Raw genomic sequence first — 55,180 nt, forward strand, 5'->3', positions numbered from 1 at the left:
AGGAGGCGGTCCGTCCGCACTGGACGCAGGGGCCGGTGGAGCTGGCGATGCGTTACGGCGAACCTTCCATCGAAAGCGCACTGAAGCGCCTGGCGGCCCAGGGCATCACTCAGGTCACCCTGGCCCCGCTGTATCCGCAGTTCGCCGACAGCACCACCACCACGGTCATTCAGGAGGCGCGACGGGTCGTCCGCACACATGATCTGGGCGTGCAGCTGTCGATCCTGCAGCCGTTCTATGAAGAGCCCGAGTACCTCGAAGCGCTGGTGGCCAGCGCCCGTTCGTACCTTGAGCAGCCGTTCGATCACCTGCTGCTGAGTTTCCACGGGTTGCCGGAGCGGCACTTGCACAAGAGCGATCCCACCGGCGCGCACTGCCTGAAGGGCGACGATTGCTGTCAGCGCGCCGAAGGTGAAGTGCTGGCCAGCTGTTACCGCGCACAGTGCATGCGTACCGCGGCGGGCTTCGCCGCTCGCGCCGGTCTGCGCGACGATCAGTGGTCGGTGTCCTTCCAGTCGCGTCTGGGCCGCGCCAAGTGGATCGAGCCGTACACCGAGACACGTCTCGACGAGCTGGCGCAGCAGGGCGTGAAGAAGCTGCTGGTGATGTGCCCGGCATTCGTTTCCGACTGCATCGAGACCCTGGAGGAGATCGGCGACCGCGGGCGTGAGCAGTTCATCGAGGCCGGCGGCGAGGAACTGGTGCTGGTGCCCTGCCTGAATACCCATGAAGACTGGGTGCAGGCACTGGTCAATCTCTCTGGCCGTGCGCCTCTCGCGCTTTGAGACCGTGTCAGAAGGCGCCCGCCCGGGCGCCTTTTTACTACCTGGCGGCGCCGCTCAGGCCACGTGATCGATGAACATTCGCTCGAACTCGTCCATCGCCATCGGTCTTCCGAACAGATAACCCTGAAAACGGTGACAACCGTTGCCGAGCAGCACTGCCCGCTGTGCCTCGCTTTCGACCCCCTCGGCGATGACTTCCAGCCCAAGCCCGGCTGCCAGGGCGCAGATGGCGCGTACGATGGTCAGGCTGCTGGCATCTTCGGGCAGGCCGCGAATGAAGGTCTGGTCGATCTTCAACTGATCCAGCGGCAGCTGCTGCAGATAGCTCATCGACGAATAGCCGGTACCGAAGTCATCGATGGCGAAACGGATGCCGTGCTGCTTGAGCTGCGTCATGCGGGCGATCGCCTCGGGCATGTTGTCCAGCAGCAGGGTTTCGGTCAGTTCGAGCTTGAGCCTGGACGGATTGGCACCACTGCTTCGCAACAGTTCGAGCAGGTTGGCGACGAAGCTGTCCTGATAGAGCAGATGGGCGCTCAGGTTCACTGAAAGGGTAAGCCCGGCGAACGCCGGTTGTTTCTCCCAGAGTGCCAATTGTTCGCAGGCCTTGCCGAGCACCTGTTGGTCCAGCGCATGGATCAACCCGGCGTGTTCGGCCTGGGCGATGAATGCACCGGGCGCGAGCAGCCCGCGCTGCGGATGCTGCCAGCGCACCAGTGCCTCGGCGCCGACGATGCCCGCGCGCTGTTCCAGCTGGGGTTGCAAGTGCAGGATGAACTCGCCGTTCTTCAAGCCCTGGCGGATCTCATCCTCCAGGCGCAGACGCTCCTGCACGGCCAGTTGCATGCGCGGGTCGAAGAAGCGCAAGGCGTTCTTGCCGGATATCTTGGCTTCATACATCGACATGTCGGCGCGTTTCATCAGCTCGTCGCTGGTGCTGCTCTCCGTGCCGAACAGCACCACGCCGATGCTTGCGCTGCTGTAGAGACCGAGGTTGTCGATACGGTACGGTCGATCCAGCGAACTGAGCAGTTTCATGCCGATGTGTTCGGCCTGTGAGGCCGCCTGTAACGGGTCGGGGCCGAGATTCTCGAGCATTACCACGAACTCGTCGCCGCCCAGTCGAGCCACGGTATCGCTGCCGCGGACCTCTTTGTGCAGGCGCTCGGCAGCCAGGCGCAGCACCTGGTCACCGGTCTGATGGCCATGCAGATCATTGATGTTCTTGAAGTTGTCCAGATCGATGAACATCAGGGCGCCGAGTTCGCCGTTTCGCCGGCTGGCGGCCATTGCCTGGTGCAGCCGATCCAGCAGCAGCCGACGATTGGGCAGGCCGGTGAGTGGGTCATAGAAGGCGAGGTTGTGAATGCGCTCTTCGGCCGCCTTGCGATCGGTGATGTCGGTGAAGGCGGCCACATAGTGCGTCACATCGCCAAGAGAATTGCGCACAGCGCTGATCGTCAGCCACTCGGGATAGATCTCGCCGCTCTTGCGCCGATTCCAGACCTCGCCTTCCCAGGCGCCGGTCGTCTCGATGCTGGACCACATCGCTCGGTAGAACTCGCGGCCGTGCTTGCCGGAAGCGAGCAGGGCGGTGGTCTTGCCAATGGCTTCTTCGGGCGTGAAGCCGCTGATACGCGTGAAAGCGCCGTTGACGCGCAAGATCCGGTTCTGCGCGTCGGTGATGAGCATGCCTTGCTGGGACTCGAAGGCAATCGCCGCAATCCGCCGCTCCAGTTCGGTGTTGAACCGCTCGGTGATGTCGCGGCTCAGCCAGACGACTGCGCGCTTGTATCCTGGCGGTTGCTCCAGAGGCAGCGCGCGACCTTCGAACACGCGCTGACCGACCCGTGTCGGCAGGCTGTATTCCATTAGTTGAGGCGTGTCGCTTTCGAGCGTCTGCTGGATGAAGTCAAGAAAGCGCTGCTGCTCTGCCTCTGGCATCACTTCTTGCACGTTCTTGCCGCGCAACCGGATGGCGTCGCCATACAGCAGGTTGCGTTCGGAGCAGATGACCTCCAGGCAATGGCCGTCCTCGTCGACCACCAGCAGCGGATCGGGGATTGCCTGGCCGATGGCGCGCAGCCGCGCTTCGCTCAGCCTGAGTGCCTGTTCGATCTGGCTGCGTTCGAGCAGGTCCTTGAGCAGTACGCCGAGGATTGCGGTCGCGAGGGGCAGAGCCAGCAGTACCGGCACGGCGATTTCTCGCACCGCAGCGGGCCCGAGGTCGCCGGGTGCCATCAACGCTACCAGCGCCAGCACACCCAGATGCAGCAGCACGCCGAAGGCGAGCAGCTGCCAGAAGCCGATGCCGAACAGGCGCTTGCTATACGCGCAGCAGTACGCCAGCCCGAGCGCGATCGGCAGCAGAATATTGGCGATTCCCGGGACTACGCCGGGCCCGCCGAGCCACAGGCGGTAGGCGGCCGCCAGCGTGCCGGCGATGGCAGCCACCAATGGCCCGCCAAACAGGCCGGCCATGCTCAGCACCACGGTGCGCGCGTCGAGAATGATGCCGGTCTCGCTGACGCTGGTCATCAGCATGCCGATGATGCAGGCACTGCCGAACCAGAGCCCGGCAAGCAATTGTGCAGAGAGCTGACCGCTCCGGTTCCAGCTGCGGGTGGTGAACGCGAGCAGCCAGCAGAGAGCGAGCAGCATGACCGCGTTTTGTACAACGGCATTTAGGGTCAAGACATCATCCTAGGGTATGCATACCCACATCAGGATTGGTGAAATGGCTATCTGCCATTATTCCACAGTCAAGCGACCGGACGATCACTACTAAAGAAGGAGGTCGCGCCGCCGAGGCTCGGCGCGACGGGGCGTGCGGTGGGGTCAGGCTTGCGCGAGCTGCGCCTTGAGTTCGCGGATCTCGGCCTCGAGTGCTTCGACCCGCTGCAGTGCGTCCACCTCGGCGGTGACGTCCTTCTGGATGCCGATGAAGTACGTCAGCTGATCGGCCTCGTTGAACACTGGCGTGATGGAAAGCTCATTCCAGAACGGTGTGCCGTCCTTGCGGTAGTTGCGGATGATCTGACGGCACGGCTGGTTGTTCTTCACCGCCTCGCGGATGGCCTGCAGGCCCGGCTGGTCGCGGTCGTCGCCCTGCAGGAAGCGGCAGTCGCGGTAGAGGATATCGTCCACCGCGTAGCCGGTCAGCCGCTCGAACGCCGGGTTGGCGTAGATCAGAATGTTGTCGTCACCCTCCTGCTCGGCGACCACGATTCCATCGTTGGAGGCTTCGATAACCAGTTGCAGCAGTTTGGCGTTGATCATGTGGCGACATCCTGAAGGGTCATGCGGCGCATTCTAGAACAACTTGACTCAATCAGTGCCCTGCCATGCGGCTCGTTCAATCACCGCGCTTGCGGAAGAACAGCGTGACCTGGCCCACCTCAACGCCGAACTTGCTCATGAACGAACGGTTGGCCAGCGTGTTTTCGTCGATCAGGTACATCCAGTCGTCCAGGTGTACGTCGTAAACCTTGCCATCCACCGGCAGGCTGAGTACGTAGCGCCAGCGCAGGGTATTGCCGGCCACTTCACCAACGGCTTCGCCGACGACGTCTGCAGCCGTGCCGCGCCAGTGTCCGGGGCGTTCCTCGGTCAGGGTCCAGACGCGTTGCTGGGTGGTGCCGTCGCTGTAGCGAAAGTGTTCGTCGAGGATCAGCTTGTCGCCATCGAGGCTGCCATCGATCTCGACATGAAAGCGCTTGACCACCTCGCCGGAGCGCTTCTGGAACATGCCCCAGGCATCCACCGTGCCGACGAAGTACCGGCGCAGATCCAGCTGCGGTTCCTCGTTGCGGTAGTGTTCGACGTCGACGGCGGTGCAGCTGAGCAACATCAGGCAGCAAGCCAGGATCAATAGCTTTTTCATGGTTGCGTTTCTCCGCAGGGCAGGGATGTGAGCAGCCGCGCCGCCAGCAGCTTCAGCAGGCAGGGCAGGCCGGCGTAGACCAGCGCAAGGTTCCCGCCGGCCGCAGTGCCCGGTTGGTAGTCGCTTAGCGCCAGCAATGGCAGAGCGAGACCGGCGAGTGCCAGCGCCAGCTTGGCGAGAAAGCTCCACAGGCCGAAGTAGGCAGCGGTCGAGTCGCGCTCATCGACCGGGATGATGTCGGCCAGCAGTGCCGGTGGCAGCGCCAGGTCCGCCCCGAGGGCGAGGCCGGAAAGGATGCATACCGCCCCGTAGGCCCACGCGGAACCGGGTTCCAGCAGCACCGCCCAGATAAACGCGGCGCAGGCGGTGAGCATGCCGATCCGCCAGCTGCGTCGTTTGCCGATGCGATCGGCCAGGCGGGTCCAGAGCGGCAGACCCAATGCGCCGCTGATGAAGTACAGCGCCAGGAACAGCCCGGTCAGTCGCGCCAGTTGCAGGCGATCGGCAATGAAGAAAAGCGCCAGCGTGGCGGGAATTGCCACGGCGACCGCATTGATGAAATACACGCCCGCCAGCCGTCGAAAGGCCGGGTTGCGCAATGGCTGTCGCCAGTTGCCAGTATCGGCGCGTACGGCTCGCTGCGGTCGAGGCGCGGCGAACAGCAGCGCTCCGGTGCCGATGTAAAGCAGTACGGCGAAGGTCACCGCGAACGCAGCGAGCCCGGTCGCCATGCCGTATCGATTCGCTATCGCGCTCGGCAGCACGCTGGCCAGCACCACGCCGAAAAGCCCGGCGCCTTCGCGCCAGGCGGCGACCCGGGTCCGAGTGTTGGGGTGATCGGATAGCCGCGCGCCCCAGGCCAGATAGGTGATGTTGACCAGGCTGTGCAAGGTGTAGGTGAGTGCCAGCAAACCACCCAGCCATGCGGCGAGCGCGAAGGTGCCAAGGCCGCCCGGTGGAATCAGCAGGGCCGCCATAGCCAGGCTCAGCAGCGCGGCGGCAGCGGCGAGCAGGGCGGTCCAGCCGCGCGGCGAGCGGCGATCGATCAAGCGACCGAGCCAGGGGTCCTGCACGGTGTCCAGCAGCCGCGCAAGGAACAGCACGGCACCGGTCAACGTGAGCCCAAGCCCGAGGTCCGCTGCATAGAAATTCGGCACCAGCACGTAGATTGGCAGCATGGCCATCGCCAGCGGCAGGCCGAGTACGCCGTACGCTGCCAGCGCCCTGTTCTTCACGGCTCACCCAGCAAGCTGCGCCGCAGTTTCTGGTCGCGGCTGCGTGGATCGAGCCAGATGGCGAAGAAGGCATCGGCGAATAGCGGATCCCTCACCTCGTGGTGCAAGCGGTCGTTGACGTAGAACCGACAGCCCTGGCCGGGCAGGTAGACCCCGGTGATGCGTTCGCCCGGCGTGACGTCGACGAAGGCCTGCTGCATCTCGACACGCCACTGGCGAAGCTGCGTGGAGTCGAGCGTTGCGCCGGCCAGCCTCTGGATTTCTTCCAGACTGGTACGAACGAAGTCGTCACGGCTGATGGCGCGGTGGTAGGTCAGTTCCAGGGCGAAGGGCGTCTGCGGTCGCAGCGGGCTCGTGGGGCTCCACAGTCGTGCATCGTAGATGCGAAAACCGAAGAAGCGCAGCTGGCCTTCGCCCACCAGCCGGGCGTCGGGCAGCACCTCGCGCCAGCTGGCTGACGCGACGGCGGGCAGCAGCCACAGCGTGCAGAGCAGGGCGATCAGCGGGCGGCGGCTCATGGCACGGGCTCAGCGGCTTCCCGCCAGGGTTATCGATACCGAGTCGGCGAAGCGCAGCGCATGGGGCTTGTCGACTTCCACCTCGGCGTAGCACACCGCTGGGTGCGCCATCACCAGGTCGAGGATTTCCTGGGTCATGCGCTCAAGCAGGGCGAAACGGTTCTGCTCGACATGACGAATGATCGATTTGGTGATGGTGCGGTAGTTGAGCGCCTGCTCGATGTCGTTTTCACGCACCGCCTCCACGGCGCCGTAGAGAATCGTCAGATTGATCAGCACATCCTGTCGGTTGAGGATCTCGTCCTCGTTGATGCCGATGTATGTACGCAGGCGCAGGTCCTTTACGCGAATGCGCGCCATACCGGGTTCCAGGCGCGGCATCACTGGCCCCGCCCGATCAGCTGGAGGAATTCCATGCGTGTGTTGCAGGAGCTGCGGAAGGCGCCGAGCATCACCGAGGTGTTCATCACCGAGTTCTGCTTCTCGACGCCGCGCATCATCATGCACATGTGCTTGGCCTCGATGACGACCGCGACGCCAGCCGCGCCGGTGACTTCCTGGATGGCCTCGGCGATCTGGCGGGTCAGGTTTTCCTGGATCTGCAGGCGGCGGGCGAACATGTCGACGATCCGCGCGACCTTCGACAACCCGAGCACGCGGCCGGTAGGGATGTAGGCCACGTGTGCCTTACCGATGAAAGGCAGGATGTGGTGTTCACACAGCGAGTAGAGCTCGATGTCCTTGACGATCACCATCTCGTCATTGTCCGAAGCGAACAGCGCGCCGTTGACGATTTCCTCAAGGCTGCGCTGGTAACCACCACACAGGTATTGCATGGCCTTGGCCGCGCGCAGCGGGGTGTCGCGCAGGCCTTCACGCTCCGGGTTCTCGCCGAGGCCGGACAGTATTTCGCGGTAGTGACCAGATAGATCGTTCATGACGAATTCCTTTGTGGAAAAACGCGCTTGCGTTGGTGGGCACGCTTGGAAGCGAAGCGCTGGTGCCGATAAAGCTATACGAAGATATAATCTTGTACAACTAAATGTATAGGAATACGCTGCGCTTCAACGAGCATAAGCCTAGGGGCGGGCATCCCAGCGCTGCCTGCACCGGCCTGCGTTGTGCAAATCGGGAAATCTGTAAAGGAATCGGCGGTGAAGGAGCTATCCAGGTTCGGGTTGCGCTTGGCGCTGCTCAGGGGAAAAGTCGCACGGGTCGAGCTGCATGGCTTGCGTTGCTGCGGATACAGCGCCTGGGTGATTGATCGACAGGGCCAGCGACGACAGTTTGCCGAAGGTGAGCGTAGCGTCTGGCCTGATCAGGGCAGCCTGAAGCGGGTTCTGCGCGGCGTGGGGGTACGTGAAGTCTATTGGCGTCAGGTGGTCAGCCATGACGAGATGATCGGTCGCCCCGGTTGCAGTGAGCCCGAGGCAGGTCTGCCGGTGCCGTTGCGTGCAGAAGGTTAGTCCAGCTTGTCGGCTCGCCCCGACATCTCATGCGGTTTGCCGGCAAGATTGCATTGCGTGCCGCAGCGGCTGGCACCGTCGGGATGCGGCAGCCAGTCCAGGTGCGGTCTCGCCAGGCTGAACAGCCAGTAGGCCAGCAGTAGCAATGGGCGCAGTGGCCGCCAACCGAGCGGGGCGGCCCAGACGCCATGCCCGGCCAGCCGCCAGCTCCAGTAGGTCGCGTCGACGCCGGTCAGCCACTGGCCGCTGGCGCTGCGTGCATGCAGGCGCCGCTGTAGCTGGTTCAGCTCGCACCCGAGGCCGTCCGGGTTGAAGTCCGGTGCACTGATATCCACCAGCAGGAGCTTCGCGGGGTCTGCCTGACGCTCCAGCCAGCGCACCTCGCGCGCGCAGAGCGGGCAGCTGCGATCAACGAAGAGCGTCAGCGGCAAATCGGGCGACATTTCATCGCATCTCACGTTTGTACAATGTTTGTAGAGGGTATGTCGGGAAACGCTGAGTTACAATCGCTGCACTCTTTTCGAACGAGCCGCCCTCATGACCGATTCTTCCGGCGCTTCGACCCTCGCTGGCAATGCCTTCAATCAGCAGGACCTGTTCCCCATACGCGAGGTTTCGCGGCTGACCGGTGTCAATCCGGTCACGTTGCGTGCTTGGGAACGTCGCTATGGCCTGATCCGGCCTACCCGCACCGATAGTGGCCATCGTCTCTACTCGATGGCCGACGTGGAGGCGGTGCGCAGCATCCTGGCCTGGACCGAGCGAGGCGTGGCGGTCAGCAAGGTCGGTAGCATCCTCGCCCGCAGTGCGGCTGGGCGTGACGCCGACGAGCCGGTCGTCGCGGCGAACAACGAGTGGGGCGAGTGGCAGGAGCAGCTGCGCGAGGCGGTAAGCAGCTTCGATGAGACTCGTCTGGAGCAGCTCTACGGTCAGATTTTCTCCACCTATCCGCCGACGGTGGTGTTTCAGGATGTGCTGCTGCCTATCTGGCAGGAGCTGCTTTTGCGACAGGACGAGTTCGGCCGCACCAGCGAGTGGCTGTTTCTCGATGCGTTCCTGCGGGCCCGCGTACTGCAACGCTTGCAACTCTCACGTATTCACTCTGCCGAGCGCGTCCTGCTCGCAGCCATGCCGGGGCAGGGCCGCGAGCTGGAGCTGCTGGTCACCGGGTTGATGCTGAGTGGCGACAGCCTGGCTGTCAGCGTGTTGCCCATTGGCCAGCCCCTCGAGGAATTGGCGCTGGTCTGCGACAAGATGAAACCGCAGGCACTGGTGCTGTTTTCCAACGTTCCCCACCGCGAAGCGCAGTTGCGTCAGCTCAACAAGCTGTCGCTCGGCATCGATTGCCCGCTGGCGCTGGCTGGCGAGGCGGCGGAGCTGGCCCGTGAAGCCCTGACCGGATCACCGATAGCCTGCCTGGGCAACTCCGGCAAGCTGATGCAACGGCGGCTACGGCAGTTCCTTGCCGGCCAGCTGGATACCTGATCGATACGAGCGCGTTCCGCGCTCGCCGGAGGCGAACCATGACTGCGAGCGGCCTGCCGACCTCCTCACCTCCCGAGCGAGTGACGCTACCCGGCGGGTTGCAGCTGGGATTCATCGCGCTGCCAACCGGCAGCCAGGCCGCCGCGCTGGTGCGTGTGCACGCGGGTGCACACGACGCGCCAGTACAGTACCCGGGACTGGCGCACTTTCTCGAGCACCTGCTGTTTCTCGGCAGTGAAGCCTACCCGCCGGATCGGAGCCTGATGCCTTTCGTGCAGGGCTGTGGCGGGCAGCTGAATGCGTCGACGCGCGAGCGGCACACCGATTATTTCTTCCAGGTCCCGGCTGATGCGTTTGGCGAGGCGCTCAAGCGATTGCTCGAAATGCTGGCCCGTCCGCTGCTCGACCCGGCGGCGCAATTACGTGAGCGGGAAGTCCTGCAAGCGGAGTTCCTCGCGCGCGGCCGCGACCGGGAAACCCTCAGCGATGCCGCAATCGGTACCGCGCTGGAATCGCACCCGTTCAGCGCTTTTCACGCCGGCAATCGCGAAACCCTGCCCGTGGAAGAGCCGGCTTTCCAGCAGGCACTGCGCGACTACCATCGACGCTTCTATCATGCGGGGCAGATGGAGCTGCTGGTCGCGGCGCCGTGCAGCATCGAGGTCTTGCAGGCCTATCTCGACTGCAGCGAATGCCGGCTGCCCGCTGCGCCGCCGGTCCGGCGAACGGTCCCTCCACTGCCCGCCGGTTGCGGTGCCTCGCTAAGGCTGATGGTCACCAACGCTCGTCCTTGCCTGATTCTGGCGTTCTCGCTGGACCAGATGCCGGATGCAACCTGCGTCGCGCTGGATCTCCTTGGCACCTGGCTGACATCACAGGCGCCCGATAGCCTGCTGGCCACGCTGCGCGAGACAGGCTGGTGCGAAACGGCGACGTTGCGCGTGCCTTACTGGCATGAAAATCAGGGCGTGATCAGCCTGGAGTTGCAGCTGACCGGCCAAGGCATGGCCGCCCGTGCGCAGATCGTCGCGGCGGTCCGCGAATGGCTGTGCTTCATGACCGAGCAGGCTGACTGGGGCAGGCTCTGGGATGACTTCGTGCGTATCCGCGAACGAGGCCTGCTGGGCAAGGAGCCCTTGGCGCGCCTGCGCTACTGGATCGATCCCGCTGCCTGGCGACCAACCATCGAGAGCGCTGGCGTGCAGCGCGCGTTCGTGGCCCTGGGCTCACGGTTGCAGAGCCAGCCGCCAATCGTGCTGACAGTTACCGACGGGGCCGATGGGCAACAAATTGACTGTTCCGCTGCGCATGGCGGCTTCACCCTGGCGCTGGGGCACGAGCCGCTGCCGGAGATGGAGCCGCGCACCTGGCCCTGGCGCCTCCCCGCGGCCAATCGCTGGCTGACGGAGCGACCGACGCCACGCGTGGCATCGGTATTGCCGCCGAGCTTGTGCTGGCTGGAACCTGCCGCTGATTCAGGGGGGCAGGCTGCGCTTTACCTTCGCTGGCGCTTTGCCCCGCACGCTCCTGGCGAGTGTCTTTGGCACATAGTGCGGTCGGCGTTGCGGCCCTACCTTGCGGCTGCGACGCAGGCGGGGGTGGAGGTGCGCTTCGAAGACTTTGGCGGCAGCTGGTGTCTGGCGCTGTTCGGCTATGCCGAAGCGCTGCCTCTCGTGCTGCAAGACCTGCTTCCGGTACTGCGGGCGCCTTCGCCGGATGCCGTGCGCGAAGGTCTACGCCTGTTCGATGAGGCCCGGTCGCCTTCCGCCGACGAGCTCCTGATTCGCCAACTGATGCGGCGTCTGCCACTACTGCTGGAGCGGACTGCAAACGAAAGAGGGGTAGCCGAAGGCGAGGCCGATCTCGCCGGCGCCTGGCGGCATGCGCACTGGGATGCTTTGGTCATGGGGCTGCCCGCAGCGCTGAGTGGGCCGCTGCAGGATGTTCTGCAAGCGCTGCCAGGCGTGCCCGAGGTCGCTGTCGTAGGTGCGCTAGGAGACACTTCCGCGCGCTACCTCTGGTCTCGCTTCGGCGACCCTGGCGAGGAAACCGCGCTGGTGCTGTTCTGTCCGTTGCCGACACGCTCAATCGCCATCGAGGCCGGCTGGCGGCAGCTGGCCCTGCTGATGGAAGGGGCGTTCTTTCGCCGCCTGCGTAGCGAATTGCAGCTGGGCTACGCGGTGTTCTCCGGCTTCCGTCAGTTCGGTGAGCACGCCGGTATCGTCTTCGCCGTGCAATCGCCGACGGCTTCGGCTGCGGAAATTCTGCGGCACATCGAGGAGTTTCTCTGCTCCTTCGACGACGCCCTGGGCTCTGCGGAGGCAGACGCGCTCGCGGCAGGCGGTGACTCGGCAGGCGGTTCGACCCAGAATTTGCGTCGCCGCGCCGAGGATAACTGGCAAGCCCAACTGACCGGGTTGGGGCCGGAGCATCCGGCTGCTGTCGCCGCCGCGATGAAGACGCAGGAGCTCCGGGACATCACCGCACAGCTGCAGGCGCTGCGCAGTGCCGCAGGCGGTTGGCGAGTCATCGCCAACACCGATGCGCCGGATGCGCGCTGGCTACAGCGCTGACATAGCTCGTCTCTCTTTCCGTCTATCCAGTTCATCGCCACTGCATGGCAGTCGGTGTCCGGCACTGCTTTGGGTGTAAGACCCATGGTTCGTTCGGTGGGTGTGGGGGAGGGCATGCTTTGCGCGCAAGACCAGGACCGCGGCGAAAGTACTAGCCTTTCGCCGCTATCGCAGCGTATGTCCACCCATGAGGCCTTTCGATAATCGCTCCCGACACGACTGCGAGTCGTCAATACAGCGGAGAGCGCCATGCACAACAACAAGAAAGCCGTATCAACCCTGCTGCCACTGGCCTTGGCCAGTGCTGTTGCCATGACCGTGAGCCAGTCGGCCATGGCTGAGATCGTGCTCTATGACGAGAACGACACTACCTTCTCCACCGATGGTTACTTCAACACCTTCTACGTCCACAGCGACGTGGAACGGGACGGCGAGCAGTTCGATCGCAAGCAGTCGCGGGTGAAGATGGGCTTCCTGCCCAACTGGATCGGCTTCAACTTCGGCAAGCAGGTCGGCGACCTCAAGCTGGGCGGCCGCTCCTCGTTCTGGGTGACCATCAACGACAGCGATACCAACGGTACCGAAACCGGTATCGACGTTCGTCAGTTCTACGCCACTGTCGCCAACGAGCAGTGGGGTGAAGTGCTGTTCGGTAAGGACTTCGGTCTGTTCGGGCGCTCCAATATCCTGCTCGACGAGATGCTCAGCGGCTACGGTCAGGTCAGCGACACCCTGGGCCTGGTCGATGGCGGTGGCGTCTCCTTCGGCAACATCGGTACCGGCTACCCGTACCCGTTCCCGACCTCGCAGATCACTTACCGCTCGCCGAAAATGAACGGCCTGCGCATCGCTGCCGGCATCATGGACCCGGTCGATACGACTGAAGTGGCGGATGATCCAACGGTGCCGGGAAGCGATTTGGACAAGGCTTACCAGGACGCACCGCGTTTCGAGACCGAGGTGACCTACGAGTTCGAGCTGGGCGGTACCCAGTTCTACACCTGGATCAACGGTATGCAGCAGAGCTCGGACAATACCGATAGCAGCGTCGAGAAAGTTGACTCCAAAGGCCTGGGCTATGGCGTGCAGGCCAAGATGGGCAACCTGTCGTTGACCGCGTCGGGCTTCCAGGCGGAAGGCATCAACCCGTTCTTCACCAACAACGCCGGCGAAGCACTGCTGCGTGAAGTGGACAGCGACGGCTACCTGCTGCAGGGTTCCTACCGCTTCGGCAAGAACCGCGTGGCGCTGTCCTATGGCAAGACCAAGGACGACGGCAATGGTCTTGGCAACAACGCGGCAGACTTTGAAACCCGCGGCATCGCGCTGTTCCACAGCATCAACGACAACCTGACCCTGGTCGCCGAGCTGAACCAGTTCGAGATCGAAGGCAAGGACACCCCGGTGCTGGACGAGGAAACCCGCACCTTCGCAGTGGGTGCGGCGCTGAGCTTCTAAGCTGAGTACAGGGCGCGGATGGCAGCCGAACCGTAGGTCGCGTCATCCGTTGCGATGCAGTGGTAGGTACGTTGATCGTCCCCACGCCCCCGATGCAGAGATAACCGCTGCATCCTGAAAGGCTGGCCCCCGCGAGGGGGTCAGCCTTTTTCGCTATCTGAAAGGGCTCAGATGAGCACTGTCGGCAGCGGAACTGTTGCTAGCCCGCGTTGTTTCGTCGCGATGCTACCTAGGCAGGCCTTTACCGGTACTCAAGTAGCATTTTCGGGCCATATGCCCTGGCCAAGAATGGGGTCATCCGATTCAGGTGGTGCGGGGTATCGTGCGTGACCGAACAACAAGGCGAAGTTATCCGCACCGCGATGTCCGAGGCCCGGCTGCCCGAGACGGTGGCCCAGGACCTGGCGCGCCAGCTGATGCATCCGCATCTGGGCTTCGTGCTGTTCTTTTGTTCGGCGGAATACGATCTTCCGGCGCTGGGCGATGCGCTGCGCCAGTACTTCGGCGGTGTGCGTCTGGTCGGTTGCACCTCTGCGGGCGAGATCACCTCCCAAGGTTACGGCCGCAGCTGCGTGACTGCGGTCGGCTTCGACCATCGGAGCTTTTCCATCGCCTGCGAACTGATCGACGAGATGGATCGCTTCAGCCTGATCGAGGCGCAGCAACTGGTCGAACGCCTGGGTAGCGACTGCCGCAGCAACTCGCTGGCGCCGATCAAGGATCACAGCTTCGCGCTGACCCTGCTCGACGGACTGTCAAGCCGCGAGGAGGTGGTGCTGTCCGCGCTCAGCGCGGCCTTCGGCAGCATTCCGCATTTCGGCGGTTCGGCCGGCGACGACAATCACCTGAGCGACACCTACGTCTATTACGACGGCCGCTTCTACAGCGGTGCGGCCATCGTGGTGCTGATCAACACCTGGCTGGATTTCGAGGTGTTCACCACTCACCACATCCTGCCGCTCGAAGACAAGCTGGTGGTGACCCGCGCCGACAGTACCAGTCGACGGGTCTACGAGCTGAACGCCGAGCCGGCCGCCGAGGAATACGCACGGCTGATCGGCGTGCCGGTCAGCGATCTCGATCATCGGCTGTTCGCCGCCCATCCGCTGGCGGTGCGAATCAATGAGCACTACTACGTGCGTTCGATTCAGAAGGTCAACGAGGACATGAGCCTGACCTTCTATTGCGCCGTGGAGAACGGCATCGTGCTGACCGCCATGGAGCCGGGGCCGCTGATGCCGAACCTGGAAGCGTTATTTGAGCGACTGGAACAGCGCCTCGGCCCACCGCTGCTCACGATCGGCTGTGATTGCTTCCTTCGCCGCCTGGAAATCGAGGCCAACGATACCAGCGAACAGACCTCGGCTTTTCTCCGACGCCAGCAGGTGATCGGCTTCAACACCTACGGAGAGCAGTTCAATGGCATGCATATCAACCAGACCTTCACCGGCGTCGCCATTGGCCGACCGGGAGGCCGGGCAGGTCGCTGAGCTGCTGGCGCGCCAGGCCGAACTCGAGCGCGAGAACCTCAAGCTCAAACGCATCAACGCTGCGCTGATCGAGCGCGTCGAATCCAGCGGTGCCGGCCGCGATGCCTCCTACGCGGCCTTCCAGCACTCGGTGGAACTGGCCGAGCAGGTGCGCGAGCGCACCGATGCCTTGAATCAGGCGATGGCCGAACTCAAGGGCAGCAACCAGCTGCTCAGCGATGCGCGGTTGCGCGCGGAAACCGCGCACCAGCACCTGGTCGATGCCATCGAGAGCATTTCCGATGCGTTCGTGTTGTTCGACCGCGACCAGCGCATCGTCCTGTTCAACCGCCGCTTCAAGTCGCTATGGACGCGCACGCGCGCGCGCATCAACGCCGGTACGCGGCTGGCAGAGGTGCGGCGGCTGGCGGAAAGCACCGGGCTGATCGTCGAGGAGCATCGCGGCAAGGGCGATGAGCCCACGGTGTACCGCCTGAACAACGGGCGCTGGGTGCAGGTCAGCGAGCGCCCGACCCGCGAAGGCGGCCTGGTGATTCTCTACACCGACATCACCGAGGTGAAGGTCAGCGAAACCATGCGCCGCGAGCAGGCGCTGGCGCAGAAGTCGCGTCTGCTGCAGCGTGCGGTGGACAACCTGTCCCAGGGCGTGGCGATGGTCAGCGCCGAGGGTGCACTGGAGCTGTGGAACCGGCGCTTCCTCGAGCTCTGCGGGCTGGCGCCGATCGAGGCACATAGGCCGTTCGAAGAGGTCATGGCCGACAGCGAGCTGACCCTGCTCACACCCAACAGCCGTGACGCCCGCGGCCGGCCGATTCGCGAGCTGGAACAGCGCCTGTTCGACGGCCGCGTGCTGGAAATTCGTACCCACGCGCTGCCCACTGGCGGCTTCGTCAATACCTTCACCGACATCACCGAGCGTTACCGCCATGCCGAGGCGCTGCGCGAGAGCGAGCGCTGGATTCGCCTGATCACCGACCACGTGCCGGCGTTGATCGCCTATGTGTCGGCCGATCTCACCTACGAGTTCACCAACAAGGTCTACGAGGAATGGTACCGCTGGCCCAGCGACGGCATGCTCGGCCAGTCGCTGCGCGAGGTGCACAGCGGCGAGCACTGGCGGCAACTGGAGCCCTACATCGATCGCGCACTGTCGGGCGAGAGCGTCAGCTTCGAGATGGCCGAGCGCAACCATGCCGGCCAGCAGCGCTACATGCTGCGCTCCTATGTACCGAACCGGCAGGCCAATGGCGAGGTGGCCGGCATCTTCGTGCTGATTCAGGACATCACCGATCGCCGGCGCACCGCCGAGGCGTTGCACCAGGCCTATCAGAATCTCGAACAGCGGGTGCGTGAGCGCACCGCCGAGCTGACCAGCCTCAACGATCAGCTGCTGCGAGAGATCGACGAGCGCAGCCATGTCGAGGCGCGTTTGCGCGAAGCCAAGCGCGAGGCGGAAGTGGCCAACCTGTCCAAGACCAAGTTCCTTGCCGCGGTCAGTCATGACCTGCTGCAGCCGCTCAACGCCGCCCGGCTGTTCACCAGCGCTCTGCTGGAACAGCCGGGCACGTCCAGCAGCGGGTTGATCCGCAACATCAGCAATTCACTGGAGGACGTGGAGAACCTGCTCGGCACGCTGGTCGATATTTCCAAGCTGGATGCCGGCGTGATCAAACCGGATATCGCCCCGTTCGCTGTCAGTGAGCTGCTCGAGAACCTGGCCATGGAGTTTCGCCAGATCGCCGGGGCCGAACAGCTGCAGTTGGACTTCATTCCCTGTTCGGCGCTGGTGCGCAGCGATATCCAGCTGTTGGCGCGCATCCTGCGCAACCTGCTGACCAACGCGATTCGCTACACGCCCAACGGACGCGTGCTACTGGGTTGTCGCCGGCACCGGCAGAGCCTGTCCATCGAGGTCTGGGATACCGGCGTGGGCATCCCAGCGGATAAGCTCGAGGAAATCTTTCAGGAGTTCAAGCGCGGCGAGGGTGTGCGACCGAATCAGGATCGCGGCCTCGGTCTTGGCCTGGCCATCGTCGAGAAGATCGCGCGCATGCTCGGCCATCGCATCCGGGTCAGTTCGCATCCGGGGCGAGGCTCGTGCTTCGCCATCGACGTACCGCTGGCCAAGCGCGCACCCAAGGCGCGACCTGAGCCAAGCACCACGGAGCTGGTGCTGCAGCGGCTGCAGGGTGCCCGGGTCTGGGTGCTGGATAACGACACGGCGATCTGTGCGGGTATGCGCACATTGCTGGAAGGCTGGGGCTGCAAGGTAATCACGGCACTGTCCGAGGAGGACCTGGCGCGGCAGGTGGACAACTTCCACGCCGAGGCCGATCTGATGATCGCCGACTACCACCTGGACAACGGCCACACCGGCATTGACGTGGTGGCCACCGTCAATGCGCGACGCGCCAGCCCGCTCCCGGCCTTGATGATTACCGCCAACTACAGCAACGAGCTCAAGCAGCAGGTCCGCGAGCTCGGCCATATGCTGATGCACAAGCCGGTGCGGCCGATGAAGCTGAAGACCGCCATGTGCCACATGCTCGAGCACGGTACGGCAAGCTAGGGACAGGGATGATCAGCGCAGTGTTGCGCGCCTGATCAGCGGCAAAGGACTTGGTCTTAGCGCGACCATATCCCGCGTCCCGGTAGCCGCTCGCGATCGTGTGGGCGATCCAGGCCGAGCAGTGGCCCTTGCGGGACGATGCCGTTGGCGTTGATCTGCCGGTGGCTGGCGTAGTAGTGGTTCTTGATGTGGGTGAAATCCACGGTCTCGGCAATCCCCGGCCACTGGTAAAGCTCGCGTAGCCAGTTCGACAGGTTCGGATAATCCTCGATACGGCGCAGATTACACTTGAAGTGGCCGTGATACACCGCGTCGAAGCGGATGACAGTGGTGAACAGGCGCCAGTCGGCTTCGGTCAGGTACTCCCCGGTCAGGTAGCGCTGCTTGCCCAGGCGTCGTTCCAGCCAGTCGAACTCGCGGAACAGGTCGTCGAAGGCTTCCTCGTAGGCGTCCTGCGTCGTGGCGAAACCTGCGCGGTAGACACCGTTGTTGATCGCCGGATAGATCCGCGCATTCAGTGCGTCGATTTCGCCATGCAGCGCCTCCGGGTAGAAATCCAGCGTAGAGCCGGTCAGCTCGTCGAACGCGTCATTGAAGATGCGGATGATCTCGGCCGACTCGTTGTTGACGATGCACTGGCGCTCGCGATCCCACAGAACGGGAACGGTGACTCGACCCGAATACTTCGGATCGTCACGGCTGTAGCGCTGATGCAGGTAGTCGAGGTCGTCCAACGCGTCGCCGCTGGAGCCGGTGGACTTGTCGAAGGTCCAGCCGTGCTCGGCCATCAGCCAGCTGACCACCGAAATATCGATCAGCGGCTCGAGGCCCTTGAGCCTGCGGTAGATCAGCGTGCGGTGCGCCCACGGACAGGCGAGTGAAACATAGAGATGGTAGCGACCCGCCTCGGCCTTGAAGCCACCCTGGCCGTTGGGCCCGGGCGCGCCGTCGGGGGTGACCCAGTGCCGGCGCTTGGCCTGTTCGCGTTCGAATTTGCCGTCGCGGCTTGCGTACCAGCGGTCGTGCCACTGGCCATCGATCAGTAGTCCCATGGTGCCCTCCTGTTACGGAATAGGAGGCCAGTCTAGGAAGCATCGTTCGATCGATGTGACCGAATGGCGGGTTAATCCTATCGCTTAAATCGATGAATGGCGGCTGTGCCAGTAACCACGCGCCTGCTCGAAAGCTGCGTCCCGTGTCGCGCCAAGGCCTCGCAGAGCCAGGGCCATGGTGGCGATCACGGCGAGTTCGCCATAGGCATCTTCTTCGCGACCTTCCCACACGGCCAGTAGCTGCTGAGCGTCCAGCTGCGCCGGTTTCACATGGCGGCGCTCGGACAATGCCGGCCATTCTTCGTCCCAGGGCAGCCCGCCAGTGGTGCCGTAAATATGGGAGATATTGTCCGGATTCATCTCGACCTCACCGCCTTCGCCCTTGATGACGATGGCGTGGTCGCCGAGCAATGTGCTGGCCTGGCGGTGTGTGTCCTGATAGCCGGGGTGGAAGATACTCTGCAGGCCGCAGCGCGCGCCGAGCGGATTGAGCAGGCGCGCCAGCGAGTGAATCGGCGAGCGCAGGCCGAGCAGGTTGCGCATGTCGATCATGCGTTGCAGCACCGGCATCCAGGCGCCCAGCGGAATGAAGGCAAGGCGGTTCTCATCCAGCGCAGCACCGACCTCGGACCAGTCGTCGCAGCCACGGATGCCCAGCAGCTCAAGCTGCTGTTCGCTATAGATGCGCCCGGCGGTGTGGGCGCCACCGCCGTGCATGAGGATGCGTACGCCGTTGGCTGCCAGGCACTTGGCCGCCAGCAGGTACCAGGGCAGGTGGCGCTTCTTGCCGGCGTAGCTTGGCCAGTCGAGGTCGACGGCCATCGTCGGCGCCTGCACCCGGTCGCGTACCGCTTCGGTGAAGCCGGCCAGCTCTTCGGCGCTTTCTTCCTTGTGCCGCAACAGCATGAGGAAGGCGCCGAGCTGGGCCTCCTCGACCTTGCCGTCGAGCAGCATGCCCATGGCTTCGCGGGCTTCTTCACGCGTCAGGTCGCGGGCGCCACGTTTGCCCTTGCCGAGGATGCGCACATACACGGCGAAGGGGTGTTCGGCAGGAGTCTCGAGGATCATAGGCAATTGCTCGGTTTCGGCAGCCCCGCCAGCTTGGCGGCCAGTTTGGCTGGGGTGCCCTTGAACAGACGGTTGAGGTGCAGGCTGTTGCCTTTTTCCGCGCCGAGTTTGAGCGCGGCGTACTTGATCAGCGGTCGCGTGGCCGGGGAGAGCTGGAACTCGGCATAGAAGGCGCGCAGCAGATGAATGATCTCCCAGTGCTCGGCTTCGAGGGCCAGTTCCTCCCGAGCCGCCAGGGCCTCGGCCACGGCTTCGCTCCAGTCCGCCAGATCGACGAGAAAACCATCCTGGTCCAGCGCGATCTCGCGCCCTTCGACGATCAGGCTCATAACCAGCTGTTGACCCGCGGATAGCGACAGGTCAGTTCGACGAAGCCGGGATAGTCCAGCAGCTGGACGCGCGGTAGCAGGGCGGCGATCGCGCGGGCCTGCACGTCTTCTTCCAAGGCGAACAGGGCGACCTGCTCGGGCAGCTGCTCCAGCGCCTGGCACGGTTGGCTGCCGGGCTGTAGCGCATAGGTGGCGTCACCGGTCAACAGCAGGGCGTCGGCGTCGCCCAGCAGCGGCAGGCAGCTGGCGAAGCGGCTGTCGCTGAACGGCGAATGGGAAAGCAGGTGCAGAGTAGCCATCAGATCGTGATCACATGGTCGTAGCGGTTGATCAGGGTGCGCAGGCCGGCATCGTCGAGGATCTCGACCGGCAGTGCCAGCGCCGATTCGGCGAGGTTGCGCTCGCTGAGGCTGCGTCGTGCGGCGAACAGGGCATCGATACCGAACAGTGGCAGTGCCTGCAGATTCGCAGTCAAATCCTTCTGCTCGACGGATGCCGCCTGCTGCGCGGCGGCGAGCTGGAATACGCCGTCGTCGAGGAACAGCATCCCCAGCGGCAGCTCGAAGGCGCCGCCGGCCAGCACGATGTCCAGAGCCTCGCGGGCGGATGGGCCGGACCAGGGCGCCTGGCGGCTGATGATGAGCAGGGAACGCGTCATCAATGACCTCCGAAGCAGACGAGGCGATCGGCTTGCTGCGCCGCTTCATGCAGTTGGCCCAGGCCGGACAGCTCCCAGCCGGCCGCAAGGTTTGCCGCGGGTCGCTGATAACGCTGCGCTTCGCTGGCATCGAGCACGCCGCGCCGCAAACCCGCGGCGATGCAGACCACACCGTCCAGCTGGTTAGCGCTGACGAAACGACTCCATTCGGCCGCCACGTCCAGCTCATCCTGCGCCGCGACGATGTTTGCCGAGGCGCTGTGTACGCCGTCCTGGTAGAAGAACAGGCGACTGATCTCATGGCCGCCAGCCAGCGTGGCTTCGGCGAAGCGCAGCGCGCGACGCGCGGCCGGTGAGTGGGGCGGGGCGAACAGGGCGATTACGAATTTCATCGGGGCACCATTGCGAAACAGCCGACATGATACGCCAGCCAAGCGGATGAAGAATCCGTCGGCGCCCATTCCGGCGCTCGTCGGGGGAAAAGGCACGCCAGATCGCCGAGCAACGTTGCTGGTCCGAGAGCGGCCGGCCGGGCCAGCATTGCTCGGGTCTTCGCCCCTCCGGTAGATTGGCCGGCTTTCTGCCCGGTACCGGGCCTGGCCGTCTGGATATCCCATGTCTGTTGCCGACGCTTCCGCTTTGCCTGATTCCGTCTACCGTCAGCCTGGCTTTCTGCCATTTCTGATCAGTCGCGTGCTGGCCATGTTCGCCGTGCAGATCCTCGCCGTCGTGGTGGCCTGGCAGGTGTACGACATGACTCGCGATCCGCTGTCGCTGGCCTATGTCGGCCTGGCGCAGTTCGTCCCGATGTTCCTGCTGCTGATGCCTGCCGGCGACCTGATCGATCGCTACGATCGCAAGCGCATCCTCGCCCTGAGCTGGGCGCTCGAGGCGATCTGCGCGGCGGCTCTGTTGTGGCTCTCGCTCAGCGGCGGGGCGGTGCCGAGCTTCTATATCGTGCTGGTGTTCTACGGTTGCGCCCGCGCCTTCACCGCGCCGGCGTTGTCCAGCCTGTTGCCGCAGATCGTGCCGCGTGAGCGCCTGGCTGCAGCCATCGCCGCCAACAGCATGATCGTGCGCGGCTCGACCATCGCCGGGCCGGTGTTCGGCGGTGGCCTTTACGCACTCGGCGGTGGCGGGCTGACCTATGCGGCCTGCCTGCTGTTCTTCCTCGCGGCAATCGTGCTGTTGCAACGGGTACCGGTGCGCTACGGCGAGGCCATGCGGGCGCTGGAGGCTACCGCATGGCAGCGCTTCACCGCCGGCATCCGCTTTATTCGCTCGCGGCCGATCATCCTCGGCACCATCTCGCTGGATCTGTTCGCCGTGCTGCTCGGCGGTGTGGTCGCGCTGTTGCCAATCTACGCCCAGGAGGTGCTGAACGTCGGCCCGACCGGCCTCGGTGCACTGCGCAGCGCCATGGCGCTGGGTGAGGTGATGGTGGGCTTCTACCTGAGCACGCGGCCGTTCAACCGCCATGTCGGCATGACCATGTTCATTGCCGTGGCGGTGTTCGGCCTCGCCAACATGGTCTTCGCGCTATCCAGCCTGTTCTGGCTGTCGTTCGCCGCGCTGTTCGTCGCCGGAGGTGCGGACATGGTGAGCATGTACATCCGCTCGTCGCTGATCCAGTTCTCCACGCCTGACGCCATGCGTGGACGCGTCAATGCCGTGAACATGCTGTTCATCGGTTCGTCCAACGAGCTCGGTGAGTTCCGCGCCGGTACCAGTGCCGCCTGGCTCGGTGCGGTACCGGCGGCACTGCTGGGCAGCTTCTGCACGCTTGCGGTGACCGGCGGCTGGATGCTCGGCTTCAGAAGCCTGCGACAGGTAGACCGCTTCGAGGATGCCTCGCCCGAGGCTCAGGCCTCGCGCGCCGGCTGAAACGCGACGGATTGACCGCCCAAACGAAAACACCCTGCGAAAGCGTTGCCTTCGCAGGGTGTCGGATTGCTCGCCGAGGCGGGCAGGTTCAGCGCTGAATCAGTCGTCGCCGCCGAAGATGCCCAGCAGCTGCAGGAGGCTGATGAACAGGTTGTACAGCGACACGAACAGGCCGATGGTAGCCATGATGTAGTTGCGCTCGCCACCATGGATGATCGCGCTGGTCTGGAACAGGATGCAGGCCGAGGAGAACAGCACGAAACCTGCGCTGATCGCCAGCTGCAGCCCGGTGATCTGGAAGAAGAAGCCCGCCAGCATCGCACCGATCAGCACGAAGAAACCCGCAGTGATGAAGCCGCTGAGAAAGCTCATGTCCTTGCGGGTGATCAGCACGTAGGCCGACAGCCCGAAGAACACCAGTGCGGTCATCGACAGCGCCGAGCTGATCAGCTCACCACCGTTGGCCAACCCCAGGTACATGTTGAGGATCGGGCCGAGCGTATAGCCCATGAAGCCGGTCAGGGCGAAGGTGGACACCAGGCCCCATACCGAGTTGCGCAGTTTGGCGGTAAGGAAGAACAGGCCGTAGAAGCCGATCAGCACCACGAAGATATTCGGGTAGGCGGCGTTGGCCTGCATGGACAGGTATGCCACCAGGCCGCTGAACGCGAGCGTCATGGCCAGCAGCCCGTAGGTGTTGCGCAGGACCTTGCTGACCTCACGCTGTTCGACCTGCGTGTGGCTAAGCGCGTATTCGTGTTCGTGCATGGCGACACTCCTTGGATGAAATCAAGCCTGGGACGATTTGTCCCGGATCATAACAGAGGCAGTCCAGCTGCCTAGCATCAGTGTTTGACAGTGTATTTCTATCCGGTACTATTGCGCCCGCTTTATCCGGAAGTGTGGCCGAGTGGTTGAAGGCAGCGGTCTTGAAAACCGCCGAAGGGGAGACCCTTCCCAGAGTTCGAATCTCTGCGCTTCCGCCATCTGAAAACCTGAAGGCCCCGTATTTCGGGGCCTTCAGCGTTTCTGCGGTACGGAAAAGAGGGTGTAAACGGCCCCAGCTTGGTCCCATCTCCTATCTCCCATTCTTGCAGCACTTGGCTTTTCCTGCCCCTGAAGCAAAGCCTGGCGTTCTGTTGGCGTCCATCCCACCACGTTCTAGTGATATCTCCATCCAGCTTGTGGCGCTGTTGGCAATCCGGCCGCCTGCGAGGCGATCACCGCTGCTAGAATCCGCGCCCCGACAAAAGGAGTTGTCGCCATGAAACGATTCAGACAGCCGGAGGCCTTCGCTCTGGTCCAGCAACACTACGAACCGCTGGTGTTCCACGCACGGATGGACTCGCCAACCACGGTGCGCGTGATGTTGCTCGATGAGGCCACTGGCGAATCCCTGCTGCTGACCGGACTTCCGTGCCGCATCTCGCTGTCGCGCGCTGAAATCGCTGGCTTGATCGCCTCCATCGATGCCGATGCCGCCGCGCTTCGGCCCGCTCTGCTGAACAAGCTCAAGCGTCCACGGCTACTCGGCTGATCGACCCGTTCCGCTTGTCCCGCCTGCCTTCTCCAAGCCCGGCGCCATGGAGCTCAACAGACGTCTGGTGAGAAACGGTGCCTGTTCCCTCAGCGAAAAGAGCTTGGGCGACAGCAGCCAGGTATGGGTGATGCCCATCAGGCTCGAATAGAGCAGCAAGGCCAGTGATCGCGCCGATCCTTCATCCGCGTGGGCCTTGGCAATCAGGTCTTCCAGCAGCTGCACCATGGCACGGGTGAGCTTGCGTTCGCGTTTCAGGGTGCTCGCCATCTGCGCGGTGAGTTCGGTCTTGTTCAGCAGGATCTCGAAGGACTGCCGATACCAGCGCTCGTCCAGCAGCAGGCGAAACCATTCGCCGACGAAGTGCTCCAGCGCAGCCTGCGGGCTGCCGGCCAGCTGGCGACTCTGCTCGATCAGCTGCTCCAGCGGCTCCTGGGAATAGGCCAGCACCGCTTCGTACAGCTCGTCCTTGCTCTTGAAGTGCCAGTAGATCGGGCCACGGCTGAAGCCGGCGGCCTCGGCGATCATCGCCAGGGTGGTGTTCGAATAGCCGTTGCGGCTGAACAGCTCGAGCGCCGCGGCGATGATCTTGAGGCGGGTCTGTTCGGCGTCTTCTTTGGTACGGCGCATGAGGCTCCTCGAAATGCGCGGCGGCCACGCAGCGTGCCGGCAAGGCCCGCTGCGTGGCAAGCCCTCACAGGGCGCCGTCGGCGGCCATCTGCATGTAGGTGGTGTCGAAGCGCAGCTTGAGATTGCCCTGATCACCGAGCGCGCCGGCCGGCATGGCGATACCGACGAAGTCCGCCGAATCGGCACCGTCGCCCAGCAGGCCGTGGTCGAAGGAGAACTTGCGCACGCTGTCCATCGCTTCGTGGGCCGGTTCGCCGGAGATGAAGGCGACCGCTTCGGCTGGCTGATAGAACATGTGGGTGCCCTTGAGTTGCGCCTCGTAGCCGGCCTGGTCGGTGCCGGAAGCTGCGCCCAGCTGGGCGCGCAGCTCGGCGCCTTGCGGCGTGTCGCTGGCCATGATCGCCATCACCTCGTACCAGGCGCCGGTAACCGCCTTGCCGAACGCCGGGTTGTCGGCCAGCGTCTCGCTGTTGACGATCAGCAGGTCCTTGACGTGGCCCGGCACGCTGGCCGAGTCGAAGACCTGATGTGCATCCGGTGTGGCGGCGACTTCCTGCAGCAGCGGACTCCAGGTCGCCACGTTGCGTACATCGGCCGTGCTGAAGGCAGCGACGATGTCGGCGTCCGAGGTGTTGACCACCTGCACGTCCTTCTCCGACAGGCCTACGCTGTCCAGCGCCTTGGCCAGGATGTAATGCGACACCGACAGTTCCACCAGGTGCACCTGTTGGCCCTTGATCTGTTTGAGATCGCTGGTGCCCTTCATCACCAGGCCGTCGTTGCCGTTGGAGTAGCTGCCGACGATCAGCGCGGTGGTGTCGACGCCACCGGCCGCCGGAATCGACAGCGCATCCATGCTGGTGGCGACCACGCCGTCGAACTGGCCGGCGCTGTACTGGTTGATGGACTCAACGTAGTCGTTGATCTGGCTGATGTTCACCTCGATCCCATACTTGTCGGCCCATTTCTTCATGATTCCCGACTCGTCGGCGTACTTCCAGGGCATCCAGCCGACGTAAATGGTCCAGGCCAGGTTGAAGGTCTTTTTCTCCTCCGCCTGGGCCAGCGGGGAGAGGGCGGCGAGGGCAATGGCCCCGGCGCAGAGCAGCTTTTTCATCATCGTGCCGTGCATGGCGGTACTCCCGGTTCAGAAGAACTTCAGATAGCGCTGGATTTCCCAGTCGGAAACATGGGTGTGGTAGGCATTCCATTCGTCGCGCTTGAACTCGACAAAGGCCTGGTACATGGCATCGCCGAACACCTGGCGCGACAGCGGGTCGGCCTCGAAGGCGTCGATGGCTTCGCTGAGGGTGCGCGGCAGGGTCTCGATGCCCATCTGCGCGACCTCCCGTTCGCTGTAGTGATACATGTTCTCGCGGTGCGGCTGGCCGGGATCGAGCTTGTCGCGGATGCCCTCCAGGCCGGCGGCGAGGATCATCGCGGCACCGAGGTAGGGGTTGCAGCCGATGTCGGCGGCGCGGCATTCGACCCGCGCGCCCTGGGATGGAATGCGCAGCATGTTGGTGCGGTTGTTGTTGCCGTAGCAGCAGAACACCGGCGCCCAGGTCGAGCCGGACATGGCGCCCTTGCGGATCAGCCGCTTGTAGCTGTTGACCGTAGGCGCGATGACCGCGCAGATGGCCTTGGCGTGTTTCAGCACCCCGGCGATGAAGTGATAGGCCAGCGGGGTCACGCCGCAGCCGTAAGGGTCTTCGCCATCGACTTCGAACAGGTTCTTGCCGGTCTCGATGTCGGCGAGCGACATGTTGTAGTGCGCGCCGCTGCCGGTGCGGTTGGCCGAGGGCTTGGGCATGAAGGTGGCGAAGGCGCCGTGCTTGCGGGCGATCTCGCCCGCCATCATGCGGAAGAACACGAAGCGGTCGGCCATGCCGAGGGCGTCGGTGTACTTGAAATCGGTTTCGAACTGGCCGTTGGCGTCCTCGTGGTCGAAGGAGTAGACGCCCCAGCCCATCTCGTTCATCGCCTGCACCAGTTCGTCGACGATGGGCAGGTTGTCCATCAGCAGGCGCGGGTCGTAGCAGGGCTTGGCCATGTCGTCGCGCTCGGAAATGGGCGCGAAGCCGCCCTCGGGGGTGTCCTTGAACAGGAAGAACTCGGTCTCGATGCCGAGGTTGAAGGTGTAGCCCAGCGCCGCAGCGGCTTCGGTCTGGCGCTTGAGAATGCCGCGCGAGCAGGCGTCGAAGGGCTTGCCGTCCAGGTAGAGGTCGCTGGCGAACCAGGCGAGATCGCGGTTCCAGCTGCACTGGGTGGCGGTCGCCGGGTCTGGCATCGCGGCCACCTCGTTGTCGCTGATCTCCTGCGGGACGCCGTCCAGCGCCGCACCGGTGTAGAGCTCGGAGCCGCGGAGCATCTGGCCGAGATGGGCGATGGGGACGAACTTGCCCTTGATCACGCCGTGGATGTCGACGTAGCTGGCCATCGCGTACTTCACACCCTTGTCCTGCAACTGCTGTTTCAACTCCTCGACGGAGGAGAGGGGAAAGCTGGTCATCGGCTTGCGCTCCTTGGAGTCATGAATGGCGGCCGGGGCCGCTGGCACGATTCCTTCATCCAATATACATGCCAGTGTGTATAGAAACGGGCCGACGCTGGTGCCGCCTGGCGCCCTCCGCGCCACTGCAGGAGTCACGCAGATGATTGAAATAAAAAGGGAAAAGAAATTTTTTGCGCTGGGCGAAATGCGCCTCGAAAACGGCGAACGCCTGCGCAATGCGCGGCTCTGCTATCAGGTAGTGGGCACGCCGAACCGCGCGCGGGACAACCTGGTGCTGATTCCGAGCTACTACGGCGGCACACATTGGGGCAGCCTGCCCCTGCTTGGTGCGGATAGCCCGCTGGCAGGCGGCGATTACTGCGTGGTGCTGACCAACCTGTTTGGCGCAGGCTGGTCGACTTCGCCGAGCAACGCTGCGCCCGGTCAGGGCGCAGCGGACTTCCCGCAGGTCGGCCTGCTGGACAACGTGAGGGCGCAGAAGGCGTTGCTCGATCGGTTGTATGGCGACGACTGGCAGCTCGCCCTGGTCAGCGGCTGGTCCATGGGCGGCATGCAGACACTGTTCTGGGCAATGGCCTATCCGGAGCGGATGCGTGCCATCCTGCCGTTCTGCTGTACGGCACGCTGCTGGCCGCACAATCGGGTGTTTCTCGAAGGGGTGAAGGCGGCGCTGTGCGCCGACGCCGCCTGGCTGGGAGGGCGCTACAGCGTGCCGCCGGAACGCGGGCTGCGGGCTTTCGGCCGTGCCTATGCCGGCTGGGCCTATTCGCAGGCGTTCTATCGTCATGAGCTGTGGCGCGAGCTGGGCTTCGATAGCCTTGAGGCGCTGCTCGACTACTGGGAACAGGATCATCTGGAGCAGGACGCCAACGACCTGCTCTGCGTGCTGCATACCTGGCAATCGGCCGACCCGGCCCGCAGCTTCGCTGCCGGCTCGCTGGCCGAAGCGCTGGGGCGCATCCGTGCTCGGTCCATCCTTATGCCCGGCAGCAGCGATCTGTATTTCACCGTCGAGGATGCCCGCCACGAGGCCGCGCTGATTCCGGGTGCCGAGCTGCGGGTGCTCGAATCGGACTGGGGCCATTGTGCCGGTGGGCCGGGCCGCAGCGCGGCGGCCATGCGCCAGGTGTTCGCGGCAATGGCCGAACTGCTTGGCCGCTAGCCTTCAGCCGGCCACGGCGCTGAGTTTGGCCAGCTGCTCGAGGTCGGTCTGCATGCCGGAGGTTTCGCGGATGCGGGCGAGGATCTCGCGCTTGAGCTCGGTGAATTCCGGCGCGAGCTTCATATCCTGGTGGCGCTGGGCCGGCAGCGGCACCTCGTAGATGGAATCGATGCGCCCGGGGCGGGGCGCCATCAGCACGATGCGGCTGCCCAGATAGATGGCTTCTTCGACATCGTGGGTGACGAACAGGATGGTGCTCTTCTCCAGCCGGTGCACGTGACGGATCAGGTCGTGCATGACTTCGCGGGTTTGCGCATCCAGCGCGCCGAACGGCTCGTCCATCAGCAGTGTCGCGGGTTTGGGCAGCAGGGCGCGGGCAATGGCAACGCGTTGCTGCATGCCGCCGGAGAGCTGGCTGGGGTAGGCATCGGCGAAGCGCGTCAGACCCATCAGGTTGAGCAGGGCATCGGCGCGGCCGGCGGCGGACTCCACGTCTCCATCGTGGCGCACGGTGTCGCCGATCACCTTGAGCTGGCGGCAGAACTTGATGTTCTGCATCACCGTCAGCCAGGGGTAGAGGCTGTAGTGCTGGAAGACCATGGCGCGGTCGACGCCAGGGCCGTCGATGGGCTTGCCGTCGAGCAGGATCTCGCCGTGGCTCAGCGTTTCCAGCCCGGCGATGATGCGCAGCAGCGTGGATTTTCCGCAGCCCGAGGCGCCGACGAAGGTGACGAACTCGTTGGGCTGGATATCCAGATCGATCGACTGCAGCGCCTGCACCTCACGGCGCTCGCTGACAAAGGTCTTGCCGACCTGGCGTATACGAATCTTGGCATCGGACATGGTCATTTCCTCATCCAGGGAAAGGCGCGGCGGTGCAACCAGCGGAAGGCCTGATCGGTGAGCAGGCCGATCAGACCGATCAGCAGGATGCCGGCGAAGATCTTGTCGGTGTGCATGTAGCGCTGCGCCTTGAGAATGGCGTAGCCGAGGCCGGAGTTGGCCGCGACCAGTTCGGCCACCACCAGGTAGGTCCAGGCCCAGCCGCAGGTGATGCGCAGGGTGTCGAGCAGCGCCGGCTTGGCCGACGGCAGGATCACCAGCTTGACGATCTCGCTGCGGTTGGCGCCCATGGTCTGCGCCGCCTCGATCTGCGCCATGGGTACGCGGCGCACGTCTTCGGCGACCATCAGCACCATCTGGAAAAAGGTGCCGATGAAGATGATCAGCACCTTGGAGCCTTCGTCGATGCCGACCCAGAGCATCACCAGCGGAATGAAGGCCACGGCCGGCATATAGCGGATGAAGTCGGTGAGCGGTTCGAGAAAGGCCTGCACCGGCCGGTACGTGCCGATGTACAGCCCCAGCGGCAGGGCGATCAGTGCCGAGGCGCCGAAGCCGGCCATGACCCGCCAGACGCTGATGCCGATGTCTCCCAGCAGCCCCTCGCTGGTCCACCAGCGGCCGATGCGCTCGAGCACTGCGCCGGGGCTGGGCATGAACATCGGGTCGGCCAGACCAAGGGCGGTCCACAGCCACCAGACGACGAAGGGCAGGCTCAGCCCGGCGCCGGTGAGCAGCCAGGCGCTGCGCCGCGAGAGTTCGCCGCGAATGCGCCAGAAATTGCCTTTGCTCACCACCGGTTCGGCCTGTACGGCGGGTGCTGTGGTGTGTCGTTGTTGAGCGGCGGGGGCAGCGGAGAGAATGCTGATCTGTGCGGTCATGCGGGAACCTCCTCTGTAGCGGTAGGCACATCCAGTTCGACGCGTTGCCAGCCGCCGGCCGCCGGATAACGGCCCAGCGCGGCGAGGTCCGCGGCGGGCAGACTGGCGGGGTCGGCGAAGTTCCAGTAGCTCGACAGCAGAGCGTCGCCGACGCGGCCGGGCAGCGTCGAATGGGTGATCTGCCAGGGTGTGGCGCCGTTGCGGTGGCGGCCGAAGGACAGCTCGCAGGCCAGCAGCTGCGGCCGCAGCGCGGGGCCGACGGCGGCCAGCTGGTCACGCAGATGCCCCGAGCTGGCCGGCAGCAGAATCGGCCGCTCGGCGGCGAACAGGAAGTAGTCGCCCGCTACCAGCAGGCAGGCCTGGCGGGCTGGCTGCTCCGCCGCGCGCAGCCAGATCCCCCAGTTGCGCCCCTGCGATTCCGGCAGGCGCTGCCAGATCTCGTGATAGCTGCCGTCCAGCCCGTCTTCCAGTAGCCGTTCCGGGTTCTCGAAGCGCATCAGGCCGATGTCCGCAGGCCCGCCCGGCGGCTGGAAGTCGATCAGGCGATGCCACTGGCAGATATCGCCGTTGACCTCGGTGATGCCGGCAAAGCCGGCCTGTTCGCTCAGCGCCAGCTGCTGGGCATGGCTGCAGGTTTCAAGCGAGGCGGCTGGCGGCAGTGTCTGTGGTCGCGGCAGGCGGATATCGGCGTGCAGACGGGCGGTCTGCAGCCAGTAGACTTCGCTGGTTTCGTCGCGCAGGCCGGCCGTGGTGGTCAGCAGGCGGCGGCGCCAGACGCCGAGATAGGCATCGGGAACGGTTTTCATGGGTAATGCTCCGCAAATAGCGTGCTTCGGACGCGATCAGGCTGAGAAGTCATGGCGATACATCCAGCTGGCTCAGCAGCCGATGGCTGTCGATCACGCTGCCGAACAGGCCGCCTTCCACCTCGATCATCGCCAGTGCAGCCGCATGCAGTTGCGGGTCGGACGAGGCGCAGGCATCGCGGACGGTCAGGCAGTCGAAGCCAAGGTCGATGGCCTGGCGCAGCGTCGAGGCCACGCAGACCTCGGTGGTCACGCCGGTCAGGATCAGCCGTTCGATACCGCGACGGCGCAGGATCAGTTCGAGATCGGTATGGGCGAAAGCGCTGTAGCCCGGCTTGTCGATCACCGGCTCGTCGGCGCGCGGTTGCAGCTCGTCGATCAGGTCATGACCGAATTCGCCGCGCACCAGCAGGCGGCCGAGGGGGCCTGGGCTGCCGATGGCAGCGCCGGTGGCCTGGGCGCGGCGGCGTTTGGGCTCGGGCAGGTCGGAAAGATCCGGTCGATGGCCTTCACGGGTGTGCACCACCAGCATGCCCACGCCGCGCGCGCGATCCAGCAGTGCCTGGATCGCCGGGATCGGCGCGCGCAGGCGGCTGACGTCCATGCCGGCCTGGTCGGCGTATCCGCCCAGCGCGCAGAAGTCGCGCTGCATGTCGATCACCAGCAACGCCGTATGCTCGAGGAACAGCGGGTTCGTCGTCAGGCTCACAGCGCAAACTCCTTGCACACCGCGGCGGCGATGCCTTCGACGATGTCGTGGGCCAGCCGCTGGCCTTTCGCCGCGCTGGAGCCTCTGGCCGAGGACAGCACCCCGGAGGGCGGCACCCATTCGGTACGGGTGGGGTACATGTCGTAGGGCGGAAAGTCGGCCGGGGCGTCGTCGGGAATCTTCTCCAGCGCGACCAGTTGCGGATGGAAATGCAGCATCAGCGAGGTCTCGATCACCGCGGCATGCTCCAGCGCGAAACCGGGAAAGCCTTCCGGGAAGATGTCGGTCAGGGTCTGCTCGTGGCAGAAATCCCAGTGCTCCAGGCGCATCACCTCCAGCCCGGCGTCCGGCCCGAGGTCGCGCAGCGCCAGCTGGATGCCCTCGGCGACGAACCACTGGTTCTCGTAATGGCCGAGCACCAGCACCAGGCGGCGCACACCGTGGCGATGGAACTCACGCACGGCGTCGCGCACCAGGGCGCTCAAGGTCGCGCCATCCAGGCTGGTGGTGCCGCAGAAGTGCTGGCCGCCGCCGCATTTTGGTTGCGACTTGTAGCCGTATGACAGCGCCGGCGCCACCAGCCCGCCGACTCGTGCCGCGACGTCCGCGCTGATGGCACTGGCCAGCAGCGCGTCGGTGCCCAGCGGCAGGTGCGGGCCATGCTGCTCGGTGGCGCCGCAGGGCAGAAAGACCACGGCGCCTTCGCGCACGCGGCGTTCGTAGTCGACCCAGCTCAGTTGATCCATGTGCACGGTCATGCGCAGGTGCTCCTTGTCGCGATCGAAAGGGGACGTTCCGGCCAGCCGGCGATCAGCGCGGCGGTGGTGATCAGGGCGGCGCCGAGCCATTCGTTCGGGCCGATGGCGTGGCTGCCGAACCAGGCGGACGACAGCACCGCGGCGATCAACTCGAACACCACCAGCACCGCGGCGCGGCCGGCTTCCAGATGAGTCAGGCCGTACTGCACGGCGGCCATGCTGACCAGCCAGCCGAGGGCGAGCAGAGCGATCTGCCAGCTCAGGGTCAGATCCAGGGGCGGAAGTGGCTGGCGCAGCAGCAGGCAGAACAGCCCACCGAGCAGCGCGCTGCCGACGAAACTGACCAGCGCCTTGCTCGCCAGCGGCACCCGGTCGGCGGCGCGAGTGGCGAGGTTGTTGAGGCTGAAGGCTAGGCCGGCGGAAAGCGCCAGCCAGTCGTTCGCACCCGGCGCGTCCAGCGCTTCGCCCGTGACGCCGAGGGTCAGGCCGATGCCGAGCATCGCCAGCCCCAGGGCGAACAGCCGCGTGCCGCTGAGGCGTTCGCCCAGCAGCAGCCAGCCGCCGACCATCGCCCACACTGGCGCCAGGTAGAACAGCAGCATCACCCGCACCACGTTGCCCTCCGCCAGGGCGGTAACCAGGGCGGCGGTGGCCCAGCCACCGCACAGGCCCATGGTGAGCACCTGGCGATACTGGCTCGCCCACTGGCGGCGCTGCTGCCAGAGCACCGGCAACGCCAACAGGCTGAGCAGCGAATAGGTCAGCAGCACCAGCGGCATGCCGGCCAGGCCGCGGGCCGCGAAGAACTGCAGCGGCAGCCAGCCCAGCCCCCACATGATGGCGCCGCCGATCAGCATGCCCTGTGGCATCAGGCTGTTCATGCGCCCATCCAGGAGCCGCCGTTGGGCCCGAGCAGCTGTCCGGTGAAATAGCTCGCCTGCGGCGAAAGCAGGAAGACGATGGCCGCCGCGACTTCCTCCGGCGTGCCCAGGCGCGCCATGGGGATCGCCAGCTCCTTGGCCATCCACTCGTCGCTCATGTGCTCCGGGCTGACCATCGCCGTGGCGATGGGGCCGGGTGCGACGCCATTGATGCGGATGCCGTCTGCAGCGAACTCGCGGGCCAGTGAGCGGGTCAGGCCGATCACCCCGGCCTTGGCCGTGCAGTAGGCGGCGTACTGTTCGCGGCCGAGAAATCCGAGGTCCGAGGCGACATTGACGATGGCGCCGCTGCGCCGCGGCTGCATCTGTGCCAGTGCATGGCGGCAGCAGCGGTAGACGCCGGCAAGGTCGACGCCGAGCACCCTTGCCCAGTCGGCCTCGCTGGTTTCGAGAAAGGGCTTTTCCAGGATCACCCCGGCGTTGTTGACCAGCAGATCCAGCGGTCCCTGTGCCTCGATGGTCTCGAACATCGCCGCCACCGCAACCGGATCGCTGACATCGGCCTCGATGGCCCAGGCGCAGCCGCCGCTGGCGATGATCTGCTCGAGCACTCGTTCCGCCAGGTCGTGTTGATCGCGATGGTTGATCCAGACCCGCGCGCCTTCGGCGGCCAGCGCGAGTGCGGTGGCGCGGCCGATACCGGTCGCTGCGCCGGTGACCAGAGCGGTCTGCCCGGTAAAGATGGCAGCCATCAGTGCATCACCTCGCCGTGGCTGACCGACAGCGCCTGGCCGGTCAGGGCGGCGGCCAGCGGTGAGCCGAGGAACAGGAAGGTGCCGCCCAGATCGGCCGGTGTCAGCAGCTCCGGAATGGCCTGGTTGGCGAGTATCGCCGCGAGCTCGGCGCTGTCGCTGCGGCCGTTGGCGTCCGCCATCACCTTCAGCGAGCGCATGGCCGCATCGGTGCCGATCCAGCCAGGGCACACCGCGTTCACCCGGATGCGCCGCGGGCCCAGCTCCCAGGCCAGCGAACGGGTCAGGCCGACCACCGCGTGCTTGCTGGCGACATAGGCGGAAAAGCCCGGCACGCCTTTCAGACCCCAGATGGAGGCCTGGTTGATCACGCTGGCGCCGGCGCGCAGGCGTGGCAGCAATGCGCGGGTCAGGCGCTGCATGGAACCGACGTTGTTCTCCAGCAGGGCTGACCAGCGCTGATCGGCCTCGAAGCTGCACTCGCCCAGCGGCGTGGCGTACTCGACGCCGGCGTTGTTGATCAGCACATCGGCGTTGAGGCCGCGGCAGGCGAGGTCATCGGCGTACTGCTGCACCGCCTGGCGATCACCCAGGTCCAGTGCGGTGCAGTGCAGCGGCGTCTCGCCAGCGAGTTCGTCGGCGAGCCGGGCGAGGGCGTTGGCGTCACGGTCCAGCAGCTCCAGGGTCGCGCCGGCAGCGGCGAAGCTCTGCGCCAGGCCCTGGCCGATGCCCCCGGCGGCGCCGGTGATAACCACGCAACGGCCTCGGTAATCCAATGCCTTGTGCATGTCACACCGCCGTCAGGAACGAGACGCCCACGGCGCCGTAGAAGTTGTCGGCCTTGTTCGGCCCTTCGCTGACCACCCCGTAGTCATCGTCCAGCACGCGGCGTACGCGGTAGCGGTGGAAGCTGCCGAGCAGCTTGCGCATCGGAATGACCTGGTTGTAGGTGCTGCCGTACAGCTCGGCGTGCAGCTTGGGCAGGCGGTACCAGGGCGCCACCGGCTTCTCGTGGTGGGCGTTGTGGAAAGAGAAGTTGAGCAACAGCAGGTTCAGCGCCGGCCAGCGCTCGGAAACCACGTTGCTGTAGGTGTTCTGCTGCTCGTAGCTGCGGTCGCGGCGCTTGTCCTCCGGCAGCTTGCCACCGTCCTCCAGCACGGCGAAGGCCTCGTAGGTGTGCTGATAGGCATCGGCGAAACGCAGCACGCTGAGCATGATCATCCAGGCCACGGCGTAGAGCAGCACGGCCTTCAGCGAGAGCACCGCGAGCCCGGCAAAGAGCAGTGTGCGAATGGCCAGCACCGCGGCGACCTTGCCGCGCCGGGCGCGGTGCTTGTCGTTGTCGGTGATGAAGGGAAGGGCGATCACGTAGAAATGCATGATCAGTTCCACCGCCGGCACATAGGCCCATTCCAGCGCCAGCACCAGCTTCTGGAACCACAGCGGGCGTGCCTTGAGGAAGGCCTTGCTGTCGAAGGTGATCACGTCGGCGCGGTCGACGTGGTGGCGCATGTGCTTCTTGCGCAGGTCCTGGAACTCGGCGTAGCAGCTGCCGCACAGCCAGCTGCAGACATTGCCGGCCCATTCGTTGTGCTTGGGCACGCTGAAGATGGCGCCGTGGGCGAATTCGTGGATCAGGTAGGCGGCGATGATCATGCCGTGGGCCAGCAGCAACGTGCCCAGTGCGTTCAGCCAGCCGTTACCGGCGAACAGCAGAGCCAGGCCGCCGCCGTAGGCGAGCGCGGTATAGAGGATCGCCAGCGTGTTGGGCAGGCGGCCATCGGCGTAACGGTACAGAGGTTTGGCAGTCATGGTTTTTCTCCAGCACAGGCGGGCCGCGGCCCTCCTGGCGTCGGCTTACTGGGCGAGCGCTTCGGTGAACTGGGCGTCGTAGGTCTGGCTGAAATCCGGGATGGTCGGGATCTGCCCGTTGTCCTTGAGCAGCTTGGCGATGATCGCGCCGCTGCCATGGAAGGAGTGGGTGTCGTCGCCTGGGGTGAAGCTCTTGCCCATCTCCGCAAGGGGGATGTTGTAGGCGCCGGCCATCTGCTCGACGGCTTCTTCGGCGCTGACGCCGAGCACCTCGCCGATGATCTTCGCCGACTCCTCGGGATGCGCCTGCATGTAGGCCAGGCCGTCGAGATAGCCCTGGATCATCGCCTTGATGGCGGCGGGCTTCTTGGCGATCACCGCCTCGTCGAAGACCAGCACGTCGGTGATCAGCCCTGGTGCGTCCTTGGACGAATAGACCACCTTGAATTTGTCGCCGCCGCCCATGGAGAGGATCTGCGAGACGTTGGGCTCGTAGGTCACGCCGACCGGCAGGTTGCCCGATGCCATGGCGCCGGGGATGCCTTCCGGAGTCATGTTGACGGCGTCGATGTCCTTGTCGCTCATGCCGTTCTGCTGCAGCGCGTAGGCCAGCAGGAAGTCGGAGGGTGACAGCGGGTTGAAGCCGACCTTCTTGCCCTTGAAGTCGGCGACCGACTGGACCGAGGCGTCGGCGACGATGGCGTCACCGCCGTTGGAGAAGTCGATGGGCATCACCACCCGGTGCTTCAAGCCCTTGGCGACCGAGGCCACTACCTGATCGTAGGTGAGCATGCCACCGTCCAGCGCGCGGCTCACCATGGCGGTGGGAATCAGCGCCGGGTCGTTGAAGAACTGCAGGTCCACGTCCAGGCCGTGGGGCTTGAACAGGTCGAGCTTGTCGGCGACATAGAAGGGGCCATAGCCGGCCCAGACCACGGTGCCGATCTTCAGCTTCTCGGCGGCCTGGCTGGCCAGCGGTGAAAACAACGTCGCGACGGCCAGGCCGGCGGCGAGGAGGGTCTTGTTCAGCGAGCGCAGTGTGGACATGGCGTGATTTCCCTACACATTGGAATGACAGGCACGGGATGACATCGCGTCTCCCGGGCTTTTATCCCTCCGTGTAGTCCCGTCCCTGGGACCGGAGAACTCTCGGACCAGCGCCCACTCCCTGTGAGCCGGAACCCTAGTTCTCCTTGAAGTTGCTCCTGATTGTGCCAAGCGTCATGAGTGCCGGAGGCGACTCATCCCGTGCAAGGGTGATAGAGCAGGTTGCGTGCCAGATACCGTGAAATGGTCGCTAGGCCACGTCTGGCGCTGCTTGCCCCCGCTTTGCGCTTCCAAGCGAGGCAAGCCGCGTGCGCGAATGCAGGTCAGCGGAAAGGCTCCGCGCGCTGCAATGGTGCCGCGCAGACGAGTGGCGACGCGCAATACCTGATGGAAAATCCTGAACGATGGGGATAAGGCTCAGTCGGAACAAGTGAACCCACGCAAAAACGGGAGCACCGCAATGCTGAAATTTCTCGGAAGCACCGTCGGCATCATCTTTCTCATCGGCCTGATCGTCGTATTCGGCCTGTTCGCGCTGATCTTCTGACCACTCCTCGAGCCCTGAGCGGCCGTCCTTCGGCCGACTCGGGGTTGCGCATCCATCCAGACCACCGTTCGCGCTTTCATCCATGACCGCTTTTTCGTCGCCTGCCCTTGCATTGCTGCTTGCATTGTTGGCGTTGCTGTCTCCGCCGCCGGTCAGCGCTCAGGTCGATGACGGTCTGGCTACGGTGCGCCTGGATGGGCGCGCACTCTTTCGCATCGGGGCTATCGGCGAGCTGGAGGCGCGCCAGCGGGCCCGTCTTATCGAGCGGCAGTTGCTGGCCGTGCTGGAGGTTCCCGAAGGCATTGCCAAGGCGCGCATTGCCCCGGCGGGGGAAAACGGTGATGCACGGCAGATAAGCGTCGCCGGCCGCACCTTGATGCAGGTATTCGAAGACGACGCACAGGCCAACGGTCAGACGCTGGATGCCCAGGCCCGGGAGTGGGCCTCGGTGCTGGAGACCGCACTGGTACAGGCCAGTACACGTCGCACCTCGGAGCGTGCGCGCTTCGTCACCGATGTGCGCGCCAGCGTCGATACCGCCTTCGCACGGCTGGTGGAGGCGGCTGTCAGCATCGTGCCTCGGGCACTCGCTTCGCTGCTGGTCATCGGCGTATTCTGGGCCCTGGCGGCCGGCGTGCGGGGGCTGACCCGGATCATTTCCGAGCGGTTGGTGCGCGATCGTACGGTCGAGAACCTGATCAAGCAGGTCAGCTACTACACCGTCTGGTTGCTGGGCCTGATCGTCGCGGCCACCGCTTTCGGACTGGAGCCCAGCACGTTGGCAACTGGCCTCGGCCTGACCAGTCTGGCGCTCGGCTTTGCGCTCAAGGACATCCTCTCAAACTTCGTCAGCGGCCTTCTGATCCTCACGCTGCGGCCGTTCAAACTTGGCGACCAGATCGTCATCGGCGATACCGAGGGCACCGTCGAACGTATCGAACTGCGCGCCACCCAGATCCGTACCTACGATGGTCGCCGCGTACTGGTACCCAATGCCGAAACCTTCACCTCGCGGGTGACCAACAACACCGCCGCTCCGGTGCGCCGGGCCAAGGTTTTGTGTCATCTGGGGTATGGGGTCGAGGTTGCGCAGGTGATGGCGCTGTTGAACGCAGCAGCCCTGGAAACCGAAGGGGTGATCGATACGCCGCCACCCCTCGTCGTGTTACTGGAACTGCGGGCTGATGGGCTGACGTTCCAGCTCAACTTCTGGTGCGACTCGAGGCGGTCCGACTTCATGCAGACTGCCTCGCGGGTGCGCATCCGCGTCATCCGTGCCCTGCGCGACGCCGGCGTGGACCTGCCGGATCCGGGCGCGAGTACCGTAAGGCTGCTGGACGAGCCGCCTGAACAGTCGTGATCACCAGAGGAGAAAGCTGCGCGGCAGTGCTTCAGTCGCGGCTGGCCAGCCAGGCTTTCCAGCCGCCAAAGCGGGTGATGTCTTCGGCGCCGTCGAGGCCGTAGGCATCGCAGATGAACCCGGTTTCCCAGCGCCCATCCGCCAGCTGCACCTTGCCCAGGCCCAGCGGCGCGGGAATGCCAGTCAGGAAGGAGCCCAGCTCGCTGCTGGGAATGTCCCAGACCTCCACGGCAATCGCCGCGCCATCCTCGGCGACGCGCACCATCCCCGGACGCAACAGCGGGCCGCCGGCCAGGGCGTAGAGCCTGTAATCCGGCGAGCTTTGAGTGGCTTCGAGCAGCCGACCGCCGCGCTGGCGCAGCTGCCAGTTCAGCGGTAGACCATCGAGGTGCGCACCGCAGACCACCACGTTCGCTCGGTCGTTGCGTGCCGGATTCCGCGGCACGGGTCCGGTGATCGCGTTGCCGCCGACCAAGGTGAGATCGGTCTGGCGTTGCAGCGCATCGGCCAGACTCAGCAGGTATTGGTCGGTGAACACGCGCCCGAACAGCGTCACGCCCCAGGGAAGGCTGTTGTGCATCACGGCGGCCGGTACGGCTACGGCGGCGTAGTCCAGCATGTTCATGAAGTTGGTGTAGTAGCCCAGGTCCGAATTGCGCTTGACCGGTTCGGCATGAAGTTCGGCGAGCGTCACCGGGCGCGGGTAGGCCGGGGTCAGTACGCAATCGACTTCAGCCATGATCCGGTCGCAGATGGCCTTGAGCTGCTGCAGGCGGTATTGCGCGCGGAACAGCCCGACCGCCGTGGTCCCCGGGGCCTTTTCCAGTACCGCCCTGATGACCGGCAGCACGGCGTCGGGCTGCTGCTCGATGAGCTCGCCGGCTACGCTGTAGCGCTCGGCCACCCAGGGACCTTCGTAGAGCAGGCGTGCAGCTTCAAGGAACGGTGCGAAGTCGATCTCCACCGGCTCGCCGCCGAGGGCCTTGAGGTGCTCGAGGGTGGCGGCGAACAGCGCCGGACTTTCCGGGCAGCCGAGAAACTCGGGGTTTTTCGGCACGCCGAAGCGGAAGGCCTTCACCTGGCCGAAGGCCGAGCCGTCATTCCACAGCGGGTTGCTGCGGCTGTACTCGTCGCGCGGATCGAGCCTGGCGGTGAGCGCCAGCAGCTGACTGGCTTCGGCCGCTGTCGCGGTGAAGAAGGTCACGCAGTCCAGCGTACGGCAGGCCGGGACAACGCCGGAGGTGGAGATCAGCCCCTTGCTGGCTTTCAGGCCCACCAGGTTGTTCAGTGCCGCCGGCACCCGACCGGAACCGGCGGTGTCGGTGCCCAGCGCAAAGGAACAGAGCCCGAGCGCCACGGCCAGCGAGGAGCCGGCGCTGGAGCCGCCGGAGGGGTAGTCCGGGTGCACCGAGTTGCGGCATTCGCCATAGGGCGAGCGGGTGCCGTTGAGGCCGGTGGCGAACTGGTCGAGGTTGGTCTTGCCCAGCGGCACCGCGCCGAGGGCGAGCAGCTGATCGACGACGGTGGCGCTGGTCTCCGGTGTGCAGGCATACGCGGGACAGGCGGCGGTGGTGGGCACGCCTGCGAGATCGATGTTGTCCTTGATGGCGAAGGGCACGCCGTAGAGCGGCAGCTCGGCGGGCGTCTTGCTCTCCAGCGTGGCCAGGTAGGGCTCAAGTTCCTCGGCGCTCAGCAGGTGGATAAAGGCGTTGAACTCGCCGTTGAGCGCGGCGGCCTTGTCACGCAGGCCAAGGATCAGCTGGCGCGGGGTGATGTCCCCGGCGGTGTAGGCGGCACTCAGGGTGGCGAGGCGCAGGTCAAAAGTCGTGGTCATCTCATGTCCCTCGTAGGGTGGAAAACGGCAAAGCCTTTTCCACCGCGATGTTCGTTGTCGGCCCGGTGGGCCGGTGGGTGGACAGGTGAAGCGCTGTCCACCCGACGTTGCTTCGGGTGCCGAGGGGCCTCACGCCTCCTCGATCACCACCACCCGCTGGCCTGCGCGCACCGGCGAGCCGGGCTGGGCGCGGACTTCCTTGACCACACCGGCGACCGGCGCGGTGAGCGGAATTTCCATCTTCATGCTCTCGAGGATCACCAGCACGTCGCCGGCCTCGACCCGCGTGCCCTCCGCCACCGACACCTGCCAGAGGTTGCCGGCAATGTGGCTTTCGATGCCGTGCTGGCCGGCGCCGAGCGGGGCGTCCTCGCCGAGGTCGGCGGCGACTTCCTCGCTCTCGAAGTGCGCCTGGCCCGATTCGATCCAGCGCTGGCGCTCGGCGTCGAAGGCGCCGCGCTGCTGGCGGCGGAAGGCGTCGATGCTGTCGGCCTCGGCGGCAAGAAAGTCCTGGTAGTCGGACAGGCGCAGCTCGGTGTGCTCGATCTTCAGCGGGTAGCGGCCCAGCGGGAAATCGCGGCGGATCCTCACCAGCTCCTCCGCCGAGACCGGGTAGAAGCGGATCTGGTCGAAGAAGCGCAACAGCCACGGCTGGCCGCCGAACGCCTCGACCGCGCGGTAGCGGTTCCACATCTGCAGGGTGCGGCCGACGAACTGGTAGCCGCCCGGGCCTTCCATGCCGTAGATGCACATGTAGGCGCCGCCGATGCCCACCGAGTTCTCCGCGGTCCAGGTACGCGCCGGGTTGTACTTGGTAGTGACCAGGCGGTGGCGCGGGTCCAGCGGGGTGGCCACCGGCGCGCCGAGGTAGACGTCGCCCAGGCCCATCACCAGGTAGCTGGCGTCGAACACGGTCTGAAACACCGCCTGCAGATTCGGCAGGTCGTTGATGCGGCGGATGAACTCCAGGTTGCTCGGGCACCAGGGCGCGTCCTTGCGCACTGTGGTCATGTACTTCTCGATGGCCAACTGGCAGGCCGGGTCGTCCCAGGACAGCGGCAGGTGGACGATGCGCGAGGGCACCTTCAGATCCTGCGCTGCGCACACGGCATCCCACAGGCCGGCGACGATCTCCAACAGATCTTCCAGCGCCAGGGTCTCGGGCTGGTAGTGCACCTGCAGGGAGCGGATGCCGGGGGTTAGATCGATCACCCCGTCGAGCTGCTTGGCTTCCAAGGCCTGCATCAGCGCATGGCCACGAAAGCGCAGTACCAGGTCCAGCTCCGGCGCGCCGATTTCCAGCAACAGGTGGGTGTCGCCGGAGAGGCGGGCGACCAGGCGGCTGTCCGCTTCACCGATATCGAGCACGATGGGCGACTGCAGCGCCACCGGCGTGGCGACCACTGCCGCCGGCGCGAGGCTGGCGCACTCGGCATCGGCGGCCTTGGCCAGCTGGCGTGCGGTCAGCACATCCACCGGCACGAAGCGCACCCTGTCGCCGGCCTTGAGCTGGCCGAGCTGCCACAGATCCGCCTCGATGATGGTCACCGGGCAGACGAAGCCGCCGAGGCTCGGGCCGTCCGGGCCGAGGATCACCGGCATGTCGCCGGTGAAGTCCACCGCGCCGATGGCGTAGGGGTTGTCGTGGATGTTCGACGGGTGCAGGCCGGCCTCGCCGCCGCTCTCGCGCACCCACTCGGGTTTCGGGCCGATCAGGCGCACCCCGGTGCGGCTGGAGTTGAAGTGCACTTCCCAGTCGGTGGCGAAGAACTTGTCGATATAGCCTTCGGTGAAGTATTCCGGCGCGCCGTGCGGACCGTAGATCACCCGCAGCTCGCGCACCGCCGGCAGGGCGCTGCACAGCTCGGCGGCGAGCCTGGCGCCGGCCGACGAGTCGCTCAGCGGTGCCAGGTGCAGCACGTCGCCGGCGCGCAGGGCGCGCCCGGCGTGGCCGCCGAACTGGCCGAGGGTGAAGGTGCTCTTGCTGCCCAGGTACTCCGGCACCTGCACGCCGCCGCGCACGGCCAGGTAGGAGCGGGCACCGGCGCCGGCGATGGTGCCGATGGTCAGGGTGCTACCAGCCTTGACCAGAAGGGCGGTGCACATCGGCTGCGCGACGTCATCGAGCTTCACGGGGATCTCGGCGCCAGTCAGCGCCACCACCGCATCGGTGTTGAAGCGCAGGATCGGCCCGCTCATGGTGATTTCCAGCCCGGCGGCGTCCTCGGGGTTGCCCAGCAGGGCGTTGCCCAGGCGCAGCGCGCGGCTGTCCATCGGGCCGGACGGCGGCACGCCCACCGCCCAGTAGCCGAGGCGGCCGGGGAAATCCTGCACGGTGGTCTGGGTGCCGGCGGTGATCACCTCGAAGGTGGTTGCCCGGTAGCTCAGGCCTTCCAGGCAGCGGGTCCAGGGGTTGCTCTCGGCGAAGGGGGCGAAGGCGAGGATCTGGCGCAGGTACTCGCGGTTGGTTTCCACGCCGTAGAGCAGGGTGTCGCCGAGGGCGGCGTCCAGCGCAACGCGGGCTTCTTCGCGGCTCGGCGCCCAGCTGATGACCTTGGCGATCATCGGGTCGAAATACGGCGGGATCTCGCAGCCGGCTTCGACCCAGGTGTCGATGCGCAGGCTCTTGCCGTCGGCGGCCGGGAAGGCCACGGCGGTCAAGAGACCCGGGCTCGGCTGGAAATCCCGGCCCGGGTCTTCGGCGTAGACGCGTGCCTGGATCGCGTGGCCGCTGGGCTTGAAACCCTTCACCAGCTCGGCCAAAGGCGGCAGGTCGCCGGCGGCCAGCTCGATCATCCAGCGCACCAGATCCACGCCCCAGACCTGCTCGGTGACGCCGTGCTCCACCTGCAGGCGGGTGTTCACCTCGAGGAAGTAGAAACGCTCGGCTTCGGCGTCGTAGACGAACTCCACGGTGCCGGCGCTGCGATAGCTGACCGCCTTGGCCAGGGTGATCGCCGCCTCGCACAGGGCCTCGGCCATGCCGGTCGGCAGGTTCGGCGCCGGGGTTTCCTCCAGCACCTTCTGGTTGCGCCGCTGTACCGAGCAGTCGCGCACGCCCAAGGCGATGACTTCGCCGGCGCCGTCGCCGAACACCTGCACCTCCAGGTGGCGGGCGCGCTCGATGTATTTCTCGATGAACACGCCCGAATCGCTGAAGTTGTTCTGCCCCAGACGCTTGACCGCGTCGAAGGCATCAGTGAGCTCCGCCGCCGAGCGGCACACGCGCATGCCGATACCGCCACCGCCAGCGGTGCTTTTGAGCATCACCGGGTAGCCGACCTGCTCGGCTGCGCCGAGGGCATCGGCGAGGCTGTCGAGCAGCTCGGTGCCCTCCAGCATCGGTACGCCGCGTTGTTTGGCCAAGGCGCGGGCGGTGTGCTTGAGGCCAAACACCCGCAGCTGTTCCGGCGTCGGGCCGACGAAGGCGATCCCGGCGGCCTCGCAGGCTTCGGCAAACGCCGCGTTCTCGGAAAGAAACCCGTAGCCGGGGTGGATGGCTTTCGCGCCGGTTTCACGGGCGATGCGGAGAATCTTCTGCGCGTCCAGATAGGTCTGTGTGGCCGGGCCTTCGCCCAGGCTGTGGGCCTCGTCGGCCTGCTGCAGATGCAGGCTGGCGGCGTCGGCCTCGGAGTAGACGGCCACGCCGTTCACATTCAGGTTGCGCAGCGTACGCAGGATGCGGCAGGCAATGGCGCCGCGGTTGGCGATCAGCAGTTTGTCGAACATGGTCAGTAACCCTCGAAGGGCTGGCGGGCCGTCCCGCCTTTATTCATCAGTGCCACGGCCGTCCGTGGTTGGGGAGGGTTTCTTCGTTGCCGGCCGCTGGGGTCGCTGCCCGGCGCGTGCCTGCAGCAGCGGCAGCAGGTAGCGACGCAACAGCGGCATCAGTTCCACACCAACACCTCGGCCGGCGTCGGGTTCCAGCCGTTGCAGGGGTTGTTCAGCTGCGGGCAGTTGGAGATCAGCACGATCACGTCCTGCTCGGCCTTGAGCTCCACATACTTGCCTGGCGCGGAGATGCCGTCGGCGAACGTCAGGCCTGCTTCGGGCGTCACCGGCACGTTCATGAAGAAGTTGATGTTGGCGCCAATGTCGCGCTTGGTCAGGCGACCGTCGTTGAGGCTCGCGCGCAGGAAGTTGTCACGGCAGCTGTGCATGTAGCGCTTGTCCAGCGCGTAGCGCACCACGTTGCTCTCCTGGGCGCAGGCCCCGCCGAGGGTGTCATGGCGGCCGCAGGTGTCGGCGGTGATGGTCAGAAGCGGATTGCCGAGGTTCGAATAGAGCACCGTGCCGGTGGTGAGGTAGACGCGGTTCTGCCGGCGCAGGGTGCGCTGCGGGTCGTAGCGCTCGCGCGGGTTTTTCGCGCTGAAGAACAGGGTGTCCACCGCCTGGTTGCCTTCGAGATCGAGCAGGCGCAGGGTCTGTCCGGCCTTGACTTCGAACAGGTACGGTTCGCCGGCCGGGATCACATGGCGGAAGGCGGCGGTTTCGGGGTGCAGGCTGCTTTCGGTAAGGCTCATCGCGGCCACCTCCTCAGATGTACAGGCGTTCGGTGTTGTGAAAGGCACGGCCGTTTTCCGGGCGCGAGGTGCGGCAGAGCACGCTGATGCCATCGCTCTCGACCTTGTGCCAGGACAGCTTGACCGGCCTGGGCGCGTACGCCGGGTTCGGGTCCAGCGGATGTTGCAGGGCGGTGAGGATCACCAGGGTGTCCATCGGTGCGTACAGTTCTATGTAATCGCCGGCCTTGGAGTGGCCCTGGTGGAAGGCGAAGGCGCCGTCGGCAGTGACGTCCACGCGACTGAACAGATTGAGCACCATGAGCAGGTCCTGCAGGTTCAGGTTCCACTTGCCCATTTCCACCAGCAGGTTGTCGGTGCCATTGCGGAAGAAGCCGTTGCGCAGTTCCTGATAGCGGCCGATGCCGTACTTCTCGGCGACTTCATCGGCGTTCAGCACGCCGCCGAAGCTGTCGTGCCAGCCGCAGGTGTCGGCCGTGATGGCGGCGAGTACGCGCCCCATGTCCGAGTACAGGCAATGCCCGGCGGTGAGCTTGGCGGTGTGCTGGCCCTTGAGGGTATCCGGCAGGTTCAGCCGCTCGCTCTTTTCCTGGGCGTTGAGCAGCATCAGGCTGACGTTGGCGCCGCCTTCGAGATCGGTCAGACGCAGCAGTTGGCCACGCTTGAGGATGAAGGAGGTGTGGCCGCCGCCAGGAACGGTTTCCTCATACAGCGTGGGGCGGATCGCGAGTGAAGCACTCATGTCAGGCTCCTTGATAGGCAGTGCGAAAAGAGTCGGCGAGGGCGGTCGGCAGGCCTGCGGACGCGCCGGGAGCATGGCGGCCCTCGTGCAGCGGAATGTCGTAGGTCACCCGTGCGCCATAGGCACCCGGGGCGTGGGGATCGATGCGCGGCTTGTCGAAGACCAGGATGCGGCTGCCGAGGGTGAAGCCTTCCGAGAGGTCATGGGTGACCATGAACACCGTCAGCCGGGTTTCCCGCCACAGTTCCAGCAGCAGCTCATGCATGTCCTTGCGAATGCCGGGGTCGAGGGCGCCGAAGGGCTCGTCCAGCAACAGCACGCGGGGCTTCATCACCAGCGCCTGGGCGATGGCCAGTCGCTGTTGCATGCCGCCGGAGAGCTGTGCCGGGTACTTGTCCAGCGCATGGCCGAGGCCGACCTTGTGCAGCATCTGCGCAGCCTGCTCACGAGCATCGCGCTTGCGGCGTCCGAGCAGACGACCCAGCAGCGGGGCGCGCGGCAGTTCCAGGCCGAGGGCGACGTTGTCCAGCACCGTCAGGTGCGGAAATACCGAGTAGCGCTGAAAAACCACGCCGCGGCTGGCGTCCGGTTCGTCTGCCAATGGCTGGCCATCCAGCAGGATCTCGCCACGGCTGGGCGCTTCCTGGCCGAGCAGCAGCCGCAGGAAGGTCGACTTGCCGCAACCGGAAGCACCGACCAGGGTGCAGAACTCACCTTCGGCGATATTCAGGTTCAGGCGCTCCAGCACCACCTGGTCGCCATACTGCTGCCAGACATTCCTGACCTGGATGAACGGTCTGGCATCGCCTGCGCTGCGGCTTATAGGTGCGTCGTGCTCCAGGTGGGCGATGGATCCGCCCGCAACGGCTGCGCTCTTTCTGTCGCTCATGCCTTGGCTCCTTCATACCAGGGGAACAGCAGCTGGGTCAGGCGCCGCAGCGAGAAATCCATGGCCCACGCCAGGAGGGTGATCCAGGCGACGTAGGGCAGGATCACGTCCATGGCCATGTAGCGGCGTACGAGAAAGATGCGGTAGCCGAGCCCGTCCGTGGAGGCAATGGCTTCGGCGGCGATGAGGAACAGCCAGGCCGAGCCGAGCACCAGGCGCAGGCTGATGAGCAGGCGTGGCAGTAGCTGCGGCAACACCAGGCGCAGGATCAGCGTCCAGGTGTTGGCGCCGAGTGTCTGCGCCTTGATCAGCAGTTCGCGGGGTATCTCGCGAGCACGCTGCTCGAGGTCGCGGGCGAGGATCGGGGTGATGCCGATGACGATCAGCATCACCTTGGACAGCTCGCCCAGCCCGAACACGATGAACAGGATCGGCAGGATCGCCAGCGGTGGCACCATCGACAGCACGGTCAGCAGGGGCGACAGCGGCGCACCGAACAGCGGCAGGGTGCCAGCGGCGACGCCCAGGCAGAGGCCGGCCACGGCGGCGATGGCCAGCCCGCTACCGAGGCGCTTGAGACTCGAGGCGGTGTCCTGCCAGAACAGGTAGTCGCCCGAGCGCTTGTCCGGGGTGAAGGCGAGGCGTTCGACAGCCGCGCTCATCTGGCCGAAGCTGGGCAGCAGCTTGTCGTTGGGATTGATCTCCAGGCGCTGGGTAGAGCTGGTCAGGTAGAGCCCCAGCAACAGGGCGAAGGGCAGTATGGCCAGAGCAAGCCAGCCGCTGCGTCCAGGGTTGCGGTTGATCAGACGCATGGGCAAATACCCCAGGCGAAGGTCGCGTCAACAGGCGCAGTACTGTGAGGATTGGGTGCAGTAGAGGCCTTGGTGCAAGGCGGGGCGGAGAACGGCGAAGCCGTTTCGAGCGGGCACATGGCAAATCCTCCAGTGTTGGGAATGGCGCAGGAGCTGCGTGCAATCACGCTGTCTCCCGGGCTTTTATCCCGCCGTGTAACCTCGCTGGAGGTCGCCAACTCTCGGACCAGCCACTCGTATCAACGAGTCGGAACCCTAGTCGGCTATTTCAAATTGTCTTGCAGGTGCAGCAGCTTTCTTCGCTATGCATGCAAAGCAAGAGCGGTGCCAATGCACGGAAATCGCGCGCAACAGGCATCGTGGGGAAAGGCGGTGCCAGGGGAATGCCCTGTTTTGGGGCTGCGCTCAAGGCGGTGCATGCTTTTCGAGCGCGCAGGGCGTTGCATGAGCGCAACGCCGCATAGGCAGGAACCTACAGCTTGAGCTGGCCGATGGCACGGCTCAGATCGGTGGACAGCGCGGCTAGCTCGGCACTGGTGCTGGCCGAGCTTACGGTCTGCTCCACGGTGCGCTCGGTGACGTCGCGGATGCCGGTAACCGAGCGGTTGAGTTCCTCGGCGACCTGGCTCTGCTGCTCGGCGGCCACGGCGATCTGCGTGTTGCTTTCGCGCATCTGCGCCACGGCTTCGGCGATGGCTTCCAAGGCCTGGGCGGCCTCGTGGGCCTCGCGCACGCAATCGTCGGCCTTGAGCGAGCTCTCCTGCATGAATTCCACGGCATCGCGGGTCATCGATTGCAGTCCGGTGATCATCTGAGTGATCTCGTCGGTGGAGTCTTGAACGCGTTTGGCCAGGTTGCGTACCTCGTCGGCCACCACGGCGAAACCGCGACCCTGCTCACCGGCGCGGGCGGCTTCGATCGCAGCGTTGAGCGCCAGCAGGTTGGTCTGCTCGGCGATGCTGTGAATCACGCTGACCACACCGTTGATCTTCTGGCTGTCGGCGGCGAGCTGTTCGATCATCTCGCCGGTCTGCTGTACGCCCTGGGACAGGCTGGAAATGGACTTCTCCACCCGCCCGACCACCCGATGGCCGTCGCCGGCGAGACGGTCGGCATTCTGCGACTGATCACGGGTTTCGCGCGCATGCTCGGCGATCTGATGCACCGTGGCGCTCATTTCGTTGATCGCGGTGGCGGCCTGATCGGTCTCGCCCTGTTGGCCGCGCATGCCGTTGTGCACGTCATTCATGCTCAGTGCAAGGCGGCTGGCGCCCTCGTCGAGACGCGCGGCGGCCTGGGCAACCGTGCTGACGACGCGCTGATAGCCGCCCTGCATGGCGTTGAACGCGCCGGCCATCTGACCGACTTCGTCGCGGCTGTCCAGCGGCACGCGAGCCTGCAGATCGCCGCTGCGCTCGACATGCAGCATGACGTCCTTCAGCGTGTTCAGATGGCTGAGCAGGAAGCGGATCAGCAATTGCGAGGCGGCGAGCAGGCCGAGCATCAGTACTGCCACCGCAGCGGCATAGCTGAAGAAATGCTGCCCCAGCACCTGGATCACGCTGGGCGTGCGTGCCATTACCGCGAGCTTCCGGCCATCGGGGCGGGTGAGCATTTCCACACCGATCAGCGGGTTGGAGGCGAACAAGCGATCATGGGGCAGCGCCGTCCAGCCAGAATCGGCCAGCGGCTGGCGATCGACCATGGCACGTTGCCCGGCGGGATACACAGTCAGGTCCGCCGGCTGCGGCAAGGTCGCGTCATCAGGCCAGGTGGCCAGCAGGGCAGCGCGCGCCTGAGCGGCACTACGGGCGTCGGCGCTGCGAGCGCTTTGCTCCAGCTGCACGGCATAAAGCACAAGCAACAAGGCGATAACGAAAGTCACCATGTTGAGCGCCCAGAACTTGTACTTGAGCGACAGATCGCGAATCCAAACGGCCATGGCTGCTCTTCTTCTATTGAGGGTTGCCGGAGCGCATTAGCGCTTTCGGCGCGACGGAATAATTAACGGCTGTCCGGCGCAGAGCTTGAGTGGATTTTTGTGAATCAATCGAGGTCAGGCAGGCCGAAGAATCGGCGCGCTGTTTGTGTGGTTTGATCTGCCAACTGGGCTTCGCTTTCACCACGATGCAAGGCCACCTCACGCAGCACTACTGGCAGGTAGGCCGGCTCGTTATGCCCGCTTTTCGGCTTCGGTCGCAGGGTGCGTGGCAGCAGGTATGGCGCGTCGCTTTCGAGCATCAGGCGGCCCGCAGGGATGTCCTTGACCAATGGATGCAGATGGGTACCGCGGCGTTCGTCGCATATCCAGCCGGTGATGCCGATATGCAGATCGAGGTCGAGATAGGCATACAGCGCGCGCTTCTCGCCGGTGAAGCAATGTACGACCGCCGCACTGAGTCGATCGCGGAACGGTTTCAGGATCGCCACCAGGCGTTCGCTGGCGTCCCGTTCGTGGAGAAACACCGGCATTGCGCTCTCTGCCGCCAGCTGCAGCTGCTCCTCCAGGGCGCGTTCCTGCTGTGGTCGGGGCGAGAAGTCGCGGTTGAAGTCCAGCCCGCACTCGCCGACGGCACGCACCTCGGGTTCGGCCAGCAGGGCGCGCAATTGGCTGGCGCTGTCGACGCTCCACTGGCTGGCGTCATGCGGGTGCACGCCGGCGGTGCTGAACAGGTGCCGGCGGGATTCGTCGAGTTCACGGCACAAGGCCAGGGCGGCTTCGCTTTCCGCGAGGCTGGTGCCAGTGAGCACCATCTGCGTCACGCCTGCCGCTCTGGCGCGTTCCACCACCGCGGATGGGGCGGAGGCGAAAGAGCGGTGTGTCAGATTGACACCGATATCGACAAGCTGCATGAGAACCTCTAAGTACTAAAAAAATTAAATAAATCAATAGGATAGAGAATACATCTAAACCACTTTTTAGGCGAAACTGGCGCAATGGCTCGCGCTGTGCGAATCTTTGCCACCTTTTTGCGGGCAGGGAGTACCGCAACAGCGTCCTTCGTGTCCCAAACCGGTGCATCTTCGATGTCACGATTGCTGCCACTTCTGCTCTGCCTGTTGCTGAGTTCGCTGCCGCTCACGGCAAGCGCCCGCGTGGCCGGACCGGAGGCCTGGCAGTCGAGCGACAAGGTACGTGATCTGGCCGAAATTCGCCGCAGCGGTGTGTTACGCGTGCTGGTGAACCAGAGCCGCAACAGCTCCGGTGAGGTCAAGGGCGAAGCGATCGGCGTGGAATATGCCCGCTTGCGTGCCTTCGAGCAGTATCTGAACCGCAACGCCGCGCCCGGGCGGGCCATTACCCTCAAGATCGTTCCCAAGGCCAAGGACCAGCTGCTCGGCGCGCTGCAGCGCGGCGAAGGGGATCTGGTGGCGCCCGGGGAACTACTGCCGCTGGCCGGCATGAAGGGCATCAGTCGCAGCCGGCCGGTGGTCCGCGATGTGGCGCTGGTAGTGGTCGGACGTCAGGGCGGGCCGCGCTACCAGCGCCTTGAGCAGCTCTCCGGTCGCAGTCTCGCGCTTGCCCCTGGCAGTGCGGCCGGGCCGGCGTTGGCGCGGCTGAACAAGCAGCTGATGGAGCGCAAGCTGGCGCCCATCGTCGCCGAGTGGGTCGACCCAACGCTGGCGGTGGAGGATGTGCTGGAGATGGTGCACGCCGGCGTCTATCCGGCCACGGTCGTCGAACAGACCATCGCGCAACGCTGGGCCAAGGTGATGCCGAAGCTGCGCATCGAGCAGCACCTGAGCCTCGGCGAGAAGACCAGCATGCACTGGTTCGTGCGCAAGGACGCCAGCATGCTGCGCGCCAGTGCTGATCGCTTTCTCAAGGATTTCGATCTGCCGGACAACCAGGATGCCGCCTTCGAACGGGTCTACCGGCGACTGTACAAGGTGCAGTATCCGCTGGATCGAGTCGGCCGTCAGCGTCTGGAAAAGGTCCGCCCGACGCTGCAGCGCTACGCCGAGCAGATCGAGCTGGACTGGCTGAACCTTGCAGCGCTGGCGTTCAAGGAGTCCACGCTAAATCCGGCTGCGAAGGGCGCCGGCGGCGCGACCGGGCTGATGCAGGTCACGCCGGCGACCGCCCGGGCGATGGGCGTGAGCAACATCCAGCAGCTGGATAACAACGTGCAGGCCAGCGCCGAGTACCTGGCCAATATCCGCCGCAACCATTTCGCCAGCCCGCGGTTGAACGAGCGCGAGCGCATGGCGTTCATCCTTGCGGCCTACAATCTCGGGCCGCAGCGGGTGCAGAGCATGCGCGCCGAAGCCAGGCGGCGCGGTCTGAATCCGGACCAGTGGTTCTTCCAGGTCGAGCGCATCGCCATGGAAACGGTCGGCATGGGCGTGGTGGCCTACGTCAACAGCGTCAACAAGTACTACCTGGCCTATCAGCGCGAGCGCTATCTGCTGGAGGCGGACCGCAAGACCGCCGCCAACTGATCTCGCTCAGCGAGTCTGATTCTGCTGCAGAGCAGCGAGCAGCCGCAGACGCTCGCTGTCACTGAAGTGCTGTGCTTCCAGTCGCTCGACGGCGGCGCGGCGTTCAACCTCATCCAGCCCGCGGACGGCTTCGATACGGGCGAGCTTCTGCTGATAGCTGGCGACGCGTTGCTGCCATTGCTGTCGCTGCCTATCCAGCGCTTCCAGCCGATCCGCCGCGGCGCTGCCGACCAGTTGCTGGCGCAGCTGATGCAGCTGCTGCGGGCCCGCTCCGCTCGCCAGCAGAGCTTTGGTCTGCTCACGCAGCTCGGTCTGTAGTTGAGGGGTCAGCAGGTCCTGCAATTCAGCGGGCAGCCCGGCGCGCAGCTGATCGATGGCACGGCCCTTGGCATCGCTGTCCAGCGCGGGATCGGAGCGAATGGCCAGCCGCTCCAGGCTGAAATGGTCATAGGCTTCCTCCAGGCCGAAGAACGCCTGGTGTACCGTCGGATCGAGCACGCGCGCGCGTAGTGCCCGTATCGCGCTTAACCGCTGCCGCATCGCAGCGAGATCCGTTACTCGGGGATGAGCGACTTCGAAATCAAGGAGTTGACGCTTGTAGTTGAGATACTGGTTGAGCGTGGAGAGCGCTTGCGCCTTCGCGGGCTCCGACAGTTGCGTGGCGATTTGGCGACGCAGGCGCTCGATGCTCTGCTTCAGCGGCTCCTCACCGATGGCGCTGAGAAAGTAGTCGAACAGCTGGCGAAGCTCGCGGTCGATGATCAGGTTGCCGGCAGTGTCCAGCTGGAACTGGCCGTCGACCTGGGTGCCCTTGAACGATTCGGGCAGCTTCGCCGTGACCTGTGGTGTCGTGCCGGTCGCTGCGCGCTGGGCAGTGCGTGCGGGAGTCTGGTTGGCTGCAGGGGACGAGGCGGGCGCTCCGGCCATCGGCGCCTCTGTGGATGCGGGCCGGGTGAGGAAGATGCCCAGACCCAGCGCGACGGCCAGCGGCAACAGAAGGATGGTTCTGCTCATGGAGTGGCCTTGCAGTGGCGGCCGGGATCGACGATCCCGGCCTGGTTCATGAGACGGTTCAAAGACCCGCGTTCTTCAATCGGTTGGCGTGCTGGCGGTAGACGCTGACCGGGTCGGTCTCGAACAGGCTGATCAGCCCCATGAACTGGTTAACCTCGTCCAGATGGTTCATGCGATAGTTGTCGCGGATCACCATCCCCAGATGCGAACTGCAGCGCCCCACCAGCCCGTCGTTAGGGCCGCTGAAGGCCAGCGAGCCGGCGCCCATCATGGCGTCGCTCACGTCCAGTGGATTGGTCAGTGGGCTGGTGCCGCTCCAGGAGTAGTAGTGCACGCCGTTGACCTTGTAAGCGCCTTCGCCGCATGCGGTGGTGGGTATGCCCTGGGGGAACTTGGCATTGAAGCGGGCCGCGCCCTCGCTGTTGAGCGATTCCAGCGAACCCAGGGAGTTCTGCGGAGCGGTGCTGGAACTGCCGGAGACGAAGTTGATGAAGGCGCCCATGGCGTTCACCAAGCCGGCAATTATGGCCTCACCGGATGAACCCTCTGGAACCTTGCGGATTAGATCCGCCACGTCCGAGCCCTTGTGTGGCGCGCCGACACTAGTGACCGAGGCGATCAGGTCCGGCCGTACGCCTGCCACGTACCGGATGGTCGGTCCGCCGTGGCTGTGGCCGATCAGGTTGACCTTCGGCTTGCCGCTGATAGCAACGATTTCCTCGACCTGGGCCAGCAGTTCCTCGCCACGCAGTTCCGATGTGTTGAGCTGGCTGACTTCGGTGACGTAGACCTGCGCGCCGTCTCGGCGCAGCGCACTGGGGATGCCATACCAATAGTCGATGCCCAGCAGACTGTCGAAACCCAGCATGCCGTGGGCGAGCACGATCGGGTACTTCGTGGCGGTGTAGCCGCTGCCGGTGGCAGCGAATGCCTGACCGGAAAGCGCCAGGGCGCTTCCGAGACAGAGGGCGAGCAAGGTTTTGTTCTTGTTCATGGACGCACTCTTCGAATGTGAATCGGGCTATGGGGCAGTCCCTTGCCGTTCACCGCGCATGGCGCGTACTGCGCCCTTGCCAGCGCAGCATTCGTGCCAGAGCCGACCCACTCGGCAGCGTCCGCTCTAACTGGCGGATCGCAGCGATGCGGGTAGCGTTGCGCTATCAGGCGGGTTGGGTGTGCCTGTTACGAAGCGAAACGCCAGAGTGGGTGATTAGGTGATGATCTGGTTTTTTCGCAGAACATGAGCTTTTAAAGCCTGCATGATCGACGATTATCGTGACTAAATGTTCTGTATCTGACTGCCTGGTCATGGGTAGTCGATGGCGACCACGTACCAGAATTTCGTCCCCGTTGGCGTCTGTACTTGCACCTCGGCGTCCAGCGCCTTGCCAACCAGCGCGCGTGCCAGCGGCGAATCGATGCTGATCATGCCCAGGCGCAGGTCCAGTTCATCGGGGCCGACGATGCGGTAGCGGGCCTGCTCGCCGTCTTCATCCTCGAGCGTCACCCAGGCGCCGAAGTACACCTTGTTGGGGTCGCTGGGTCGTTCGCTGACGACCTTCAGCTTTTCCAGGCGTTTGGTCAGAAAGCGCACGCGACTGTCGATCTCGCGCAGCATTTTCTTGCCGTAGGTGTACTCGGCATTTTCCGAACGGTCACCTTGCGCCGCGGCTTCGCTGACCGACTGGGTAACCTGTGGTCGCCTGACATGCCAAAGTTCGTGCAATTCGGCGCGCAGCCGGGCCTCGCCTTCTGGTGTGATCAGCGGCGTGCCGGCCGGGCGGGGTGGGCGATAACGGCTCATTGAATTCCGACCTCGCTGCAAAAGCGCCGATTGTAGCGCTTCAGTTCTCGCGCAGTACGCTCAACGGGCTCGCGTTGAGGGCGCGACGCGTGCCGATCAGCCCGGCGCTGCCTACCAGCAGCGCGCCGATCAGCGGCAATAACAACAGCCAGGGATGCGGCTGCCAGCGCAGGTCGAACGCATAGTGATAGAGCAGGGCGCTCACCAGTTCGCAGCCAAGCGCGGCGAGCAGGCCGCTGGCAGCGCCGAGCAATCCGAACTCGGCCCGGCGCGCCCTCAGCAGCAGACGCCGTTCGGCCCCCAGCGCGCGCAGTAGCGCACCCTGGCGGATGCGTTCGTCCAGTGTCGCTTGCAGACCGGCGAAGAGCACGGCCAGCCCCGCCGCCAGCACGAACAGCAGTACGTACTCCACAGCCAGCGAGACCT

Annotated in this window: 53 protein-coding genes, 1 tRNA gene and 2 riboswitches (2 of these 56 only partly in view); of the genes, 14 read left to right on the forward strand and 40 right to left on the reverse strand. The window is 65.0% G+C overall.

Going from position 1 to position 55,180, the window contains the following annotated elements:
- Positions 1–785 carry the 3' portion of a ferrochelatase gene (hemH, locus tag ACX1DW_RS06230; protein WP_208218342.1) on the forward strand. It extends 241 nt beyond the left edge of the window, so the window shows 785 of its 1,026 coding nt (coding positions 242–1,026); its start codon lies off the left edge, out of view; its stop codon occupies positions 783–785.
- A gap of 54 nt (positions 786–839) precedes the next feature.
- Here the strand turns inward: hemH and ACX1DW_RS06235 are convergent, their stop codons facing one another.
- The 7 genes from ACX1DW_RS06235 to folE all read right to left on the reverse strand — a co-directional run bounded on the left by ACX1DW_RS06235 (position 840) and on the right by folE (position 7,359).
- Positions 840–3,479, reverse strand: coding sequence for an EAL domain-containing protein (locus tag ACX1DW_RS06235; protein WP_458993014.1), 2,640 nt, complete (start codon positions 3,477–3,479; stop codon positions 840–842).
- A gap of 144 nt (positions 3,480–3,623) precedes the next feature.
- Positions 3,624–4,064 carry a PAS domain-containing protein gene (locus ACX1DW_RS06240; RefSeq protein WP_102841206.1) on the reverse strand — a complete coding sequence of 147 codons (441 nt, stop codon included), beginning with the start codon at positions 4,062–4,064 and terminating at the stop codon, positions 3,624–3,626.
- A gap of 76 nt (positions 4,065–4,140) precedes the next feature.
- Positions 4,141–4,668 (reverse strand): DUF3833 domain-containing protein, encoded by a 528-nt coding sequence (locus ACX1DW_RS06245; RefSeq protein ID WP_458993015.1) that lies wholly within the window; start codon positions 4,666–4,668, stop codon positions 4,141–4,143.
- Positions 4,665–5,903, reverse strand: coding sequence for an MFS transporter (locus ACX1DW_RS06250; protein WP_458993016.1), 1,239 nt, complete (start codon positions 5,901–5,903; stop codon positions 4,665–4,667). Before ACX1DW_RS06250 ends, ACX1DW_RS06245 begins: the two co-directional genes overlap by 4 nt.
- Entirely contained in the window at positions 5,900–6,421 is a 522-nt protein-coding gene (locus ACX1DW_RS06255) for a chalcone isomerase family protein (RefSeq protein ID WP_444816906.1), read from the reverse strand. The genes ACX1DW_RS06250 and ACX1DW_RS06255 overlap by 4 nt, the downstream gene beginning before the upstream one ends.
- 9 nt (positions 6,422–6,430) lie before the next feature.
- On the reverse strand, positions 6,431–6,802 hold the full coding sequence (folX, locus tag ACX1DW_RS06260; RefSeq protein ID WP_102841203.1) for a dihydroneopterin triphosphate 2'-epimerase: 372 nt from the start codon (positions 6,800–6,802) through the stop codon (positions 6,431–6,433).
- A complete protein-coding gene (folE, locus tag ACX1DW_RS06265; protein ID WP_063543190.1) occupies positions 6,802–7,359 on the reverse strand; it encodes a GTP cyclohydrolase I FolE in 558 nt (185 codons plus the stop codon). Before folE ends, folX begins: the two co-directional genes overlap by 1 nt.
- Before the next feature lie 216 nt (positions 7,360–7,575).
- Between folE and ACX1DW_RS06270 the strand changes: the two genes are divergently transcribed.
- A complete protein-coding gene (locus tag ACX1DW_RS06270; RefSeq protein WP_172974166.1) occupies positions 7,576–7,887 on the forward strand; it encodes a DUF6482 family protein in 312 nt (103 codons plus the stop codon).
- Here the strand turns inward: ACX1DW_RS06270 and ACX1DW_RS06275 are convergent.
- Positions 7,884–8,330, reverse strand: coding sequence for a thiol-disulfide oxidoreductase DCC family protein (locus ACX1DW_RS06275; protein WP_152481235.1), 447 nt, complete (start codon positions 8,328–8,330; stop codon positions 7,884–7,886). The two genes, ACX1DW_RS06270 and ACX1DW_RS06275, sit on opposite strands and share 4 nt — an antisense overlap.
- A gap of 94 nt (positions 8,331–8,424) precedes the next feature.
- On the opposite strand from ACX1DW_RS06275, the gene ACX1DW_RS06280 reads away from it, so the two are divergent.
- The 5 genes from ACX1DW_RS06280 to nahK all read left to right on the forward strand — a co-directional run bounded on the left by ACX1DW_RS06280 (position 8,425) and on the right by nahK (position 17,462).
- Positions 8,425–9,372 carry a MerR family transcriptional regulator gene (locus tag ACX1DW_RS06280; protein WP_102841201.1) on the forward strand — a complete coding sequence of 316 codons (948 nt, stop codon included), beginning with the start codon at positions 8,425–8,427 and terminating at the stop codon, positions 9,370–9,372.
- Between the two features lie 38 nt (positions 9,373–9,410).
- Complete coding sequence (pqqF, locus tag ACX1DW_RS06285; protein ID WP_458993017.1) at positions 9,411–11,945, forward strand: pyrroloquinoline quinone biosynthesis protein PqqF; 2,535 nt, start codon at positions 9,411–9,413, stop codon at positions 11,943–11,945.
- Between the two features lie 249 nt (positions 11,946–12,194).
- The gene (locus tag ACX1DW_RS06290; protein ID WP_458993018.1) at positions 12,195–13,403 is read left to right on the forward strand and encodes a porin; all 1,209 of its coding nucleotides are present in this window, start codon (positions 12,195–12,197) and stop codon (positions 13,401–13,403) included.
- A 326-nt stretch (positions 13,404–13,729) separates the two neighbouring features.
- Positions 13,730–14,893, forward strand: a complete 1,164-nt coding sequence (nosP, locus tag ACX1DW_RS06295; RefSeq protein WP_110777174.1) for a nitric oxide-sensing protein NosP — start codon at positions 13,730–13,732, stop codon at positions 14,891–14,893.
- Positions 14,823–17,462 carry a hybrid sensor histidine kinase/response regulator NahK/ErcS' gene (nahK, locus tag ACX1DW_RS06300; protein WP_458993019.1) on the forward strand — a complete coding sequence of 880 codons (2,640 nt, stop codon included), beginning with the start codon at positions 14,823–14,825 and terminating at the stop codon, positions 17,460–17,462. The genes nosP and nahK overlap by 71 nt, the downstream gene beginning before the upstream one ends.
- A 56-nt stretch (positions 17,463–17,518) precedes the next feature.
- Here the strand turns inward: nahK and ACX1DW_RS06305 are convergent, their stop codons facing one another.
- The 6 genes from ACX1DW_RS06305 to tusD all read right to left on the reverse strand — a co-directional run bounded on the left by ACX1DW_RS06305 (position 17,519) and on the right by tusD (position 20,961).
- Positions 17,519–18,514: a glutathione S-transferase family protein gene (locus ACX1DW_RS06305; RefSeq protein ID WP_458993020.1), complete on the reverse strand. Its 996-nt coding sequence runs from the start codon at positions 18,512–18,514 to the stop codon at positions 17,519–17,521.
- 84 nt (positions 18,515–18,598) lie between these two features.
- Entirely contained in the window at positions 18,599–19,582 is a 984-nt protein-coding gene (locus tag ACX1DW_RS06310; RefSeq protein ID WP_458993021.1) for a glycosyl transferase family protein, read from the reverse strand.
- A complete protein-coding gene (locus tag ACX1DW_RS06315; RefSeq protein WP_014596613.1) occupies positions 19,579–19,911 on the reverse strand; it encodes a TusE/DsrC/DsvC family sulfur relay protein in 333 nt (110 codons plus the stop codon). Before ACX1DW_RS06315 ends, ACX1DW_RS06310 begins: the two co-directional genes overlap by 4 nt.
- The gene (gene tusB, locus ACX1DW_RS06320; protein WP_458993022.1) at positions 19,908–20,210 is read right to left on the reverse strand and encodes a sulfurtransferase complex subunit TusB; all 303 of its coding nucleotides are present in this window, start codon (positions 20,208–20,210) and stop codon (positions 19,908–19,910) included. Before tusB ends, ACX1DW_RS06315 begins: the two co-directional genes overlap by 4 nt.
- Entirely contained in the window at positions 20,210–20,569 is a 360-nt protein-coding gene (tusC, locus tag ACX1DW_RS06325; protein WP_125868935.1) for a sulfurtransferase complex subunit TusC, read from the reverse strand. The genes tusB and tusC overlap by 1 nt, the downstream gene beginning before the upstream one ends.
- Entirely contained in the window at positions 20,569–20,961 is a 393-nt protein-coding gene (tusD, locus tag ACX1DW_RS06330; RefSeq protein ID WP_458993023.1) for a sulfurtransferase complex subunit TusD, read from the reverse strand. The genes tusC and tusD overlap by 1 nt, the downstream gene beginning before the upstream one ends.
- A 223-nt stretch (positions 20,962–21,184) precedes the next feature.
- Between tusD and ACX1DW_RS06335 the strand changes: the two genes are divergently transcribed.
- Entirely contained in the window at positions 21,185–22,453 is a 1,269-nt protein-coding gene (locus ACX1DW_RS06335) for an MFS transporter (RefSeq protein WP_458993024.1), read from the forward strand.
- Between the two features lie 99 nt (positions 22,454–22,552).
- On the opposite strand, the gene ACX1DW_RS06340 is transcribed toward ACX1DW_RS06335, so the two are convergent.
- Positions 22,553–23,221 carry a Bax inhibitor-1/YccA family protein gene (locus ACX1DW_RS06340; protein WP_011913132.1) on the reverse strand — a complete coding sequence of 223 codons (669 nt, stop codon included), beginning with the start codon at positions 23,219–23,221 and terminating at the stop codon, positions 22,553–22,555.
- 128 nt (positions 23,222–23,349) lie between these two features.
- Between ACX1DW_RS06340 and ACX1DW_RS06345 the strand changes: the two genes are divergently transcribed.
- Positions 23,350–23,439: transfer RNA gene (locus tag ACX1DW_RS06345), tRNA-Ser, on the forward strand.
- 278 nt (positions 23,440–23,717) lie between these two features.
- Positions 23,718–23,990 carry a DUF1652 domain-containing protein gene (locus ACX1DW_RS06350; protein ID WP_256068713.1) on the forward strand — a complete coding sequence of 91 codons (273 nt, stop codon included), beginning with the start codon at positions 23,718–23,720 and terminating at the stop codon, positions 23,988–23,990.
- On the opposite strand, the gene ACX1DW_RS06355 is transcribed toward ACX1DW_RS06350, so the two are convergent.
- The 3 genes from ACX1DW_RS06355 to glnT all read right to left on the reverse strand — a co-directional run bounded on the left by ACX1DW_RS06355 (position 23,979) and on the right by glnT (position 27,132).
- Positions 23,979–24,620: a TetR family transcriptional regulator gene (locus ACX1DW_RS06355; protein ID WP_458993025.1), complete on the reverse strand. Its 642-nt coding sequence runs from the start codon at positions 24,618–24,620 to the stop codon at positions 23,979–23,981. The two genes, ACX1DW_RS06350 and ACX1DW_RS06355, sit on opposite strands and share 12 nt — an antisense overlap.
- 64 nt (positions 24,621–24,684) lie before the next feature.
- A complete protein-coding gene (locus tag ACX1DW_RS06360; RefSeq protein WP_102841190.1) occupies positions 24,685–25,752 on the reverse strand; it encodes a putative urea ABC transporter substrate-binding protein in 1,068 nt (355 codons plus the stop codon).
- A gap of 15 nt (positions 25,753–25,767) precedes the next feature.
- Positions 25,768–27,132 carry a type III glutamate--ammonia ligase gene (gene glnT / locus ACX1DW_RS06365; RefSeq protein ID WP_458993026.1) on the reverse strand — a complete coding sequence of 455 codons (1,365 nt, stop codon included), beginning with the start codon at positions 27,130–27,132 and terminating at the stop codon, positions 25,768–25,770.
- A 142-nt stretch (positions 27,133–27,274) separates the two neighbouring features.
- On the opposite strand from glnT, the gene ACX1DW_RS06370 reads away from it, so the two are divergent.
- Positions 27,275–28,297, forward strand: a complete 1,023-nt coding sequence (locus tag ACX1DW_RS06370; protein ID WP_458993027.1) for an alpha/beta fold hydrolase — start codon at positions 27,275–27,277, stop codon at positions 28,295–28,297.
- Between the two features lie 3 nt (positions 28,298–28,300).
- On the opposite strand, the gene ACX1DW_RS06375 is transcribed toward ACX1DW_RS06370, so the two are convergent.
- The 10 genes from ACX1DW_RS06375 to ACX1DW_RS06420 are packed head-to-tail and all read right to left on the reverse strand — an operon-like array spanning position 28,301 to position 36,786.
- Positions 28,301–29,140, reverse strand: a complete 840-nt coding sequence (locus ACX1DW_RS06375; protein WP_458993028.1) for an ABC transporter ATP-binding protein — start codon at positions 29,138–29,140, stop codon at positions 28,301–28,303.
- A 2-nt stretch (positions 29,141–29,142) separates the two neighbouring features.
- On the reverse strand, positions 29,143–30,021 hold the full coding sequence (locus ACX1DW_RS06380) for an ABC transporter permease (RefSeq protein ID WP_458993029.1): 879 nt from the start codon (positions 30,019–30,021) through the stop codon (positions 29,143–29,145).
- The gene (locus ACX1DW_RS06385) at positions 30,018–30,827 is read right to left on the reverse strand and encodes a hypothetical protein (RefSeq protein ID WP_084899237.1); all 810 of its coding nucleotides are present in this window, start codon (positions 30,825–30,827) and stop codon (positions 30,018–30,020) included. The genes ACX1DW_RS06380 and ACX1DW_RS06385 overlap by 4 nt, the downstream gene beginning before the upstream one ends.
- A 49-nt stretch (positions 30,828–30,876) precedes the next feature.
- Positions 30,877–31,536 carry a cysteine hydrolase family protein gene (locus tag ACX1DW_RS06390; protein WP_458993030.1) on the reverse strand — a complete coding sequence of 220 codons (660 nt, stop codon included), beginning with the start codon at positions 31,534–31,536 and terminating at the stop codon, positions 30,877–30,879.
- The gene (locus ACX1DW_RS06395) at positions 31,533–32,294 is read right to left on the reverse strand and encodes a creatininase (protein ID WP_013982704.1); all 762 of its coding nucleotides are present in this window, start codon (positions 32,292–32,294) and stop codon (positions 31,533–31,535) included. The genes ACX1DW_RS06390 and ACX1DW_RS06395 overlap by 4 nt, the downstream gene beginning before the upstream one ends.
- Positions 32,291–33,175 (reverse strand): DMT family transporter, encoded by an 885-nt coding sequence (locus ACX1DW_RS06400; RefSeq protein WP_049325293.1) that lies wholly within the window; start codon positions 33,173–33,175, stop codon positions 32,291–32,293. The genes ACX1DW_RS06395 and ACX1DW_RS06400 overlap by 4 nt, the downstream gene beginning before the upstream one ends.
- On the reverse strand, positions 33,172–33,927 hold the full coding sequence (locus ACX1DW_RS06405; protein ID WP_458993031.1) for an SDR family NAD(P)-dependent oxidoreductase: 756 nt from the start codon (positions 33,925–33,927) through the stop codon (positions 33,172–33,174). Before ACX1DW_RS06405 ends, ACX1DW_RS06400 begins: the two co-directional genes overlap by 4 nt.
- Positions 33,927–34,715 carry an SDR family NAD(P)-dependent oxidoreductase gene (locus ACX1DW_RS06410; RefSeq protein ID WP_458993032.1) on the reverse strand — a complete coding sequence of 263 codons (789 nt, stop codon included), beginning with the start codon at positions 34,713–34,715 and terminating at the stop codon, positions 33,927–33,929. The genes ACX1DW_RS06405 and ACX1DW_RS06410 overlap by 1 nt, the downstream gene beginning before the upstream one ends.
- 1 nt (position 34,716) lies before the next feature.
- Positions 34,717–35,739 carry a fatty acid desaturase family protein gene (locus ACX1DW_RS06415; protein WP_014596628.1) on the reverse strand — a complete coding sequence of 341 codons (1,023 nt, stop codon included), beginning with the start codon at positions 35,737–35,739 and terminating at the stop codon, positions 34,717–34,719.
- Between the two features lie 45 nt (positions 35,740–35,784).
- The gene (locus tag ACX1DW_RS06420; protein ID WP_458993033.1) at positions 35,785–36,786 is read right to left on the reverse strand and encodes an ABC transporter substrate-binding protein; all 1,002 of its coding nucleotides are present in this window, start codon (positions 36,784–36,786) and stop codon (positions 35,785–35,787) included.
- Between the two features lie 48 nt (positions 36,787–36,834).
- Positions 36,835–36,937: riboswitch (guanidine-I (ykkC/yxkD leader) on the reverse strand.
- Between the two features lie 279 nt (positions 36,938–37,216).
- Between ACX1DW_RS06420 and ACX1DW_RS06425 the strand changes: the two genes are divergently transcribed.
- Both ACX1DW_RS06425 and ACX1DW_RS06430 read left to right on the forward strand, forming a co-directional pair.
- Positions 37,217–37,333 carry a small membrane protein YohP gene (locus tag ACX1DW_RS06425; protein ID WP_442807055.1) on the forward strand — a complete coding sequence of 39 codons (117 nt, stop codon included), beginning with the start codon at positions 37,217–37,219 and terminating at the stop codon, positions 37,331–37,333.
- Positions 37,334–37,415: 82 nt separating this feature from the next.
- Entirely contained in the window at positions 37,416–38,693 is a 1,278-nt protein-coding gene (locus tag ACX1DW_RS06430) for a mechanosensitive ion channel family protein (protein WP_458993034.1), read from the forward strand.
- Between the two features lie 31 nt (positions 38,694–38,724).
- On the opposite strand, the gene atzF is transcribed toward ACX1DW_RS06430, so the two are convergent.
- The 8 genes from atzF to ACX1DW_RS06470 all read right to left on the reverse strand — a co-directional run bounded on the left by atzF (position 38,725) and on the right by ACX1DW_RS06470 (position 50,346).
- The gene (gene atzF / locus ACX1DW_RS06435; protein ID WP_458993035.1) at positions 38,725–40,527 is read right to left on the reverse strand and encodes an allophanate hydrolase; all 1,803 of its coding nucleotides are present in this window, start codon (positions 40,525–40,527) and stop codon (positions 38,725–38,727) included.
- Between the two features lie 129 nt (positions 40,528–40,656).
- A complete protein-coding gene (gene uca, locus ACX1DW_RS06440; protein ID WP_458993036.1) occupies positions 40,657–44,256 on the reverse strand; it encodes an urea carboxylase in 3,600 nt (1,199 codons plus the stop codon).
- A gap of 158 nt (positions 44,257–44,414) precedes the next feature.
- The gene (locus ACX1DW_RS06445; protein ID WP_458993037.1) at positions 44,415–45,050 is read right to left on the reverse strand and encodes an urea amidolyase associated protein UAAP2; all 636 of its coding nucleotides are present in this window, start codon (positions 45,048–45,050) and stop codon (positions 44,415–44,417) included.
- A gap of 13 nt (positions 45,051–45,063) precedes the next feature.
- Positions 45,064–45,792: an urea amidolyase associated protein UAAP1 gene (locus ACX1DW_RS06450; protein ID WP_458993038.1), complete on the reverse strand. Its 729-nt coding sequence runs from the start codon at positions 45,790–45,792 to the stop codon at positions 45,064–45,066.
- Between the two features lies 1 nt (position 45,793).
- Entirely contained in the window at positions 45,794–46,681 is an 888-nt protein-coding gene (locus ACX1DW_RS06455; RefSeq protein WP_095460079.1) for an ABC transporter ATP-binding protein, read from the reverse strand.
- A complete protein-coding gene (locus ACX1DW_RS06460) occupies positions 46,678–47,493 on the reverse strand; it encodes an ABC transporter permease (protein ID WP_458993039.1) in 816 nt (271 codons plus the stop codon). Before ACX1DW_RS06460 ends, ACX1DW_RS06455 begins: the two co-directional genes overlap by 4 nt.
- Before the next feature lie 170 nt (positions 47,494–47,663).
- Positions 47,664–47,763, reverse strand: a riboswitch (guanidine-I (ykkC/yxkD leader).
- Positions 47,764–47,965: 202 nt separating this feature from the next.
- Positions 47,966–49,435: a methyl-accepting chemotaxis protein gene (locus ACX1DW_RS06465; protein WP_458993040.1), complete on the reverse strand. Its 1,470-nt coding sequence runs from the start codon at positions 49,433–49,435 to the stop codon at positions 47,966–47,968.
- A gap of 104 nt (positions 49,436–49,539) precedes the next feature.
- Entirely contained in the window at positions 49,540–50,346 is an 807-nt protein-coding gene (locus ACX1DW_RS06470; protein WP_133457100.1) for a TatD family hydrolase, read from the reverse strand.
- A gap of 174 nt (positions 50,347–50,520) precedes the next feature.
- On the opposite strand from ACX1DW_RS06470, the gene ACX1DW_RS06475 reads away from it, so the two are divergent.
- Positions 50,521–51,936 (forward strand): MltF family protein, encoded by a 1,416-nt coding sequence (locus ACX1DW_RS06475; protein ID WP_458993041.1) that lies wholly within the window; start codon positions 50,521–50,523, stop codon positions 51,934–51,936.
- A gap of 6 nt (positions 51,937–51,942) precedes the next feature.
- Here the strand turns inward: ACX1DW_RS06475 and ACX1DW_RS06480 are convergent, their stop codons facing one another.
- From ACX1DW_RS06480 to ACX1DW_RS06495, 4 genes are all read right to left on the reverse strand, one after another.
- Positions 51,943–52,950: a lipase secretion chaperone gene (locus ACX1DW_RS06480; protein WP_458993042.1), complete on the reverse strand. Its 1,008-nt coding sequence runs from the start codon at positions 52,948–52,950 to the stop codon at positions 51,943–51,945.
- Between the two features lie 58 nt (positions 52,951–53,008).
- The gene (locus tag ACX1DW_RS06485) at positions 53,009–53,944 is read right to left on the reverse strand and encodes an alpha/beta fold hydrolase (RefSeq protein WP_458993043.1); all 936 of its coding nucleotides are present in this window, start codon (positions 53,942–53,944) and stop codon (positions 53,009–53,011) included.
- Positions 53,945–54,256: 312 nt separating this feature from the next.
- On the reverse strand, positions 54,257–54,754 hold the full coding sequence (gene greB / locus ACX1DW_RS06490; protein ID WP_458993044.1) for a transcription elongation factor GreB: 498 nt from the start codon (positions 54,752–54,754) through the stop codon (positions 54,257–54,259).
- Between the two features lie 40 nt (positions 54,755–54,794).
- A protein-coding gene (locus ACX1DW_RS06495) for an ABC transporter permease (RefSeq protein ID WP_458993045.1) crosses the window boundary here: on the reverse strand, positions 54,795–55,180 show its 3' end. It continues 2,116 nt past the right edge of the window; 386 of the gene's 2,502 nt are visible here — the last part of the coding sequence; its start codon lies off the right edge, out of view; the stop codon is at positions 54,795–54,797.

This window comes from Stutzerimonas sp. KH-1 (assembly GCF_054483855.1).

What these genes read in the sequence shown, in the direction of transcription:
- ACX1DW_RS06240 (WP_102841206.1), bottom strand. Translation starts at nt 4,064, where the DNA reads ATGATCAACGCCAAACTGCTGCAACTGGTTATCGAAGCCTCCAACGAT.
- ACX1DW_RS06245 (WP_458993015.1), bottom strand. Translation starts at nt 4,668, where the DNA reads ATGAAAAAGCTATTGATCCTGGCTTGCTGCCTGATGTTGCTCAGCTGC.
- ACX1DW_RS06255 (WP_444816906.1), bottom strand. Translation starts at nt 6,421, where the DNA reads ATGAGCCGCCGCCCGCTGATCGCCCTGCTCTGCACGCTGTGGCTGCTG.
- folX (WP_102841203.1), bottom strand. Translation starts at nt 6,802, where the DNA reads ATGCCGCGCCTGGAACCCGGTATGGCGCGCATTCGCGTAAAGGACCTG.
- folE (WP_063543190.1), bottom strand. Translation starts at nt 7,359, where the DNA reads ATGAACGATCTATCTGGTCACTACCGCGAAATACTGTCCGGCCTCGGC.
- ACX1DW_RS06275 (WP_152481235.1), bottom strand. Translation starts at nt 8,330, where the DNA reads ATGTCGCCCGATTTGCCGCTGACGCTCTTCGTTGATCGCAGCTGCCCG.
- ACX1DW_RS06280 (WP_102841201.1), top strand. Translation starts at nt 8,425, where the DNA reads ATGACCGATTCTTCCGGCGCTTCGACCCTCGCTGGCAATGCCTTCAAT.
- pqqF (WP_458993017.1), top strand. Translation starts at nt 9,411, where the DNA reads ATGACTGCGAGCGGCCTGCCGACCTCCTCACCTCCCGAGCGAGTGACG.
- ACX1DW_RS06290 (WP_458993018.1), top strand. Translation starts at nt 12,195, where the DNA reads ATGCACAACAACAAGAAAGCCGTATCAACCCTGCTGCCACTGGCCTTG.
- nahK (WP_458993019.1), top strand. Translation starts at nt 14,823, where the DNA reads ATGGCATGCATATCAACCAGACCTTCACCGGCGTCGCCATTGGCCGAC.
- ACX1DW_RS06305 (WP_458993020.1), bottom strand. Translation starts at nt 18,514, where the DNA reads ATGGGACTACTGATCGATGGCCAGTGGCACGACCGCTGGTACGCAAGC.
- ACX1DW_RS06310 (WP_458993021.1), bottom strand. Translation starts at nt 19,582, where the DNA reads ATGATCCTCGAGACTCCTGCCGAACACCCCTTCGCCGTGTATGTGCGC.
- ACX1DW_RS06315 (WP_014596613.1), bottom strand. Translation starts at nt 19,911, where the DNA reads ATGAGCCTGATCGTCGAAGGGCGCGAGATCGCGCTGGACCAGGATGGT.
- tusB (WP_458993022.1), bottom strand. Translation starts at nt 20,210, where the DNA reads ATGGCTACTCTGCACCTGCTTTCCCATTCGCCGTTCAGCGACAGCCGC.
- tusC (WP_125868935.1), bottom strand. Translation starts at nt 20,569, where the DNA reads ATGACGCGTTCCCTGCTCATCATCAGCCGCCAGGCGCCCTGGTCCGGC.
- tusD (WP_458993023.1), bottom strand. Translation starts at nt 20,961, where the DNA reads ATGAAATTCGTAATCGCCCTGTTCGCCCCGCCCCACTCACCGGCCGCG.
- ACX1DW_RS06335 (WP_458993024.1), top strand. Translation starts at nt 21,185, where the DNA reads ATGTCTGTTGCCGACGCTTCCGCTTTGCCTGATTCCGTCTACCGTCAG.
- ACX1DW_RS06340 (WP_011913132.1), bottom strand. Translation starts at nt 23,221, where the DNA reads ATGCACGAACACGAATACGCGCTTAGCCACACGCAGGTCGAACAGCGT.
- ACX1DW_RS06350 (WP_256068713.1), top strand. Translation starts at nt 23,718, where the DNA reads ATGAAACGATTCAGACAGCCGGAGGCCTTCGCTCTGGTCCAGCAACAC.
- ACX1DW_RS06355 (WP_458993025.1), bottom strand. Translation starts at nt 24,620, where the DNA reads ATGCGCCGTACCAAAGAAGACGCCGAACAGACCCGCCTCAAGATCATC.
- ACX1DW_RS06360 (WP_102841190.1), bottom strand. Translation starts at nt 25,752, where the DNA reads ATGCACGGCACGATGATGAAAAAGCTGCTCTGCGCCGGGGCCATTGCC.
- glnT (WP_458993026.1), bottom strand. Translation starts at nt 27,132, where the DNA reads ATGACCAGCTTTCCCCTCTCCTCCGTCGAGGAGTTGAAACAGCAGTTG.
- ACX1DW_RS06370 (WP_458993027.1), top strand. Translation starts at nt 27,275, where the DNA reads ATGATTGAAATAAAAAGGGAAAAGAAATTTTTTGCGCTGGGCGAAATG.
- ACX1DW_RS06375 (WP_458993028.1), bottom strand. Translation starts at nt 29,140, where the DNA reads ATGTCCGATGCCAAGATTCGTATACGCCAGGTCGGCAAGACCTTTGTC.
- ACX1DW_RS06380 (WP_458993029.1), bottom strand. Translation starts at nt 30,021, where the DNA reads ATGACCGCACAGATCAGCATTCTCTCCGCTGCCCCCGCCGCTCAACAA.
- ACX1DW_RS06385 (WP_084899237.1), bottom strand. Translation starts at nt 30,827, where the DNA reads ATGAAAACCGTTCCCGATGCCTATCTCGGCGTCTGGCGCCGCCGCCTG.
- ACX1DW_RS06395 (WP_013982704.1), bottom strand. Translation starts at nt 32,294, where the DNA reads ATGACCGTGCACATGGATCAACTGAGCTGGGTCGACTACGAACGCCGC.
- ACX1DW_RS06400 (WP_049325293.1), bottom strand. Translation starts at nt 33,175, where the DNA reads ATGAACAGCCTGATGCCACAGGGCATGCTGATCGGCGGCGCCATCATG.
- ACX1DW_RS06405 (WP_458993031.1), bottom strand. Translation starts at nt 33,927, where the DNA reads ATGGCTGCCATCTTTACCGGGCAGACCGCTCTGGTCACCGGCGCAGCG.
- ACX1DW_RS06410 (WP_458993032.1), bottom strand. Translation starts at nt 34,715, where the DNA reads ATGCACAAGGCATTGGATTACCGAGGCCGTTGCGTGGTTATCACCGGC.
- ACX1DW_RS06415 (WP_014596628.1), bottom strand. Translation starts at nt 35,739, where the DNA reads ATGACTGCCAAACCTCTGTACCGTTACGCCGATGGCCGCCTGCCCAAC.
- ACX1DW_RS06420 (WP_458993033.1), bottom strand. Translation starts at nt 36,786, where the DNA reads ATGTCCACACTGCGCTCGCTGAACAAGACCCTCCTCGCCGCCGGCCTG.
- ACX1DW_RS06430 (WP_458993034.1), top strand. Translation starts at nt 37,416, where the DNA reads ATGACCGCTTTTTCGTCGCCTGCCCTTGCATTGCTGCTTGCATTGTTG.
- atzF (WP_458993035.1), bottom strand. Translation starts at nt 40,527, where the DNA reads ATGACCACGACTTTTGACCTGCGCCTCGCCACCCTGAGTGCCGCCTAC.
- uca (WP_458993036.1), bottom strand. Translation starts at nt 44,256, where the DNA reads ATGTTCGACAAACTGCTGATCGCCAACCGCGGCGCCATTGCCTGCCGC.
- ACX1DW_RS06445 (WP_458993037.1), bottom strand. Translation starts at nt 45,050, where the DNA reads ATGAGCCTTACCGAAAGCAGCCTGCACCCCGAAACCGCCGCCTTCCGC.
- ACX1DW_RS06450 (WP_458993038.1), bottom strand. Translation starts at nt 45,792, where the DNA reads ATGAGTGCTTCACTCGCGATCCGCCCCACGCTGTATGAGGAAACCGTT.
- ACX1DW_RS06455 (WP_095460079.1), bottom strand. Translation starts at nt 46,681, where the DNA reads ATGAGCGACAGAAAGAGCGCAGCCGTTGCGGGCGGATCCATCGCCCAC.
- ACX1DW_RS06460 (WP_458993039.1), bottom strand. Translation starts at nt 47,493, where the DNA reads ATGCGTCTGATCAACCGCAACCCTGGACGCAGCGGCTGGCTTGCTCTG.
- ACX1DW_RS06465 (WP_458993040.1), bottom strand. Translation starts at nt 49,435, where the DNA reads ATGGCCGTTTGGATTCGCGATCTGTCGCTCAAGTACAAGTTCTGGGCG.
- ACX1DW_RS06470 (WP_133457100.1), bottom strand. Translation starts at nt 50,346, where the DNA reads ATGCAGCTTGTCGATATCGGTGTCAATCTGACACACCGCTCTTTCGCC.
- ACX1DW_RS06475 (WP_458993041.1), top strand. Translation starts at nt 50,521, where the DNA reads ATGTCACGATTGCTGCCACTTCTGCTCTGCCTGTTGCTGAGTTCGCTG.
- ACX1DW_RS06480 (WP_458993042.1), bottom strand. Translation starts at nt 52,950, where the DNA reads ATGAGCAGAACCATCCTTCTGTTGCCGCTGGCCGTCGCGCTGGGTCTG.
- ACX1DW_RS06485 (WP_458993043.1), bottom strand. Translation starts at nt 53,944, where the DNA reads ATGAACAAGAACAAAACCTTGCTCGCCCTCTGTCTCGGAAGCGCCCTG.
- greB (WP_458993044.1), bottom strand. Translation starts at nt 54,754, where the DNA reads ATGAGCCGTTATCGCCCACCCCGCCCGGCCGGCACGCCGCTGATCACA.